The sequence below is a fragment of the Methylobacterium sp. J-076 genome, assembly GCF_022829405.1.
GTDB lineage: Bacteria > Pseudomonadota > Alphaproteobacteria > Rhizobiales > Beijerinckiaceae > Methylobacterium.
In genome coordinates this window covers 1-55648 of the sequence record NZ_JAKSXW010000130.1, presented here as the reverse complement: position 1 = coordinate 55648, position 55648 = coordinate 1, and the positions used below count along the sequence as shown (strand labels likewise).

The following is a 55648-nucleotide window of genomic DNA, read 5'->3' as shown; positions in this document are numbered from 1 at the left end:
GAACAGCTCGACGTGATGCTGGAAGAGAAGCAGCTCCTCGTGCGCGGCCGGCAGGTCGAGGACCGGGAGCGCCACTTCCTGCACCGGGGCATCGCCGCCCGCCAGTTCCAGCGGGCCTTCCTCCTGGCGGACGGGATGGAGGTGATGGGCGCCGACCTGTCGAACGGCCTGCTCTCCATCGACCTCGTGCGGCCGGAGCCGGAGCGGGTGGTGCGCCGGATCGACATCCTCGCGCGCGATTGATCTCGCCCGGGGGGCTCCCCACATCGGGATCGTACCCCCGGTCGCCTTCTGGGGCCGGGACCGACGCTCTGCCTCGAAGGAGGGCATCCATGTCCGCATTGAACACAGCACCGTTGACCGGCGCCGATCTCGACGCCGCGTCCTTCCAGCCGGCGGATCTCGCCATCCTCGGCGAGGGACACATCGCCTATGTCCGCCCGATTCGGTCGGAGGAGGTGCGCCGCCTCTTCCCGCAGGCGCCGGACCTGACCCCCGGCCTCGACCTGTTCGCCCTGCTCTCCGCCAGCGGCGCGCCGATCATGCTCGCCGACTCGCGTGAGACGGTCCTGGCCAACGCTCTTGCCCAGGACCTCCAGCCCGTCAGCCTGCACTGACCTCAGGTGATCCCGGCCACCGCCGCGACCAGCCGCGCGATGTCGCGCGGCCGGGAGAGGCGGTGGTCGCCGTCGGCGATGAAGGTGAGCACCGTGTCCTCGGCGGGCAGGCGCTCCAGCAGGCGGAAGGCGTGGGCGTGCGGCACGTCCGGGTCCCGCCCTCCCTGGAGGATGTGGACCGGGCAGCCGGGTGTGACCGGGCCGCCGAGCATCAGGTGGGCCCGCCCGTCCTCCACCAGCTTCATCGTCAGCACGGTCGGGCGCGGGTCGTACTCGCTCGGCACGCTCAGGTATCCCCTGGCCTCCATCGCCCGCCGTTGATCCTCCGGGAGGCTCGCCCAGAGCAGCGCCTCGGTGAAGTCGAGGGCGGGGGCGATGAGCACGAGGCCCGCAGTGCGCTTGCCCTGGCGGGCGCGTTCCCGGGCGGCGAGGCAGGCGATCCAACCGCCCATGGACGAGCCCACCAGCACGGGGGCCTCGTCGGCATGGGCCGCGATGACGGCCTGGGCATCGTCCAGCCAGGACGAGATCGTGCACTCCTCGAAGCGTCCCCCCGACGCGCCGTGCCCGCCATAGTCGAACCGCACGAATCGCCGCCCGGCCTCCTCGGCCCAGCCGTCGAGGGCGCTGGCCTTGGTCGCATTCATGTCGGAGCGGAAGCCCCCGAGCCAGACCACGGGCGGGCCGGCGCCGTCGCGCACCCGCCCCGCGATCTCCCGCTTGGGCCCGTGGCCCTCGACCGCCATGACGAAGTGCGTGTCCGCCATTCCCCGACCTCTTGGTGGAAATGCTCGAAACGAACGTCCGAGCTTCAGAGTCCGTTTACCGGACCGTAAAGCGCGACCGCCATGCTGAATCGATGGGGACAGGGCTTTTCGTGGACACGTGGCAACGATCGGCCGGCATCGGGCGGCTTCTCTCGGGGGGACCGACCATGGTGGGGGAGGCGAAGGCGGTGCCGGGCTTCCCCGTGGCCGAGGGGCGCCTCGCCGGGGCCTGCGTGCTCCAGATCATCCCCGAGCTCGATGCGGGGGGCGCCGAGCGGACGACGGTGGACGTCGCCGCCGCCCTCGCCGCCGCCGGCGCCCGCGCCCTGGTGGCGACGGAGGGCGGCCGCCTCGTGGGGGAGTTGCAGGCGAAGGGCGGGCATTGGCTGCGCTTCCCCGCGGCGTCCAAGAACCCCCTGCGCATGGCGGTGAACACGATGAAGCTGGCGGCCCTGTGCCGCCGCGAGGGGGTGCAGCTCGTCCATGCGCGCTCCCGCGCCCCGGCCTGGGTCGCCCTCGGGGCCGCCCGGCGCCTCGGCCTGCCGTTCGTCACCACCTATCACGGCAGCTATTCCGGCCGGACGGGCGTGAAGGTGCTCTACAATTCGGTGATGGCGCGGGGCGACGTGGTGATCGCCAATTCCCGCTACACGGCGAACCTGATCGAGCAGCTGCACCCCGCGGAGGCCGCGGGGAAACTGCGGGTGATCTACCGCGGCACCGATCTCGGCGCCTTCAACCCCCACGCCGTCGTGCCAGGCCGTGTCGAAGCCCTCCGACGGGCCTGGGGGGTGGCGCCGCACGAGCGGGTGGTGCTGCTGGCCGCGCGCCTCACCGCCTGGAAGGGCCACCGGCTGCTGATCGAGGCCGCCGCGCGGATGCGCGACCAGGGCGTGCCCGACCTCGCCATCGTGCTGGCCGGCGATCCGCAGGGGCGCACCAGCTACGAGCGGGAGATCGACGCCCTCGTGGCCGCCAGGGGCCTGGAGGGCGTCGTCCGCCGGGTCGGCCATTGCACCGACATGCCCGCCGCCTTCCGCGCCGCTTCGGTGGTCGCCGTCCCCTCCATCGAACCGGAGGCGTTCGGCCGCGCGGCCGTGGAGGCGCAGGCCCTCGGCACCCCGGTGGTCGTGTCGGACCTCGGGGCCGTGCCGGAGACGGTCCTCGCCCCGCCGGACGTGCCGGCGGGCCAGCGCACCGGCTGGCGAGTCCCGCCGGGCGATGCGGCGGCCCTCGCCGCCGCCCTGACGGAGGCGCTCTCCCTCGGGGCCAGCGCGAGGGACGCCCTGGCCCGGCGCTGCCGCGCCCATGTGGAGGCGAACTTCTCCCTGGAGCGGATGGTGGGGGACACCCTCGCGGTCTACGCGGAACTGCTCGGGCGCGACCGCTGAGCCCAGGCATCGCGGCCTTGCGGCGATGGCCCGTAGGCCTCACATCGCACCGAGGCGGAACCGATCGCCGTGTCGCGCGCTGCACCATGAGCCATTTCGTCACGCAACCCCGTTGACTCGCGACGCACTTGCGGCAAGGTGTCGACTCCGGAACGGACCGGAACGGCTGGCGGTCAGAGGATCCTGGGAGGGGTCTATCGCGACCGCCGTTTGTCGTTGAAGCAGGAGACCACAGCCATTCGTAGACCGATGAGAGCCATGCCGGCCCCGCAGAAGGACGGGCCACGCGCCAACCGCGACATCCGCGGGGTGCGAGACGTGCAGTTGATCGACGATACCGGGCAAAACCGCGGCGTCGTTCCCTTCTTCGACGCGCTGGCCCTGGCCGAGGAGGCCGGTCTCGATCTCGTGGAGATCGCGCCCAACTCCGTTCCCCCCGTCTGCAAGCTGCTCGATTACGGCCGCTTCCGCTTCAACGAACAGAAGAAGCAGAACGAGGCGCGCAAGCGGCAGAAGACGGTCGAGGTGAAGGAGATCAAGCTCCGCCCCGGCATCGACAAGCACGACTACGACACCAAGATGAAGTCGGTGCAGCGGTTCTTCGAAGAGGGCGACAAGGTCAAGGTGACCCTGCGCTTCCGCGGCCGCGAGATGGCCCACCAGGATCTGGGCCTGAAGCTGCTCGAGCGCGTGAAGCACGAGACGGCGGAGATCGCGAAGGTGGAGAGCGAGCCGATGCTCGAAGGCCGCCAGATGATCATGATCCTCGCGCCGCGCTGAGGCGGCGCCCCACCGTGACCCACGCGCCGTCTCCGGCCGGCGCGGGACATCCTTGGGCCCATGGCTTTCGACAGCGACGAGATCGAACGGTACGCGCGCCACCTCGTCCTCCCCGAGGTGGGCGGGCCGGGGCAGGCGAAGCTCAAGGCGGCGCGGGTCCTCGTGGTCGGGGCGGGCGGGCTCGGTGCGCCGCTCATCCAGTATCTCGCGGCGGCCGGCATCGGCACCATCGGCATCGCCGACGACGACACGGTGTCCCTGTCGAACCTGCAGCGACAGGTCATCCACGGCACGGGGGACATCGGCCGCCCGAAGGTGGAGAGCGCGGCCGACGCCGTGACCCGCCTCAACCCGCACGTCACCGTGGAGGGCCATGCCCTCCGCCTCGGCCCGGAGAACGCGGCGGCGCTCATGGCCCGCTATGACGTGGTGGCCGACGGCTCGGACAACTTCGCCACCCGCTACCTTGTGTCCGACTCCTGCTACCACGCCGGCCGGCCCCTCGTGACGGCGGCCCTCGGGCGCTTCGACGGCACCCTCACCACGCTCCGCGCACACGAACGCGGCGCGGACGGGCGCCCGAACCCGACCTATCGCTGCCTGTTCCCCAGCCCACCGCCGCCGGGCAGCGTCCCGCCCTGTGCGGAGGCCGGCGTCCTCGGCGCCCTGGCGGGGGTGATGGGCTCGTTGATGGCGATGGAGGTCATCCGCGCCGTCGCCGATTTTGGGGAGCCGCTGGTCGGCCGCCTGCTGATGGTCGATGCCCGCTCGATGCGCTTCGAAACCCTGCATTACGGCTGGGACCCCGAAAACCCGCTGAGCGGTGCACCGCGGGGGTGACCGCATCGGGCCTCGCGGGATCCGCCGGGCTCCGACGCTCATGCTCACCGAGGGTGCCGGGCGCGACACTCCCGACATCCCCACCCGGAGCCCCTGGACCACCGGCACGGCCTTCGGCGGGGCGCACTCCTCGAGACTGACCGGACCGTCGAGGCGCGTCAGCCTGCCAGGGCCGCCCCCGCCCGCGCGGCCCGCATGCGGTCCATCGCCTGCCGGGCCATCGCCGGATCGAACTCGCCGGCGAGCTTGGCGGTCACCACGGTGGCCACGCTGTTGCCGATGACGTTGGTGGTGGCGATGGCGATGGACATGAACCGGTAGACCCCGAACAGGATCGGCAGGCCCTCCAGCGGCAGCACGCCGGTCGCCGCCACCGTGGCCGCGAAGACCACGAAGCTGCCGCCCGACACCGTCGCCGCCCCCTTGGAGGTGAGCAGCATGATGGCCAGGATGCCGACCTGTTGCCCGAGGTCGAGGGGCACGTGGTAGGCGTTGGCGAGGAAGATCACGCCCATCGACATGTAGATCGAGGTCCCGTCGAGGTTGAACGCGTAGCCCGTGGGCAGCACGAGGCCGACCGACTGGCGCGAGCAGCCGTAGGTCGGCAGCTTCTCGAGGAGGCGCGGCAGCACGCTCTCGGAGGAGGCGGTGCCGAGGACGATGTAGATCTCCTCGCGGATGAAGTTCAGGAACTGGAACAGGTTGATCTTGAACATGGCCGAGATCGTGCCGAGCACCACCAGGATGAAGACGATGACCACGGCGTAGAAGCTGAGGATCAGGTAGATCAGCGACAGGAGCACGGCCGTGCCGCTCGATCCCACGGCGAAGGCGACGGCACCGAAGGTGCCGATGGGCGCCACCAGCATGATCAGGTGAATGAACTCGAAGAACGCGTCCGAGATCCTGTTGAGCCCGGCCTCGATCGGCTGGCGCTTCTCCGGCGGCAGGTGCAGCAGGGCGGCGCCGAAGATCAGCGCGATGACCAGCACCTGAAGCAGTTCGCCCTTGGCGAAGGCGCCGATGAAGTTGTCGGGGAAGATGTTGAGGATGAAGTCCAGCGTCGAGTGCGGCGCGGCGGCCCCCGTCGGCGCCTTGCCCTGGGCCAGGGTCGCCTTGGTGGATTCCGCCATGCCCTTGCCGACGCCGAGCAGGTTGCCCGCCAGCAGGCCGATGCCGAGGGCGATCGTGGAGACGATCTCGAAGTAGAGCATCGCGATCAGCCCGACCTTGCCGACCCGCTTGAAGTCGCCCGCCGAGACGACGCCGACGACGACGCACAGGAACACGAGCGGCGCCACCGCAGTCTTGATCAACCGCAGGAAGATGTCCCCGAGCACCTTCAGCGGGACGGCGACCTCGGGGACGAGGAAGCCGGTGGCGGCGCCAAGCACCATGGCGAGGACGATCTGGAGGCCGAGATTGGTCCAGAGCGGTTTGCGGCGCGTGGCGGCGGCCGGCGGCGGCGTGGGTGAGGGGGCTGTGGTGTCAAGGCTGGCGATGGGCATGGCGTCCTCCGGGGGATGGGCGGCGCGCATTCTCGTTGCCGCCGGGACGAGCCCGGCGGATCGGCGCGTGGGGGATCGGGGGTGGAGCGGGCTTGGCCGTCAGGCCCGGCGCGGGGCGCTGGCGAGCACGCGGTCGACCATCTCGGGCGCGGCGCCGAGGTAGTTCGCCGGATCGGTCAGGCGGTCGATGGCGGCGCGGTCGAAATGGGCCGTCACCTCGGGCACCTGCGCCAGGGCCTCGGCCAGCGTTCCGCCCTTGTCGTTGACGACGCGGCAGGCGGCATAGACGAGGTCGTGGGCCTGCTGGCGTCCGGTATGGGGGGCCAGCGCCATCATCACCGCCTCGGCGACGATCAGCCCGCGGCTGATGCCGAGGTTGTCGCGCATCCGCGCCTCATCGACGATCAGCCCGCCCAGGGCGAACTTGGCCTGATGCAGGGCGCCCGCCGTGAGCACGAAGCTCTCCGGGATCGCCAGCCACTCGGCGTGCCACGGGCCGGTGGCGCGCTCGAAATCCTGCACCATCGCATCGAGCATCAGCCCGGCCTGCTGGCGCACCCCCTTGGAGGCGGCGAGCATCAGCTCCGAGGAGATCGGGTTGCGCTTCTGCGGCATGGTGGAGGAGGCGCCGCGCCCGGTGACGAAGGGCTCGTAGACCTCCGCGAACTCGGTGGAGGCCATGAGCATGATGTCGAGCGCGATCTTGCCGAGGGAGCCCGTCACCAGCGCCAGCAGGTTCACCGTCTCGGCGAATCCGTCGCGGGCGACGTGCCAGGTGGAGGCCGGCTGGCCGAGCCCGAGCTCACGGCAGAACGCCTCCTGCACCCGCAGGCCGTCCTGCCCCAGGGAGGCCAGCGTGCCCGCCGCCCCCGCGAACTCGCCCACGAGCACCCGGGGCTTCAGCTGCTCCAGCCGCTCGGCGTGCCGGTCGAGCATGGCGAGCCAGATCGCCGTCTTGTAGCCGAAGGTGACCGGCAGCGCCTGCTGGAGGTGGGTGCGCCCGGCCATCGGCGTATCCCGGTAGCGCCTCGACAGGTCGGCCAGGATCGTGCGCAGCTCGGCGATGTCGGCCTCCACGATCGCGAGGCCCGCCCGGACCTGCAGGACGTTGGCCGTGTCCATGATGTCCTGGGTGGTGGCGCCCCAGTGGACGTACCGCCCCGCCTCGCCGCACTGGTGCACGAGCTGGTGGACGAGGGGCAGGATCGGGTAGCCGACGTTGTCGGTCTCCCACCGCAGGAGGTCGAAGTCCAGGGTGGCGAAATCACAGCGCTCGGCGATGGAGGCCGCCGCCTCGGCGGGGATGACGCCGCAGGCCGCCTCGGCCCTGGCGAGCGCGATTTCCACCTCGATGTAGCGCTGGATCAGGGCGTGGTCCGAGAACACGGCGCGCATGGCCGGCGTGCCGAAGGCGTCGCGGAACAGCAGCGAGTCGATGGCGGTCGTCGCGGCGGGGGGCAGCGGGCGTGTCATGGTTTCCTCCTGGCGAAACGCGCCCGACTCGTTTATGTCCGGACATTGATGCGATTACCTCATGTCCGGACATTACGTCAACCGGACGGATGCAGGAAAGTGCAGGGGCCGGGGCTGGGACGATGAGCGAGACGCTGTGGGCGCAGGTGGCGCGGGACCTGACGGCGGGGATCACCTCGGGCCGGTTCCCCGTGGGGTCGCTGCTGCCGACCGAACTCGAGCTGTGCGAGCACTACGGCACGAGCCGCCACACCATGCGGACGGCGATCCGCCAGTTGCAGGACCGGGGTCTGATCTCGCGCAACAAGAAGGCGGGCACCCGGGTCGAGGCGAGCGTGCCCACGAGCGGCTACCGGCAGCCCCTGGCCTCCCTGGAGGATCTGATCCAGTTCGGCGCCACCCATGTGCGGGAGGTCCGGGAAACGGGCGACGTCACCGTGGACGCGGCGCTGGCGGCGGACCTCGGCTGCGCGCCCGGTACGGCCTGGTTCCGGATCTCCAGCATCCGCCGGGACGGCAGGCCGGGGGGCGCCCCGGTGGGCTGGACGGATGTCTACCTCGACCCGGCCTATGCCGATCTCGGTGAGGTCGCCCGGGCCTCGCCGGACGTCCTGATCAGCACGTTGGTCGAGCAGCACCACCACCGCAGCTGCGCCGAGATCCGCCAGGACGTGGAGGCCATCGCCCTGCCGGCGGTCCGGGCGGGGGTGCTGAAGGCCGAGGCCGGCACGCCCGCGCTCCGGATCCTGCGGCACTACCTCGACGGGGCCGGCAAGATCATCGAGATGTCCTCGACCCTCCATCCGGCCGGGCGCTTCACCGTCTCGCAGCGGATGCGCCGGGCGTGAGGGGGCTTGGCCTCATTCGGGAGTCCACCGGCCGGCGCCGTGCGGCGGCCTCGGATGCGCGGGACGCTTAGCCTCCTTAGCAATAGCACCGGCCGCGTCGGCTGACGCCACCCACCGAGGCGGCGACACCGACCGGCAGTCGCGTCGGTGGCTTCGGTCGGCACCGGAGAGTAACCCGCGCCGACCGCGGCCGAAGGTTTCAGGACAGCGGATCAGGATGGCGCGAACGGATACTGTTCGGCCGGCGCATAGGGCGCCGGGGACTTGCCGCCCGTAATTCCGAACTGCTTAAGCTCCGGTATGGATGCCTCCTGAAAATTGACGACCCGTTTCCTCCCGTCGACTAAGAGGTAGATGCCATACCCGAACAAGGTCGGCACAAACGCCGCGGCCGCGAAATAGCCGAGACCCGAGCTGAGCACTGCCAGCCGCGGGGAAAGGGTTGCCAGAAGGTTCATTGCGCTCTCCCCTAACTGAACGCCAAAGATCCTGGCACCACCGGCTTCCAAGAAATTAACGCCGCCTTCAATGGCCGCAGAGGCACCGGCGAAGAAGTTTGTTATGCCGAAGGTGAAATTAACGCCCGCTCCCGCCTTATCCCCATTCTTGGCCGCTTGGGCGCCGGCGATGAGACTAAACACACCGGCGATCGCGCTGCCTGCACCGCCGATCATTTTGCCATTTGCCTCCATAAGCTTGATAGCTCTCGGCGACAGTGGCCCCCGTCCGGTATCCTTCATATACTTGGATCCGCCCTCGAGTGCGGCACCCATAAGTTGCATACACGCGGTTAACTCGCCGATCGTCAGCTTCTGACGGCCCTGGGGCGCTAAATCCGCCTGCCTTACCGCAATCACGGCACCAAGCATCAACGCGCCAACTCCGTGTATCACACCTCTGTTGTAAAGTTGTGTAAGCGGTTTCTGCCCGTCCAGCGGCGGTCTGGACGAGTCCAGCTTCGAGAGCGCATCCTTCAGCTTGACGCCTTTACGTATTGCCGTGAACACCGAGTTGATCGCTCCGATGAGCTGGTTGGGCTGGATTTTGGTTCCATCACTCGCGGTCAAGATGTCCGCGCCCTGCGCCTCGGCCTGTGCAATGATTTGGGCGATCTTCGGCTCGTCGAGGTTGCCGTTTGCGTCGGAGAGAGCGGCGGTGAGTTCCTCGGTGGTCGAAGTGTCGACATGGCTGTCTGTGATAGTATCGGATACGGTCCGCCTCAGATCCTCGATATGCGCCGTCATGACATCGCCCGGCAGGACCGCGCCGAAATGAGCGGCATCGCGCGTGAAGCGATCGATCGCCGTTCCAATCTCGACTCCGTTCTCAATATCCTCGCGCAACGTTTTTCCGCTGAGAATATTGTCAGCGAATGCCTTCTGCAATACATCGATCTGTCCTGAATTATTTACCATGGACTGAAGATCGATAACGTCTGGAAGTTTCATATCTTCTTTAAACACAGTATATAGGGCAGTGGCAGTCTGCATATAGGACGCCAGCCCATCCTCCGGCGAGACCGTCTTGCCGTTCGAGTCCTTGGCACTGAGCACGTCTTTCAGCAAACGTCCATTCTGAACATCATTTTTGTAGATAGTTTTCAATCTCTCCTTCAGCCCCGGGTCGGCGGAGACGATGTTTCGAAGAGCCGCGCCGTGAGTATCGGCGATGAACTTCTGGACATCTTCATCGCTGGAAAGCTGACTGATCCTGCCCCTCAAATCACCGATGATTTGGTTGGGGTTCTCATTGAACCCCTCTGCGGCCCAAGATGGGGAGTAAAAGTCAGTCGCAGAGAGTCCGGCCTCGAGTCGCGACTTGGCATCGGCGAGGTGCTGCATCACCGCAGCCTTCTGCGCACCGGTATATTTCTTCGGGTGGTCGAAGACGTCATGGTCGAGTTGCGAGATGTCGATGCCTGCGACGGCGTTGTGGTCAGCTGCCTCATTCAGGATCGCGCCGAGCTGATCCGGTTTCACGGAGCTCAGCTCGAGGGAGACGTATTTTCCGATGTTATTCTGATCTGCCAATCCGTCTTCGTGAGACGACGTGACGTCCATGCCACCCGTATCGAGCATGGCGAACATGCCGGGCTGGCTGTAGAGCGCAGCCGCGTTTTTCAGGGCCTCCGGGACGTGACTGTCGCCGCTCGACACCGCCAGCAAATCGGCGACGGCGAAATTGCCGTCGATCTTCGAGTCCGGCGCGGCGGCGTCCAACAGCAGTACGTTCGCCTGTAGGAGGTTTGCATCCAACGCCATTTGGAACGTCGCCGCATCTGCCGACTTGTTGGCCCCCTTGAACGCGTTCCATGATGTTTTGGCAGATTTGGCAGCGCTGTCGACATCGTGGACTAGGTTCTTCAACGTGTCGCGCGTAATCTTACCCTTATCGGGCCCGTCCGCCACAATGATGCGCTTCGACACCGCATCATTGGCGAGCAGGCGACTTTCCGCGTCCTTGATGTTCTGCGGCATGGCGGTGTCGATCGCTGGATCGCCACGCTCATGGTCGATGAACCAATTCAGCAGCATTGTGGCGTCGTCGCCCACCTTTGCAAAATCGCTCTTGACGCTGTCCGGGACTGCATCGCCAAGCGCGTCAAGCCACTGATGCACGGCTGTATCGGACGTCGTATCGGCCATCCCCGGCCGCTCGGGCTGCACCCGGTCTCGGCCAAGGCGATCGTTTTGCAAAGGGTCGGCCATCGGATGGTCCTTGTCGTGAAGATGCGGGGTTCAAGGGTGAGGGCGACCGCCATCGGTGCTTCCGGGCGGGTCACGGCCCGCCGGGGTCGCCCGACTGAGCCGAGTCTGAGACGAACGTCGGAACGTCGAGAGCGGGTGGCACCCGCCTGAACGGTCGAACATTCTGGGACATGCGCAGCCTGCCGCCGCGCCTGCCGTCGGCGAAGGGCACGAGGGAATGCGGTGCCGAAGCGGGCCTCGCCCCCTCGATCAGGCGGCGGCTCAGGGGCCCAGCGGGGGGCAACCTCCCCCGCGCCACATCGAACGGGCGGTGGAGGCGCCAGAGTGGGCGAGGGTGATCGTGGTCCAGAAAGGAAAAATCGGTCTTCCGTCGCACACTCTGCGTTGAACCTGCCCCGATTTTCCATCGGGATGCGATTAGGGATAAAAGCCCTTGGAACTGAGTCGTATGTAATATTTATGACAACGATTTGTGTTGCGGAAAATCGCTTCTCTACGAACTATCGTCGATTGAATATTAGCCAGTGAATTATATTATAGTTGCATTCATCCCCATGCGTCGCATGGACCGAAGGCCTTGGGATGAGCGATGAGCGTTCCACCTCTCATCAGGTGGCGTTCAGCGAGGGACACACGCCTGCGTGATCGATGCCCGCCGTGGTGCCGGTGCACTCCGCTTTCACTGCTGTAGCGCGGCGAAGTCGCGATCGCCTCGTGCAGCGCGATGGCCCTACGAAACTCGGAGCGGCACCGGGCGCAAGGAACACGGCCGCGGCCCGGACTGCCCGCGCCGCCGGGCAACGCAGCGCCGAAGCGGTTCCTGCCAGGATCTGTAATCCGAATCGTCGCCTTGAGCGCGCTGGCTCAAGCCATGCCTGGCCGCAGGTTCGGAAGCACATGCGTGGTCGCGACCGTGCCGCTCGCCGACACCCGAAGCGAGGCCGACCGGTCGATGCTGCGGCATGGGATAGAGTGAGACCGAAACGACCCCAGCACCCGCCGGACTGTCACGGCGGCGTGTTCCGGCGGGCGGGCACGCCCGACCTAACTGTCTGAGAATAACGGGTTAAAAAGAGGTGGCTGGGGGACCTGGATTCGAACCAGGACTAGAGGAGTCAGAGTCCACCGTTCTACCGTTAAACTATCCCCCAATGAGCCATCTGACCGGCTCGCACTCCCATAGCGTGTTCGCGGCCGGGAGGCTGGCCCGGGCGTTGCCGCCGGGACGCCGTCACTTAGGGGGAAAGGCCGGACGGGTCAACAGCCCCGGCGGGCCTTTCTGCTCCGGCCGCGCCCCGTCGCGGCGGGGATGCGCCCGGCGCGGCTCACCGGCCCATGCTCGCCCAGAGGAGGGCGAGGATCGCCGCGCCGATGAGGTTGTAGGCGGCCGCCCACAGCCAGACGCCCTTGAACACCCGGCTCGGGAGCCGGGGGCGGTGGGCGCCCGTGCGGGGGCGGTGGCGGTCGTCCGGCGTCGGCCAGATCGCCCGCCGCGATCCCTCGAGGTGGCGCGTCAGGCTCTCGGGCAGGCGAGGCTCGCGCGGTTCCGGTCGGTCCATGCTGCACCCTTCCGCCGGGATCCGGGGGTCGCCCCCATCGGCAACCGCCTAAAGGGGGCTCCGTTTCCGCGGCCGGCCCCGGAGGGCGACCTTGCGGAAGGCGCCGGCCACCTGCTCGGCGGAATAGGGCTTGCGCACGAGGTCGAAGCCGTGGCCGTCGTCCCGGGCGAGGACGTCGCTGTAGCCGGAGGTGAGGATCACCGGCAGGTCCGGGTGGCTCGTCCGCAGGCGCTTGGCGAGCTCGATGCCGCCCATGCCCGGCATCACCACGTCGGAGAACACCGCCTCGAACCGGAACGGCACCCGCTCGATCTCGGCCAGGGCGTCCTCCGCATTGTGCGCCCAGACGATCGAGTGGCCGAGATCCTCCAGGATCTGCGTGCAGAACCGGCCGACCTCGAGATTGTCCTCCACCACCAGCACGCACAGGCTGCGGCCCTCCGGGACCGGCTCGTCGGGCGCGTCCTCCCCCGCCTGGCCGGGCACCGCCTCGGCCTCGGGGAGGTACAGGGTGAAGACCGTGCCCTGGCCGAGGGTGCTGGTGACGTCCACGTCGCCGCCCGACTGCTTGGCGAAGCCGATCACTTGGCTGAGGCCGAGCCCCGTCCCCTTGCCGACCTCCTTCGTGGTGAAGAACGGCTCGAAGATCCGCGAAAGGTGGTCCGCCGGGATCCCGCACCCTCCGTCGATCACCGCCACGGCGACGAAGGGGCCCGCGGCCCCGGCATGGCCGCGGATGGCGGGGAGGGATTGGCCGCGGGAGACCCGGATCGCCATCTCGCCCTCGCCGCGCATGGCATCGCGGGCGTTGACGGCCATGTTGACCAGGGCCGTCTCGAACTGGCTCGCGTCGGCGCGGACGTGGCAGCGGGATTCCGGCTGCTCCGTCCGCACCCGGATGCGCGCCCCCGTCACCGAGTTGAGCATGTCGGCGACCTCATCGAGGCGCGCGCCGACATCGAACACTTCCGGCTGCAGGGCCTGCCGCCGGGCGAAGGCCAGGAGCTGGCCGGTGAGCTTCGCCGCCCGGTCCACCGTGTCGGACATGGCGTCCATGTAGCGGGTGCGCCGCTCCTCCGGCAGGTTCGGGCGCCGGAGGAAGTCCACCGACGAGCGGATGATCGTCAGCAGGTTGTTGAAGTCGTGGGCGACGCCGCCGGTGAGCTGGCCCACCGCCTCCATCTTCTGCGCCTGCCGCAGGGCATCCTCCGCATGGGCCAGGGCCTCGGCCTGGTCCTTCATCACGGTCACGTCGCGGACCGTCGCGTAGATCTTCCCATCCTTGGAGACGGCGTTCCACGAGAGCCAGCGGTAGCTCCCATCCCGGTGGCGGTAGCGGTTCTCGAAGGCGAGCTGCGGCGCCCCGCGGCCGAGGCCGGCGGCGGCGGACACGGTGGCGGCCACGTCCTCCGGGTGGACGAAGTCCACGAAGGGCCGGGCGGTCATCTCCTCGGGGCTCCAGCCCAGGGTCGCCGCCCAGGCGGGGTTGAGGCTGACGATGTAGCCCTCGAAATTCGCCACGCAGAGCAGGTCGGTGGAGGCCTTCCAGATCTGGTCGCGCTCGGCGGTGCGCGCGGCCACCTGCTGCTCCAGGGTGGCGTTCAGGTCGCGCAGGGCCTGCTCGGCGGCGCGCAGCTCGGCGATGTCGGTGTTGGTGGCGAACCAGCGCTCGATGGCGCCCTCCGCGTTGCGGATCGGCACCATCCGCGTGAGGAAGGGGCGGAACGTCCCGTCCCGGCCGCGCAGGGGGAAGGTCATCTCGAAGGGCTCGCCCGTGCCGAGCGAGCGGTTCCAGCGCGACAGGACCTCCGGCAGCACCGCCGGATCGTGGGCGACGGTCCAGCCCCAGCCGAGGAGCGAGTCCGCCGCCGCCCCGGTGTAGTCGTACCAGCGGCGGCTGCACCAGTAGACGTGCCCGTCCGCCCGGCTCATCCAGCACAGGATCGGGATGTTGTCGGCCAGGACCTCGAATTCGACGGCCTGTTCGTGCAACGCCGCCCGCACCCGGTCGCGCTCGGCCACGAGGGACCGGCGCTCATCGAGGTCGATGAGCACGCCGGGGAAGCTGAGCGGCGTGCCGTCCGAGGCGCGGTCGACCCGGCCGTTGGCCTCCAGCCAGTAGTACTTCCCGTCGACCCGGCGCACGCGGTACTGGTGCGCGTAGGCGCCGCCCCGGGCGATGGCCTCCTCGATGGCCGCCGCGAGGCCGGCCTTGTCGTCCGGGTGGACGGTGTCCACCACCTGCGAGAGGCTGAGCCCGGTCCGCCCCAGGGCGGGGTCGAGCCCGAAGCTGTTGGCGAAGGCCTCGTCCACGGTGAAGCGGTCGGCGGTCAGGTCCCAGAACCACGTGCCGATGATCGCGCCGGCCGAGAGGGCGATCTGCACCCGGTCGGCGTTCTCCCGCGCCAGGGCTTCGCTGGCCGTGAGCCGCTCCCGCTGGATCATCTTGGCGGTGATGTCGCGGTAGAACAGCGCCAGCCCGCCCCCGACCGGATAGGCCCTGATGTCGATCCAGGTGACGTGCCCGTCCGCGCCGGCCGCGGCATGCTCCAGGGTGAAGGGCCGCTCCTCGGCCATCGCCTTGCGGTAGGCGGCCTCGAGGGCGGGGTCGGCGTCCGGGTAGGCCTCGCGATAGGGGCGATCGACGATGGCCTCGCGGGGCCGCCCGTCCATGCGCAGGCCCTCGGCGTTGATGTCGGCGATCCGCAGGTCGTGGCCGAGGAGGGCGAAGGCCTCGCCCATGTTGTCGAGCACGTCGTGCGCCCGGTCCCGCTCGGCGCGCAGGGCGGCCTCGAAGTCGCGCTGGCGCCGCTCGGCCTTCACCCGCTCCGTGGTCTCGTTGGTGAGGATGAACAGGCCCGCCACCCCGCCCTCGGCATCGAGGACGCGGGAATACGAGAAGCTCCACCACGTCAGCGCGTCGCCCCGGTCGGTGCCGAGGGTCCAGGGCAGGTCGTTGAAGCGTGTGGAGCGGCCGGCGAAGGCGTCGTCGATGATCGGCTTGGCCTGGTCCCAGGCATCCGCCCAGACCGCGTCGAAGCGCTCGCCCATCGCCCAGCTCAGGCGCGGCCCCAGCAGGGGGAAATAGGTCTCGTTGAAGAAGAAGGTGAGGTCCGGCCCCCAGGCCAGGATCATGCTCTCCGACGAGTTGAGCACGAGGCTCAGGGCCACGCGCAGCTCCGGCGGCCACCGCTCCGGCGGGCCGAGGGGATGGCCGGTCCAGTCCCGCTCGCGGATCATCCGCGCGGCCTCGCCACCCCCGGCGAGGAAGGCCAGCGGATCAGCCACGGGGCCGGTCCCGAAGCGCGCGCCCGGCCGGCCGCTCGGGGGCGGCGCGTCCTTGGACCAGGGGTGAGGGTATCCGCGGCGACGGCGTGGCGGATGTTCGTGTCGGAGGCCGCATGGGGGGCCTATGACCAAGGGGCGCCCGTCGCGCAAGGGCGCGCAAGCGCGCGCCCGACGGCCCGCGGGCTCAGGCGATGCCGAGGAGGCGGATCAGCGCGAGGCTGATCGCCACGAGGACGACGAGGGATCCGGTCACGGCGAGGGTCACCCGCCCCCCGACCCGGGCGAGGACCCGCACGTCCACCCCGAGGCCCAGCGCGGCCATGGAGAGCACCGTGAGGAAGCCGGCGCACTGGGTGAGGGGCCGCACCGCCGCGTCCGGGATCAGGCCCAGCGAGCGCAGGGAGGCCAGGACGAGGAAGCCGAGGATGAACCACGGCACCAGCTTGGTGAAGGCGAGGCGCCCTCCCTTGCGGGGGGCGGCCCCGTGCTCGCCCTCGCGGGGGAGGTGCGGGGCCAGCAGCGAGAAGGCCACCACCACCGGTCCGAGCATCAGCACCCGCACCAGCTTCACCAGCGTGCCGACCTGGGTCGCCAGCAGGCTCACCGGCACGGTGGCCGCCAGCACCTGCGGCACGGCGTAGACGGTGAGGCCCGCCAGCACGCCGTACTGGTGGTCGCTCATCCCCGCCAACGGCACGAACAGCGGCAGGCCCAGCACCATCAGCACGCCGAGCACCGCCGTGAAGGCGATGGACGCGGCGATGTCCTTGGGCTCGGCGCCGATCACGGGCGCCACGGCGGCGATGGCGGAGTTCCCGCAGATGGCGTTGCCGCAGGCCACGAGGATCGCCATCCGGGCCGGCAGACCGAGCACCCGGCAGATGCCGTAGCTCGTGCCGATGCCGATCACCACGGTGCCGACGATGCCGCCGATCAGCGCCGGGCCGGAGGCGAGGATCGCCCCCAGGCTCAACGAGGCGCCGAGGAGCGTCACCGCCACTTCGAGGAGCTGCTTGGCGGAGAACGCGATCCCGGTACGGAAGCGGGAACCGGGCGTCCACGCCGTGCGCACGGCGATCCCGAGGAGGATCGCCAGAACCAGGGCCTCCACGTACGGGTGGGAGAAGATCCGCTCCTCCACCGCCTGCCCCGCCATGGCGACCAGGGTGATGGCGAGGCACAGGCCGATGCCGGGCAGGATCGACGGCGAGCGGACCGCGTCGCCCCGGAAGGAGGTCTGTGAGGATGCTTGCGAACTCACGATCAGCCTTTCCACCCGCCGGAAAAGAAAACGGTCGTCGAGCGACCGCGGGAGAGAAGGACACTCTCCCAGCCGTCGAAACTTCGGAAGACGCATCCATTGCACGGGATGGGTCCAAGCGCGACATTTCCCATCATGCGCAACACGTCCGCCACGGCGTCCACCCCCGAGACCGAGGCCGCCTTCGATCCGTTCGGCGAGCCCGTCGCCGCCGGCGTGGCGCGGGCCTGCACCGGCTCGGCCGGGGATCGCACCGCCCGCCGCATCGGCGGCGCGGTGTTCTGGAGCCTCGCCCTGCTGATCCTGGCGGGGCGGATCTACGCCGCCGATCTCCCGGTCACCCAGGTCGTGGCGTCCTACGCGGCGCAGATGGTCGCCCTGCGCTGAGGCCCCCGGCCACGCCACACCCGTAGGCGGCCTCGCCCGGGACCGTGCCCCGCCCCACATGGGGGCGTGAAGGCGGTGGGCCATGTGCAATCTCTATTCCCTCGGCCGGCAGGGGCCGGACGCCCTGCGGGCGTTCTTCGGCGCGACGCGGGACGAGACCGGCAACATGCCGGAGCTTCCCGCCATCTTCCCGGACCGGATGGCCCCCGTCGTCGTGGCTGGCGAGGCGGGGCGTTCGCTGACCATGATGCGCTGGGGCATCCCCGGCCCCAAGGCGTTCGGCGAACACCCGGTGACGAATGTCCGCAACGTCGCCTCGCCGCATTGGAGGCCCTGGCTGAAGCCGGCCTATCGCTGCCTCGTGCCGGCGGCCTCCTTCTCCGAATACGCCGACACCAAGCCTCGCAAGACCCCCGTCTGGTTCGCCCTGAGCGAGGAGCGCCCCCTCTTCGCCTTCGCGGGGATCTGGCGGCCCTGGACGGGCGTGCGGGGCACCAAGGCGGAGAACCCCGAGCGGACGGAGGAGGAGCACCGGCTCTTCTCCTTCCTCACCACGGAGGCCAACGGCGTCGTCGGCCCGGTCCATCCCAAGGCGATGCCGGTGCTGCTGACGAAACCGGAGGAATGGGCGAGGTGGCTGGAGGCGCCGGCCCAGGAAGCCCTGGCGCTGCAACGCCCCCTGCCGGACGACGCGATGTGCGAGGTGGCGCGGGGCGAACGTCAGGATTCCTGATCGCCGGGGCGCCACCATTGCATTATGTGTGATTTTTCCCGGAACTCAGTATCAGGGTGCACGGCTGGGGGTGGGAGGCCGGAGCCGCCCCGTCACCGGCCCATTCCGAATGGGGCTCAGCCCTTGTAATCGACCATTTTCCCGCGTGCGGCCGCATCGCTCCGGCCGGACACGGGGGACGCGGACACTCCGCAAGCCCGACACCCTTTCGATCTTCCCAGCCCGCCCGGGCCGCCCCCCGCACAGCCCAGGAGCTGATTCTCGGTGCACGACGCGCAATCCGCTCCGAAGCTTTCCAAGGCCCCCACCGGCATCGCCGGCTTCGACGAGATCACCAAGGGCGGGCTTCCGACGGGGCGACCGTCCCTGATCTGCGGCACCGCCGGCTGCGGGAAGACCCTGTTCGCCACGACGTTCCTCGTGAACGGGGTGACGCGCTACGACGAACCCGGCGTGTTCATGAGCTTCGAGGAGCGGGTCGAGGACCTCAGCGCCAACGTCGCCTCCCTCGGCTACGACATCGACGGGCTGATCGCGAAGGGAAAAATCGTCGTCGATCACGTCCGCGTGGAGCGCAGTGAGATCGAGGAGACCGGCGAATACGACCTCGAAGGCCTGTTCATCCGCCTCGGCTTCGCCGTCGACACCGTCGGCGCCAAACGCATCGTCCTCGACACGATCGAGACGCTGTTCTCCGGCTTCACCGACCCGGCCCTGCTGCGCGCCGAGCTGCGCCGCCTGTTCGGCTGGATCAAGGACCGCGGCCTCACCGCCATCATCACCGGCGAGCGCGGCGAGGGCCAGCTGACCCGGCAGGGCCTGGAGGAATACGTTTCCGACTGCGTGGTGCTGCTCGACAACCGCGTCGAGGACCAGATCACCACCCGCCGCCTGCGGGTGGTGAAGTATCGCGGCTCCGCGCACGGCACCAACGAGTACCCGTTCCTCATCGACGACGATGGGATCAGCGTGCTGCCGGTCACCTCGACGGACCTGAACTACGAGGTCCCGGTGGGCATCGTCTCTAGCGGGGTCGCCGGCCTCGACGCGATGCTCGAGCCGGGAGGGTTCTACCGGGGGTCGAGCATCCTGATCTCCGGCGAGGCGGGAACCGGCAAGACCTCGCTCTCGTCCAGCCTGGTCGATGCGGCCTGCCGGCGGGGCGAGCGCTGCCTCTCCTTCGTGTTCGAGGAGAGCGGCGCGCAGATCATCCGGAACGCCCGCTCCATCGGGCTCGATCTCGCCCGCCACGTCGAGGCCGGGCTGCTGCGCTTCGAGGCGGCGCGGCCGAGCCTGTTCGGGCTGGAGATGCACCTCGCGCGGATGCACCGCGACCTCGACGCGTTCGCGCCCTCCGTGGTGGTGATCGACCCGCTCACCGCCCTGCGGGGGCCCTTGAACGAGCTGGAGGCGACGCTGCTGCGGATGATCGACCTGCTGAAGAGCCGGGGCATCACAGCGGTCATCACGAACCTGCGGCAGGACGGCGTGAGGGAGCAAGGGGACGATCTCGGCGTTTCCTCGTTGATGGATGCGTGGATCAAGCTCCTGAACGTCGAAGCCAACGGCGAGCGCAGCCGGACCCTGTACGTGATCAAGGCCCGGGGGATGAAGCACTCGCATCAGGTCCGCGAGTTCCTGATGTCGGAGGACGGCATCACCCTGGTCGATGCCTATATCGGGCCGGCGGGGGTGCTCACGGGCACGGCCCGGCTCGTGCAGGAGGCACAGGAAGAGGCGGCGGCGCTCCGGCGCCGGCACGAGACCGAGCGGCGCTTCCGCGAGGCGGCCCGGCAGCGGCTCTCCCTGGAGCGCCAGATCGCGGAGTTGCAGGCGGGGCTCGCGGCGATACAGGATGAGGAGACCTTCCTGCGGGACGAGGACGCCCTTCGGGAGGCGATCCTGGATCAGGAACGCAGGGAACTCACGGCCCGGAGGAGAGGCGGGGAATGACGAGCGAGACCTCCCCGATCCGCGCGCCGGAGACCGAGCCGGAAGGCGAATCAGGCCACTACAAGCTGCGCCTCTACGTGGCCGGTCAGACCTCGAAGTCGCTGACCGCCATGAAGAACCTGAAGAAATTCTGCGAGGAGCACCTCGCCGGCCGCTACGAGATCGAGGTCATCGATTTGATGAAGAGCCCGCAGCTCGCTGCCGGAGACCAGATCCTGGCGATCCCCACCCTGGTACGGCGCCTGCCGTCGCCGCTCAAGCGCATCATCGGCGACCTATCGAACACGGAAAAGGTCCTCGTCGGCCTCGACATCCGGCCGAAGGACGACACTCTTTGAGTACCGACAGGCCCGATCCGCCCGCCGCCTACCTCTTGCGCCTCTTCATCGCCGGAACCGCCCCGCGCTCGCGGCGGACCATCGAGATCGTCCGCCGGTTCTGCGAGACCCACCTCGCCGGCCGTCACCAACTGGAGGTCGTGGACATCTTCCAGCAACCCGCCTTGGCCGAGAGAGACGGTATCCTCGCGGCGCCGACGCTGCTGAAGCTCTCGCCCCGGCCCGAGCAGCGTCTGACCGGCATCCTCGATGAGCAACGTCTCATGCGCGAAATCGAACTGATACCGGCGGTGGAGCAGTACCCTTGAATGGCGACCAGCCGCTCCCCCTGACCGATCCCACCCTGGAGGCCTACCGCGCCCATATCCGCGAGCTGGAGGCGCGGCTGGAGGAGAGCGAGGAGACCCTGGCCGCCATCCGCCGGGGCGACTTCGACGCGGTGGTGATCGAGGGGCCGAACCGCGAACGCCTCGTCTACACCCTGGAGACGGCGGACCGGCCCTATCAGGTCCTGATCGAGCAGATGCAGGAGGGGGCCTTCACCCTCGATGCGGCGGGGGTGATCCTCTACTGCAACCGCCGCATGGCACAGATGCTCGACGTCCCCCAGGAGCGCCTGATGGGGCAGCACCTGAACGCCTTCGCGGGCGATCCGCCCTGCCTGATGCGGCTGGTGGGCCGGGCCGTGGACGAGCCGATCCGCGAGGAGATCCTCCTGCGCGAATCCGGTGGGGAACACAGGGCCGCCTACCTCACCCTCAGCGTGTTCGAGCGGTCGAACGACGAGCCGCTCCTGTGCGGCATCCTCACCGACCTGACCGAGCAGAAGCGCCATGACCGGGCGCTGGCCGAGGCGGGAGACCGCCTGCTGGCCGAGGCCCAGGAGCGCGAGCGCGTGGAGGAAGCCCTGCGCCAGTCGCAGAAGCTCGAAGCGGTCGGCCAGCTCACCGGCGGCGTCGCCCACGACTTCAACAACCTGCTCACCGTCATCAAGTCCTCGACCGACTTCCTCAAGCGGCCGAACCTCCCGGAGGAGCGCCGCCAGCGCTACATCGACGCGATTTCGGACACGATCGACCGGGCGGCCAAGCTCACGGGGCAGCTCCTGGCCTTCGCCCGGCGGCAGGCGCTGAAGCCGGAGGTGTTCGAGATCGGCGGCGCCCTGCGCGCGGTGGCCGAGATGCTCGATTCGGTGACGGGCGCGCGCATCTCCATCGCGGTCGAGCTGCCGGAGATGCCCTGCTACATCCGGGCCGACCTCAGCCAGTTCGAGACGGCGCTGATCAACATCGCCGTCAACGCCCGCGACGCGATGGGCGGGGAGGGGACGTTGACCCTGCGCCTCGTCGGCGGGCAGCCGATGCCCAAGATCCGCGGCCATGCGGGTTCGGACAGCGCCTTCGCCGCCGTGTCCCTCTCCGATACGGGGACCGGCATCCCGCCGGAGGTGCTGCCGCGGGTCTTCGAGCCGTTCTTCACCACGAAGGAGATCGGCAAGGGGACCGGGCTCGGGCTCAGCCAGGTCTTCGGTTTCGTGAAGCAGTCGGGCGGCGATGTCGACGTGGCGAGCACCCTCGGCACTGGCTCGGTCTTCACCCTCTACCTGCCGCAGGTCGAGACGCCGCCGGAGAGCCACGCCGCCGCATTGAAGGACGACGATTCCGCCGAGGACGGGGGTCTGTGCATCCTCGTCGTGGAGGACAACGTCGAGGTGGGGCGGTTCGCCACCCAGATCCTGGAGGATCTCGGATACAGCACGGTCCTGTCGGTCAACGCGGAGGACGCGCTGGCCGAACTGGAGAGGGTCCCGTTCCGGTTCGACGCGGTGTTCTCCGACGTCGTCATGCCGGGCATGGGCGGCATCGCCCTGGCGCGGCAGCTGCGCCAGCGCCGGCCCGACCTGCCGGTGGTCCTGACCTCGGGCTACAGCCATGTCCTCGCCCAGGAGGGCGTCCACGAGTTCGAACTGGTGCAGAAGCCCTACTCGGTGGAACAGCTCGCCCGCGTCCTGCGCGAGGCCGTGCGGCGGCACAAGGCCCCGGCCGCATGCTAGGCCGACCCCCGCGAGCTGCCCGGCCGGTCGGGCGTTCACGCGCTTCGTGGGGGAGGGGCCAGGGCCTCGCGCGTTACCTGTCGAAAACGTGAAGAGCGCGACGCACGCGCCTCAAGGCAGGGTGCCGGAGGGTGTTGCCAGGGAGGACATCACGGCCCTCCCCGGCATAAAAATGCAGTATACCAACCCACGCCGTCAGGAGGCGAGCCGGTCCATTCCGGCCGAGCCGAGGCCGTGGGCCTTGGCGAGGCTCGACCGCCGCTCGCTGTAATCGGACGCCACCATGGGATAATCGGCCGGCAGGCCGAAGCGCTCGCGGTAGGCGGCGGGCGTCAGGCCGTGGGCGGTCAGGTGGCGCTTCAACGTCTTGTACGGCTTGCCGTCGATGAAGCTGATCAGCCGGTCGGCCTGGACCGACTTGCGGATCTGCGCCGCGGTGACGGCGGGGGCCGCCTCCTCCGTCTCGGGTCGTCCACCGGCCGCCAGGGCGGTGATGGCCCCGTAGACCCTGGCGATCAACGCCGGCAGGTCCGGGGGGGAGACGTGGTTGTGCGATACATAGGCGACGACGATCCCGCTCGTCATCTCAACGTAAGCGGAGCTTTGCTCCATCATGTCTAGGGTCAACCGTTCGTTGTTTATGGGTGGTGACATGATGTGACACCACGCCATACGACTCAAGACGGATTTATATTGCAGAACGCGCGTCGATCTAGCCTGTGCGAGCGGAGCCGAGCGCCGCCGCATTGCTCAATCATCCCGGGTTGCTTGCGTTACTGTCCGGCCGCTCAGCAGCCGCTGCAGATTCCCTTGGACGCCGAACGGCCGCCGTTCACCAGGTTCTGCATCGCCGTCTCCCGGTCGTAGCCCTCGCCTTTCGCGGCGGGGGCACTGGCCACGGAGCCGGTCATTGTCGCGGCCGCGGCGCGGTTCGCCGGGATCGGTGCGCGAACGAGATCACCCGGCCGGAGGGTTTCCCACTTGTGCCGCGCCCGCTCCGAGGCGGAGAGGGCGGCATCGGGCTCCACGCCCCCGGAGCGGGCGGCCGACACCGCACGGCCGCGGGCGGCGGGCGCGGCCGACGGCGCCTCCTCGAAGTCGGATTGCGGCACCACGGCCGCGGCGTGGGCCACCGGCGCCGACTGACCCGAGGCCGAGACCGTGGGCTCCACCGGGAGTGAACTGTAGGTTCCCGCGCCGCCGGGGGGACGTAGCGAGCAGGCGCTGGCCATCAGCCCGATGCCCGCGGCGGCGATAAGCGTCATTCTCATGGCTTTGCGCGGATGCCCCAGAAGCAACATAGCGTCGAGCTTGGCTTTAACACTGAGCAAGCGATGGAAGCAATCCAAGCAATCTGCGGCGCATGCGTGGCCGTTTGCGTGGCGAAATCGTTTTGAAAAGATAGGATACTGTTCTTGAGCGTACGCAACCGCCCGGATGCTGCGTGGGATCAAGGCATCTCAGGACCGCGGGGGCGCGGTCCACGCCGTCGCCCCGGACCGACCATCAATTCGCATGCCATATCGGCCGAATGCGACGCCACCGTGTCGCGCAGGGGCCGTCGCCCCGCGGGGATCCGGCCGAAGCCGCGAATACCCGGTTCATCGACACTACAGACAGTTCATCTGCATTAGAAGAAATGAAAACTTTGTCCGCGACGCGGCGCGGGCTATGAACCCTGTCATGCGATCCGCGTGAGGTGTCCAAGTGGCCGATCAGGACAGCCAGGGGCCGGACGAGTGGAGACAGTCCGGATACCTCCTCAAGATCGCGGCCGCGCTGGGTTGCACGGTGGAGGAGTTCGGCAGCCGGGGGGTGGCCGGAGCGCGATCGGACGAGCTGGAATTGCTGCGGCTGTGGTCGCTTCTGCTCGACGAGGCCGCCCGGCAGCATCTCCTCGACGTCGCCCGGGCGCTGGTGCCACAATGCGAACCGGCCTGAATGTCGGGTGGACCGGCCTGGGAGTGGCGCCCGGCCGTCGTGACGCGATCACGCGTTTGTGAGTGAGGGCGGGCAGGGCGCCCGCGTCCAAGCCGGACTGCAAGCCCCCGTCTCATGGGGAAAAACCGCAACACGCGGGCAGAAAGCTTGGCCAGGATCCGGAAACGCTGCCGGGATCGAGTGGGGTCCGGCACGGCGATCCCGTTAGGCCCGCCTGAGGGAGAGGCTATCGCGCGCCTCACGAGCGGACGGGCAATGCCGGAGACGGGACCACAGCCCTCGCCCCTTCTCCGGGGAGGGCCGCCGGGCGAACGCCTCCCGGCCTTCCTCGTTCGTCACCGATGGGGGCGGCCGGGCTCAGCCCAGCCGCCTCCCTCGATGTCACTTGCGGCCGGTGACCTTGTCGGCGAGGTTCTGGGCGCCGTCCTTGACGTCGCCGACGGTCTTCTGGGCTTCGCCCTTCAGCTCCTGCGCCTTGCCCTCGGCCACGAGCTTGTCGTTACCGGTGACGTTGCCGACACCCTGCTTCACGTTGCCGACGGCCTCGTTGGCGAGACCCTTGAGCTTGTCGGTGGTGCTGCTCATCGTATGCGCTCCTGTTTCACGGGTGGAACCGGCTCAGCCGGCGGGGGACGGTCCCCGCCCCGGGGGGCGGGGACCGGTGGAAGGGGTCAGACCCGGCGGGCGTCGTAGGCGCCGAGCAGGGTGGCGGGCTTCGGGGCGCCGAAGCGGCCGCCGAGGAACGCGGCCAGGGCGCCCAGCAGCAGGGCGATGGCGGCGTAGAAGGCGCCCTGGGTCGCGGCGGACTTCGTCGCGACGGCAGCGGCTTCGGCCTTCTGCTTGGCGGTGGCGACCGCCTGGTCGTACTGCTTCTCGTAGTCCTGGACCTGCTGGCGGGCCTGATCGACCGGGATGTTCTGCGCCTTGGCGAGGGCATCGGCGGCGCGGCTTTCGGCCTGCTGCTTCTGCGAGGCGTCACCCGTGAACAGGGCCTTGATCGCGGCGACCGCGGCATCGCGGGCAGCCTGCGGGTCCTGGCCGGCCGCCTGCTGGCGGACGTTCTGCTCGATCCCGTCGAGGGGGTTCGAGATCTTGGCGAGCGAGGGGGCAGCCGCCTGGGCGGCCGTCTGCACGGTGCCGCCGACGAGGTTGCCCGCGCCGCCGAGGGCGCCGGACACGGTGCTCAGGGTGCCGCCGACGAGGCCGGTGGCCGCCGAGGTCAGCAGGTAGATCACCACCAGGGTCGTCACCGCCCAGGAGACGAGCCCGTGAAGGCCGGCGGTGCCCGGCAGCGGCTTGCCGGAGAGGCGGCCGGCGATGAGGCCGCCGATCAGCGAGGCGACGAGCCCCGAGACGATGAACCAGATCCCGGCGCCGGTGGAGACGGTGGAGGCGGTCGGGTTGTCGGTGGCGTTGACGCCGACGCTGGCGAGACCGACCCCGACGCCGATCAGGTTGATCACGGCCTAGGCCACGAGGGCGGTGACGGCGCCGGCGAAGATGGCGCCCCAGGACACCTGATGAAGCAGGACGGCACGCGTATCGGCATGGGCCTCCGCGCCGACGGGGGAGACTGTGGTCTGAACGGTCACGCTGTTACTCCGGGTCTAAGAGTTCGGTCGAAAGGTCTGAAGCGGGTCAGTCGCGACCGGCATTCACGAGCAGGCCGAGGCCGAAGCCCACGAAGCCGGCGATCAGAAGCGAGGCGAGGGGGTATTCGGCCACCTGGCGGCTGACCTCGCGGGTGCCCCGGCGCAGGCTATGGCTGCCCTGCTCGTAGGCGTCCTCGGCGTAGTGATAGGCCTCGTCGGCCGCGTGGCGCGCCGTGTCCTTGGCCTGCCCGTAGAGGTTCTCGGCCTGGCCGGCGGCATCGCGCAGGCGGCCCTCGGCGGAGTCCCGGTGGGAGCCGGTGAGGTCGCCCACCGCGCTCTGCACCTTGCCGCCGAGTTCCTTCGCGGCACCCGTGATCCTGTCCGTATCCACCATGTTCGTCTTCCTGTCTGTCGTGCGCGGAACGGCACCCCGGGGCGGGGCGCACGTGCGAATTCGGTCAGCGGTCGCCGGCACCGCCGCCCTTGGGGGGCGGGCCTCGCTCTTCTGACGCCGGCCCTCGGCTTCCACCCGGGCATCCCCGGTCAGCTTGCCGATGGCCTCTTTGACCGAGCCCTTAACGTGCTCGGCCGAAGCAGATTTCTTCCGATCGGTCATGTCGTTTCCACTCTCATCGGAAGCCGAAGGACCAACTGGCAAATGTGCGCTTGTTTCCCTGGTTCAATGGTCAAAAAATACCGGTTTAATGAGATTCATGTACCGGATATCTGCACGGGAAAACCGTTCTCACGGCCCCACACGACTGCCTCGGTGCGCTTGTGGACGCCGAGTTTGCGGTAGAGCGCGGCCCCGTGATTGCGGACGGTGTTGCGCGACAGCCCGAGTTTGCGGGCGATGGCGGCATCGTCCAGGCCCGAACAGATCAGGTTCAGGATCTGCCGCTCGCGCCCCGTCAGGTCCGGGACTGCGGGATCGGGATCGGACCTGTGCGGCCGGCGCAGGTTCGCGAGCTTCTCCAGAAGGCCGCGGCTGAACCACGACGTGTCCGCCATTACCGTCTCGATGGCCTCGAACAGCTCCCGCTCCGTGTGCTTGCGGTCGGTGATGTCCTGCATCACCAGCAGCACGAAGCCCGCGTCGTTGATCTCGACGCGCTCGGCCGAGACGAGGCAATCGAGGTTGTTGCCACTCTCGTGCTTCAGGCAGACCTCGATGCCGAGCACGTAGCCGTGGCGCTCGAGGGCCGCCTCGAAGGAGATCCGCTGCGCCTCGTTCACCCAAAGGCCGGCCTCCGCCAGGGAGCGCCCGAGGATCCGGTCCTCGCCGTGGCCGAACGCCCGGCTGAAGGCCTCGTTGATGCTGGTGACGTGGAAGTCGCCGGCCCGGGCCAGCACCGTCGGCACGGGGGTCAGGCGGAAGGCCTTGGCGAAGCGCTCCTCGCTCTGCCGCAGGGCCGTCTCCGCCTTCCGCCGCAGTTCGAGGTCGGCGAAGGTGAAGAGCATGCAGGGCTCGTCGCCCATCTCGATGGGCTGGCCGGCCACGATCACGAAACGGTTGCCACCGTCCGGCAGGTCCAGGCAGGCCTCCATCTGGGGGACGGTGGCGCCCTCGTTGAGGCGGCAGACGGCGAGGTCGCGGTTGCGCGCCCCGGCCAGCACATCGACCTCGTAGGCGCTGCGGCCGATCACGTCTTCACGGGTATGGCCCGTCATCTCCAGGAAGCCGTGGTTGACCTTCACGTGGCGCAGGTCGGACAGGCGGGTGATGACGGCGGGCGCCGGGTTGGCGGCGAAGGTCTTCTCGAATCGGTCCTCGGCTTCGAACTGGTCGGTGACGTCCTTCATGATCAGGGCGAGGCAGCTCGGCTGCCCCTCCCGGTCGGTCGCGACGAGGCTGCGCAGCGAGTGCACGAAATCGATGTCGGGGCGGTCCGTGCGCGTCACCTCGACGATCACGTCGTGGAAGTTCTCCCCCGCGACGACGCGCTCGATCGGGTAGCTGTCCGGGGTGCGGTTGTTGCGGTAGCGCAGGGCGAAGCGCTCCCGATAGGCGTCGATGGTGGAGCCGAGTTCGTCCAAGCTCTCGACGCCGTGCATCTCCAGCGCGGCCTCGTTGGCGTAGGCGATCGTCTGGTCGGGCTCGACCAGGATCACGCCCTCGCTCAGGCCGGCGATGATCTGCCGGAGCTCATGCCTGTCGACGCCCGTCGTCACCGCTCGATCCGCCTTCCGCGTCCATCCGCCCTCATGGCAGCGGGGCGAGAACGGGTTGCGCACGACCCGGTTCCATCGATTCGTGTGGAAACACTGGTATCGCCGTATCAGCGATGCCATCGAGATCGACCAAGACCGCCGTCCCGGAGACCCTGGCGGCGGGAGCCCGACCGTCTCCGGCATGCAGGGGCGCAAGAATCCCCGCGACTCTCGAGCGCGCGTTCGCTGCGAAGATTGATGAACTAGGCGCTCACGACTTCGTGCGGTGCGTCAAGTGCGTCATTTGATCGATCTGTGAATTAATTGCGCCTTAATCGCCCCATGCGAAAGCCGAAGACGATTGATCGCTCTCGGCCCGATCGCCGGACGCACCGCGCGACGGCCGAAGGGCGTTCCAGGGGAAACAGCCATGTTCGGTACCGCGCAACACCGGGACCTGAGCTCGAAGTTCGCGGCGCTCGACAGCGTCCAGGCGATCATCGAATTCGCTCCGGATGGGACGATCCTGTCGGCGAACCCGGTCTTCCTGAGCCTGATGGGCTACGACCTCGCCGAGGTGCGCGGGCAGCACCACAGCCTGTTCGTGGACCCCGCCCAGCACGGGGGCACGGAATACCGGTCGTTCTGGGAGGGTCTCGTCCGGGGCGAATCCCAGGTGCAGACCTTCAAGCGCATCGCCAAGGGCGGCCGGGAGGTGTGGATCGAGGGCAGCTACAACCCGATCCGCGACCGGGCCGGGCGCGTGGTGAAGATCGTGAAGTTCGCCACCGACGTCACCGCCCAGACCGAATATGCCAGGGACCTCGCCGGGCAGATCGAGGCCCTGCACCGCTCGCAGGCGGTGATCGCGTTCGGCCTCGACGGGACGATCCTCGAGGCCAACCCGAACTTCCTCGACACGATGGGCTACACCATCGATGAGGTCCGCGGCCGGCATCACAGCGTCTTCGTGGACCCGGCCGAGCGCGACAGCCCGGCCTACCGCGCCTTCTGGCAGGCCCTCGGCCAGGGCCAGCACCAGTCCGCCGAGTTCCGGCGCATCGGGAAGGGCGGGCGGGAGGTGTACATCCTGGGCACCTACAACCCGGTGAAGGGCGCGGACGGCCGCGTCACCAAGGTCGTGAAGTTCGCCACCGACGTCACCGCCGCCGTGGCGGCCCGCCATCGCCGGGCGGAGGCGCAGGGGGCCATCGGGTCGGACCTCGACGCGATCGGGGCGGCCATCGAGGACGTGACCCAGCAGACGGCCGAGGCCGCCGGCACCGTCGGCCGCGTCTCCGACGACATCCAGGCCGTGGCGGCGGGCGCGGAGGAGCTTTCGGCCTCGGTCGATGAGATCAGCCAGCAGGTCAGCACCGCCGCGCAGATGGCGGGCAAGGCCGTCTCCCAGGCGCAGCACACGAGCGGCATCGTGGCCGGCCTGAGCGGGCAGGCGGCTCAGATCGGCGATGTGGTGACCATGATCTCCAACATCGCGGGCCAGACCAACCTCCTCGCCCTCAACGCCACCATCGAGGCGGCGCGGGCGGGTGCGGCGGGCAAGGGCTTTGCGGTGGTGGCGAGCGAGGTGAAGGCCCTGGCCGAGCAGACCGCCCGGGCCACCGACCAGATCCGCGGCCAGATCAGCGCGACGCAGACCGCGACCCGCGACGCGGTGCAGGCGATCTCGTCCATCCAGGACACGATCGGCACCCTCGACGAGATCTCCGCGGCAATCGCGGCGGCCGTCGAGGAGCAGTCGGCCGTGACCCGGGAGATGTCGAGCAGCATGCAGACCGCCTCGCGCGGCGCGGCGGTGATCAGCAGCGGCGTGCAGGCCATCGCCGCGGCGAGCGAGCGGGTGGACGCGGCGACCCGCCAGGTGCGCGACGCGGCCCGGGCGGTCGGCTGACCGGGCGCCGCCCCCGAGCCGTTCAACCCTCCCCCGGCCCGTCAGGCCGGATCGCCCGGGGCCGGGCGCTCGGCTCCGCCGACCCGGACGAGGCGGTGAACACCCCGCAATCCGGGCGCGGGTCGGCGTCTCACGTCACGACAGGGCATCGGGGGCGATCCCGTGCGCCCTGGCCGGGGACAGGGAGGCGCAGATCTCTTCGCCGGCCAGGAAGACGTGCTCGCGCATCAGGTACTCGGCCCGCACCCCCTGGCGCCCGGCGATGCAGTCGCGGATGCCCCGGTGGTGGTCGTTGTACTTGCGCAGCAGGGCGGGATCGTAGGAGGCGAGGATCGGCGGGTAGACCGAGGGGATCCGCTGCACCGTCTCCAGGGTGGGCGCGATAAACCGGTTGTCGGCCCCCGCGATGATCGCCCGGTGGAACACGGCGTTGTGGGTGCGCCAAGCCTCGCGGGCCGCGTCGTCCAGGGCCGCTTCGGTGCTGAGCAGCGCATCGACCTGATCGATGGCTGCGGCGATGCGCCCGAGGGCCTCGGCCGACAGGCCCCGCTCGGCCGCCTTGCGCGCGGCGAGCCCCTCGATCAGCGCCCGCATCTCGAAGGCGCTGGCGATGTCCTTGGTCTCGAACGGCCGCACCACGTAGCCGCGGTTCGGGCTGTATTCGAGGAGCCCATCCTTCTCGCTGGCGGCGAGGGCGAGGCGCACCGGCGTGCGCGAGGCGCCGAACATCTGCGCCAGCTGCACCTCGCGCAGGTGCTGCCCCCCGCGGAACTCCCCCGCGAGGATCATGTCGCGCAGCCGGGCGCTGAGCGCCTGGGCGATCGGCTGCGTCATGGCGGGCTACACCACCCCGCGGGCGCGCAGGTCGGCCACCTGCTCCGGGCTGAGCCCGAGCCACTCGCCGTAGACCGCCTCGGTGTGCGCCCCGAGCGTCGGGCCGAGCCAGCGCACGCTGCCGGGGGTCCCGTTCAGGGTCGGCACGACGTTGGGGATCGCCAGTTCGCCGATGCGCGGGTCCTCGACCCGGAGGATGTTGCCCCGGGCGGCGTACTGGGGGTCCTGGAAGATCTCGTCGATGCCGTAGACCGGGCCGCAGGGCACCTCAGCCTCGGAGCAGCGGCGCAGGATCTCGTCGCGGGTCATGGTGGCGCTCCAGTCCGCGATCATGCCGTTGACCGCGCCTCGGTGCTTCAGCCGGGCGGCGTTGGTGGCGTAGCGGGCGTCCTCGATCAGGTCGGGCCTTTCCATCAGCCGGGCGAGGCGCCCGAAGATCCGGTCGTTGGTGCAGGCGATGGCGATCCAGCGGTCGTCCCCGGTGGGGTAGTGGCTGTGCGGCACGACGATGGGCGTCTCGGCCCCGTCCCGGCGGCGGACGTAGCCGCCCTTCTGGTAGGCGGGGGCCACCTCGTCGAGGATGCGGAAGATGCCGTCGTAGAGGGCGACGTCGATCACCTGTCCCTTGCCGTCCCGGTCGCGGGCGCGCAGCGCCAGCTGCACGGCGTAGGCGCCGAACAGCCCGGCCATGTAGTCCGAGAGGGTGGCGGAGCCCGGCTGGGCCGGCGGCCGGTCCGCCTCCCCCGAAAGGAAGGAGATGCCGCCGAAGGCGTTGGCGATGCGGCCGAAGCAGGGGCGGTGGGCGTAAGGCCCGGTCTGCCCGTAGCCGGAGATGCGCAGCAGGATCAGCCGCGGGTTCACGGCGGAGAGTTCGTCCCAGCCGATCCCCCACTTCTCCAGGGTGCCGGCCTGGAAGTTCTCGCAGACGACATCCGCCTTGGCGACGAGCTGCTTGAACAGGGCGACGCCCTCGGGCTTGCGCAGGTCGAGGGTCACCGACTGCTTGTTCCGCGCCTCGCTCAGCCACACGAAGGTGTCGCCGGCCTCGCTCGGCGTGCCGAGGCGGCGGGCGTGGTCGCCGACACCGGGCAGCTCGATCTTGAGCACCTCGGCCCCGTGCTCGGCCATCAGCGTCGCCGCGAAGGGCGCCGCGATGAAGGTGCCGATGTCGAGGATCCGCAATCCGGCGAGGGCGCCGTCGCGCGGGGTGGGGGAGGAATCCTCAGCCATGGTCGCTCTCGTCTCCTGGGGGGGCGTCGAACAGGGTCGGCCGCATCCTCACCGCGCCGGCCCGCCGAGGATGCGGCGCGCCTCGTCGGGGGTGGCGGCCTCACGGCAGCGGGCGCGGGCGTTTCCCCCGATCCGTGACACCGGCGCCGCGTCCGTCGGCTCGCTCCCCGGCGGACGCTCGGCGGCCCGCACCTCATTTTGCATGCAATCCCATCCGGAACATTCACACGCAAGGGATAAATCACTGTCCAGTTCGACAGTTGCATGCAAAATTCGGGCGTGTCAGGCTCCGGCCACGTCGGGCTCCCCGGCCGCGCGGGGTGGGATCGCGGATCGGCCGATCCCTGGCCCTGCCCGGCGAGACCTTCGCCCCGCAGCCGGGCCTCGGCTCCCGATCATCCGGGCCATTGAGACGAACGGCGGGCGCGCTGCGGCGAGCGCTCGACCGGCGGGTGAGCCGCCACCGGTCGAGGCCGCCCTGAGGAGAGGTTGAGGATGTCGCTGTACCGTTCGTTCCTGTTCGCCCCCGGCAACAACGCCCGCCGCTCCGAGAAGGCGCTCGGCCTCGGCGCCGACGCGGTGATCCTCGACCTGGAGGACGCCTGCCCGGCCTCCGAGAAGGTCGCCACCCGGGAGGTCGTCGTCGCGGCGCTGCAGAGGCCCCGCGGCGGCCGGGGGTTCATCCGGGTGAACCCGATCTCGACGGAGTACGGCTACGGCGACATCCTCGCCACGGTGCGGGCCGGGGTCGATGGCCTGGTGATTCCCAAGATCGAGCGGGCCGACGAGTTGCGCACCGTCGAATGGCTGGTGCAGCAGATCGAGCGGGAGCAGGGCCTGCCCCAAGGCGGCATCGACCTCGTGCCCATCGTCGAGACCGGCCTGGGCCTCGCCAACGTCCGCGCCATCGCGGAGGCCGGCACGCGGGTCCGGCGCATCGCCTTCGGGGCGGGCGACTTCACCCTCGACCTCGACGTGGCATGGTCGCCGGACGAGGAGGAGTTCGCCCCCTACCGGGCGGCCGTCGTCCTCGCCTCGCGGGCCGCGGGCCTGGAGCCCCCGATCGATACGGTGTGGGTCGATCTGCCGAACACGGAGGGCTTCTCCCGCTCCGCCGCCCGCGCCCGGGCCCTGGGCTTCCAGGGCAAGCTCTGCATCCACCCGGATCAGGTGGCGGTCGTCCACGCGGCCTTCACGCCGGATGCCCGGCAGGTGGACTGGGCGAGGCGCGTCGTGGCGGCCTTCGACGAGGCCGAGCGGACCGGCTCGGCGGCGATCCGGGTCGATGGGCAGTTCATCGACTACCCCTTCGTCCACAAGGCCCGGCGCGTCCTGGCGGCGGCCCGGGCCGCGGGCGTGGCGGAGTAGAGGTGCCGCCCGCCCCGTCATCGACAACGCCTCCGACCGGGCGGTAGACGGACAGGCCTCCGCCGCCCCTGCGCGGTCCCGCGCCCCACCGAAACCCGCCCCGTGCCCGCACCCACCCTCACCGCCCCCCCGCGCCGCACCGCGACCACCCTCGGCAACGCCGCCCTCGGCCTCACGCAGATCATCCTGTGGGGAGGATCGTTCTTCCTGATCGCGGTGATCGTCGGCCCGGTGGTGGAATCGACCGGCTGGCCGCAGGGGGCGGTGATCGGCGCCCTGTCGCTGGCGATCCTGATCTCGGGCCTGCTCTCGCCCTGGATCGGCACGCGGATCCGGCAGATCGGGGGGCGGCCGGTCCTGATCGTCGGCACGCTGGTGATGGCGCTCGGCCTCGTGCTGATGGCCCTGTCCCCGAACCTCGCCGTCTTCCTCGCCGCCTGGGCGGTGATGGGCGTGGGGATGGCGGGCGCCCTCTACGATCCGCTCTTCGCGGCCATCGGGCAGGCCTACGGCGCCTCCGCCCGCAGTGCCATGACGCAGATCGCCATCGCCTCGGGCTTCGCCATCACCGTGTGCTGGCCGGCCTCGAGCTTCCTCGTGGCGCATGTGGGCTGGCGGGGGGCGTGCTTGGCCTACGCCGCCCTGGCGGCCTTCGTGGTGGCGCCGATCTTCGCCCTCGCCCTGCCGGGCGGCCGGCCGCTGGCGTACACCCGCACCGCCGTGGCGCCGGGCGACGTCGCCGCCGTCGCGAAGGCCGGGCGGCTGGCGGGGGAGGGGATCCTCGCGCTGACCTTCACCACCGCGGCGATCCTGATGACGGCGGTCTCGGTCGAGCTGCTCCTGCTCCTCGAAGCGCAGGGCATCTCGGCCGCCTCCGCCGTGGCCCTGAGCGCGCTGATCGGCCCTTCGCAGGTGGGCGCCCGCGTGATCGAACTCGCCTTCGGCCAGCGGGCGCACCCGATCCACCTCCTGCTGATCTCGGCGGGCAGCGTCGCCCTCGGCCTCCTGCTGCTGGTGGTGGCACCGGGCCTCGCGTGGCTCGCGATCCTCCTCTACGGCGCGGGCAACGGGATGCGCACGGTGGTCCGCGGAACGCTGCCCCTGGCCCTCTACGGGCAGGGCGAATACGCGGCGGTGATCGGGCGCCTCGCCCGGCCGCCGCTCCTCGGACAGGCGGCGACGCCGCTCGCCTGCGGCTACGCGATGGAGGTGTTCGGCATCGGCGTCCTGTCGAGCATCATGCTCGCCGTGGCCGTCCTGAACCTCGGCCTGTCCCTCGAGGTCGCCCGCCGGGTGAACCGCCGCAGCCCGTGAGGCACCGGGGAGGGCTCCTCCCCGGCGCCGAGGCTGGCTGGCGATACGCGCGGGAAGCGGGCCGCCGGTTCGACCGCCCGGCCCAACGCCACGGCGGTGGCACGTCATCCCTGGACCCACCGCCTCCGAACCGGCCCCGGCAGGCCCGCGCCCGGCGACGCGGCCCCTCGGACGATGGCCTCGGCTCCCACAAACGCGACTTGCCAAACTCCGTTCTGTCACTAATTATCAAGATACTACAGTGACTTAGCGAACAATATGCTCTCATTCGGGCACGCCGCGAACGAAACGTTCTCCCCGGATCCGCAAGGGACGGAAGGGCTTTCCTGGGCGGGCGAACCGCCCCGTCCCTTCGGGCGCGGAGCTTGGGATCGAGGGGGGACCTCCGGGTCCGGCAGCGGGGAGGACGCGATGGCGACAGCGGCGATCAGGTGGGGGGATCAGGTGGTGTTCGAGCGCCTCGACCTCGCGGAAGCCCTCGGGATCTGGCGCAATGCCAGGGGCCGGATCGTCGGCATCCACGGGCAGGGCGGGCGCCCGGCCACGGTGGACGTGGCGTTCGAAGGACACGCGGTGCTGGAACGCTACCTGCCGGACCTGTTCCGGCGGGTGCAGTGACCGGCCCCCGGCGGTGAACGCCGTCGCCACCCTCAGGCCGCCGCTCCGCGCGATCAGCCGCAGCACCGCCGAGACCGAGGTCTGGGCGGAGCTCCGCGCCGAGGCCCAGGCCGCCCTGACCGAGGAACCCCTCTACGCGGGCATCATCCAGGCGACGATCCTCGACCAGCGGAGCCTCGCCGGGGCGCTCGCCTACCGCCTCGCCCATCGCCTGGGGGACGGCGACCTCGCCCGCCTCTCGATGCGCGACCTCTGCCTCTCCGCCTTCGAAGCGGACCCGCAGGCCGGCGCCCATGCGGTGCGCGACCTCGTCGCCATCCGCGAGCGCGACCCGACCTGCCGGCGCTACCTCGACCCGTTCCTGTTCTACAAGGGCTTCGCCGCGCTGGAGGCCTACCGGGTCGGCCACTGGCTGTGGCGCCAGGGCCGGGCGACCCTGGCGCTGCACGTCCAGAGCCGCATCTCCGAGGTGTTCGGCTGCGACATCCACCCCGCCGCGCGGATCGGCTCGGGGGTGTTCATCGACCACGCCACCGGGGTGGTGATCGGCGAGACCACGGTGGTGGCCGACGACGTGTCGATCCTGCAATCGGTGACGCTCGGCGGCAACGGCAAGCAGAGCGGCGACCGCCACCCGAAGATCGCCCGCGGCGTGCTCCTCAGCGTCGGCGCGAAGGTCCTCGGCAACGTCCGGGTCGGGGAGGGCGCCAAGATCGGCGCGGCCGCCGTGGTGCTGAGCGACGTGCCCGCCCACACCACCGTGGCGGGCGTGCCGGCCCGCATCGTCTCGCGCCTGCGGGCGGACGAGGAGCCCGCGCTGTCGATGGACCAGTCGTTCGGTTTCGGTGACGGGATCTGACGCCGCGGAGGAAAAATCCTTCTTTTGAAACGATGCCGTCAGGATCCTCCTGCCCGGGCCGGCTGCGGGAGAAAGACATTCTCCACTCCGCGAACAGAGAAGCGCCCGCCTCCTACGGTGTGCCGATGAGGTGGGCCGATCTCCCATCGCGCCGCGGAAATAAGGGAAATCATTTCGTTGACGCTGCGGCGGCGGGGGCCTTACCAATGCATCCGCCATACGGCGACAGGTCGACTCGCCGTCAATAGCCAGCAATAGCTGCGCATCCGCGCAGTTCATTCAAAATCATCGGATCGTCCCCGGCGTCCCCGTCGCGGCGATCTTGCCACGACTTGCGCCCGGCCCGTCCCATGACGCGGCCGCCCGCCGACATGCGGGCCGACCCGGCGCCACCGACCCACCTGAGGGAGACGACATACGATGAGCGGACCGGGTTTGAGCGTCAGCGCCACGGCGGCACGCAACCTCGCGACGGCGACCGTCACCTCGGTCCAGAACGCGGCCAACACCCCGCGCTGGCTCCTGCGGCTCCTGCCCTTCGTGGACGTGGCGGGCGGCGTGTACCGCGTGAACCGCCGGGCGGTGGTGCTGGCCAAGGGCGGCCGGATCGACCTCGCCGCGGGGGAGGGGGGCCGGGCGGTCCGCCCCGGATCGCTGCGCGCCGTCCCGCTGTTCAGCCGCCTGGGCGATGCCGAACTCGCCACGCTCGCGGGCAAGTTCAAGGAGAGCACGCACGCGGCGGGCGAGGTCATCCGGGAGGAGGGCGCGGCCGAGCGCAGCCTCGTGGTGGTCGCCGACGGCACGGTCGAACTGACCCTGTCCGGCCCCTACAAGGGCCGCCTGCGCCAGGGGCTCGCCACCAGGGGTGACTATTTCGGCGACGGCGACCTCGTGGACACGGCCGCCCCCGCCCCGGCGGTGAAGGCCCTCTCGGCCGTCACGCTGCTCACCCTCGACCGCGCCGCCATCGAGGACGAGGCGATCCGCCCGCGCATCGCCCAGTACCAGGAGGAGCGCGACCGCCTGAAGGGCCACACCAACTCCTACGGTGAGCAGGGAATCGAACTGCTGGCGGTCCATACCGGCGAGCCGCGTCTGCCGACCACCTTCGTCGATTACGAGATCGACCCGCGCGAATACCACCTCTCCACCATCCAGACGATCCTCAACACCCATACCCGCGTCACCGACCTCTATTCCAACGAGATCGACCAGCTGCGCGAGCAGATCCGCCTCACCGTCGATGCGGTGAAGGAGCGGGAGGAGTGGGAGCTTCTGAACAACTCGCAGTTCGGCCTGCTGCACGAGGTCGGCCCGCGCCAGCGCATCCCCACCCGGGGCGGCCCGCCCACCCCGGACGACCTCGACGAGCTGCTGACCCTCGTGTGGAAGAAGCCCGCCTTCTTCGTCGCCCACCCCCGCGCCATCGCCGCCTTCGGCCGGGAGGCGACCCGTCGCGGCGTACCGCCGGTGGTGGTGCACCTGTTCGGCGCGCCGTTCATCACGTGGCGCGGCGTCCCCCTGGTGCCGAGCGACAAGCTGCCGATCGCCATCGACCCGGCGACAGGCGCACAGACCACCTCGATCCTGCTGCTGCGGGTCGGCGAGGGCGAGCAGGGCGTGGTCGGCCTGCACAAGTCGGGGGTGACCGGTGAGATCGAGCCCGGCCTGTCGGTGCGCTACATGGGCACCAACGACCACTCCATCGCCTCGCACCTCGTGACCCGCTACTTCTCGGCCGCCGTGCTGGTCGAGGACGCCATCGCCCGCCTCGATAACGTGCTGCTCGGCAACTACCATGACTACGCCTGAGGTGCCGGCTCTCGGTCTCCCCTCGGGGAACGCGGGCGAGCTCGCCCATTCGGACCTCGTCGGGCGCCTCGCCCGGGAGATCTACGGGCAGGGGCAGGCGGCGAGCCAGCCCTTCGCCCCGGCGATCCCGGCGGGCCCGCAGCTGCCGCAGGCCGTCGAGGGCCTGCCGCAGGGGTTCGGCGGCGCGCCGCTGCCGACCGGCTCGGTGGGCGTGCCCTCGTCCCCCACGGGGGGCCAGCCGGCCGGCTTCCAGCCCGACCTGTCGGCGCTGGGCGCCCGCTCCTTCGGCGCCCCGCCCGTCGGCGTGCCGGGCCTGTCCGGCCCGACCCTGCCGAACCTCGCCCCGGCGAGCCCGGCCTTCGCCGACGGGGCCGCGGTCCCGCCGGTCCACCCGGCGAGCCCCCGGCCGGCGCTGCCGGACTTCTCGTTCCCCGGCGGCCCCGGGCTGCATCGGCAGATCGCGGCGGACCACCCCCGCGCCAACGCCTTCGCCCACGCGCTCGCCCCGCACCTCGTCCCGGCCGACCCGTCGCGGGCGGGCGTGGACGAGGCGCAGGAGAGCTTCCGCAGGACCGGCCGCCTATCGCGGGCACCGGAGCCTGCGGCGGCGGCGAACCGATCGGACTACTACTTCCTGGACCTCGGCCCCGGCCCGGCCCGGAAGGCTCCGGCGAGTCCCCGGGTGGAGCCCACCCACTCCCACGGCCCGGCGCCCCGGGCGCTCTCGCACGGGTCGAGCCCCGTGGCGGCTCCCTTCGACGTGGAGCGGATCCGCCAGGATTTCCCGGCCCTGCACCAGAGCGTCAACGGCCACCCGCTGGTCTGGCTCGACAACGCCGCGACGACGCACAAGCCCCAGGCCGTGATCGACGCGACGAGCGAGTTCTACGCGAAGCACAACTCGAACATCCACCGGGCCGCCCACACCCTGGCGGCGCGCTCGACGGACCTGTTCGAGGGCGGGCGGGAGGCGGTGCGCCGCTTCATCAACGCCCCCACGAAGGACGACATCGTGTTCGTGCGCGGCACCACGGAGGCGATCAACCTCGTGGCCGCCTCCTACGGCGGGGCGAATATCGGGCCCGGCGACGAGATCATCCTCTCGACCATCGAGCACCACGCCAACATCGTGCCCTGGCAGTTGCTCGCGCAGCGGACCGGGGCGACGATCCGGGTGATCCCGGTCAACGACCGGGGCGAGATCATCTTCGAGCAATACGCGGCCCTGCTCTCGGGCCGGACGAAGATCGTGTCGGTGACGCATGTCGCCAACGCGCTCGGCACGGTGAACCCGATCCGCGAGATCATCGCCCTGGCCCACGCCTACGGGGTGCCGGTGCTGGTGGACGCGGCGCAGTCCTCGCCGCACATCCCCCTGGACGTGCAGGCGCTGGACGCCGACTTCCTCGTCTTCTCCGGCCACAAGGTGTTCGGGCCGACGGGGATCGGCGCCCTCTACGGCAAGTCCGCCCTGCTTGAATCGATGCCCCCCTGGCAGGGGGGCGGCCACATGATCGAGGACGTCACCTTCGCCAAGACCGTCTACAAGGGCGCACCCGAGAAGTTCGAGGCGGGCACCCCGGACATCGCGGGCGCGGTCGGCCTTGGGGCGGCCCTCTACTACCTGGAGGGAATCGGCCTGCCGGCCATCGCCGCCTACGAGCACGACCTGCTGGAGTATGCGCAAGCCGGCCTCGCCGAGGTGAAGGGCCTGCGCCTGATCGGCACCGCCTGCGAGAAGGCGAGCGTGATGTCCTTCACGGTCGAGGGGCAGGAGAACGAGGCGGTGGCCCACCACCTCGACGCCCACGGCATCGCCGTGCGCTCGGGCCACCATTGTGCCCTGCCGGCCCTGCGCCGGTTCGGGGTGGACCAGTCGGTGCGGGCCTCGCTGGCCTTCTACAACACCCGCCGCGACGTGGACGTGTTCCTCAAGGCGCTGCACACCCTGCCACGGCACTGAACGACGGGCGCCGGCCCCCCTTCGGGAGCCGGCGCCCTCCTTCCGCTGCCGATGGATCAGCCGCTCGTGGGCCTCGCGCTTCGGCCCCCGATGGCGCTCACGCGGCCCCCCGTTCCGACGTATCCCCGCGCGACGGCGCGAACCGGTCGGCGGGCCGGGCGAGGCCGAGGTTCTCCCGCAGGGTCGCTCCCTCGTAATCCTGCCGGAACAGGCCCCGGCGCCGGAGTTCCGGGATCACGAGCGTCGCGAAGTCGTCGAGCCCGCCGGGCAGGGTCGGCGGCATGACGTTGAAGCCGTCCGCCCCCCGGGCCTCGAATCGCTCCTGCAGGGCGTCGGCGACCTGGGCCGCCGTGCCGACGATCACCCAATGCCCGCGGGCGCTGGCCGCGCGGAGATACAAGTCGCGGATGGTCAGGCCCTCGCGCCGGGCGAGGCGCAGGAAGAGTTCCTGGCGGCTCTTGCCGCCGTTGGTCTCCGGCAGTTCCGGCACGGGGGCGTCGTCCGGGTAGGCCGACAGGTCGGCCCCGGTGAGCTGTTCGAGGAGGGAGCGGCCGACCACCGGATGGATCAGCTCCTGCAGGGCGGCGAACTTGTCCTGCGCCTCGGCCTCGCTCCGCCCGACGACCGGGAAGGCGCCGGGCATGATCTTGAGGTGGTCCGGGTCGCGGCCGTATCGGCTCATCCGGCCCTTCACGTCGGCGTAGAATGTCACCGCGTCCTCCAGGGTCTGCTGGGCCGTGAAGATCACCTCGGCGGTGCGGGCGGCGAGCGCCTTTCCCGCCTCCGAAGACCCGGCCTGCACCACCACCGGATGGCCCTGCGGCGGGCGGGGAACGTTGAGGGGGCCGCGCACCGAGAAGTGCTCGCCCTCGTGGGCCAGGAGGTGCAGCTTGTCGGGGTCGAAGAAGCGGCCGGACTCCCGGTCGCGCACGAAGGCGTCGTCCTCGTAGGAATCCCACAGGCCGCGCACGACATCCACGAACTCCTCCGCCCGGGCGTAGCGGTTGGCGTGGGCGAGGTGGCTCTCGCTGCTGAAGTTCCAGGCCTCCCGCGGGTCGGCGGAGGTGACGAGGTTCCAGCCCGCCCGGCCGCCGCTCAGATGGTCGAGGGAGGCGAACTTGCGGGCGACGTGGAACGGCTCGTTGTAGGTGGTCGAGGCGGTCGCCACGAGGCCGATGCGCTCGGTCACCGCCGAGAGGTGCGACAGCAGGGTCAGGGGCTCGAACTGGCCGACGTAGCGGATCGCCGTCCGGCTCAGGGCGTCGAGGTCGTCGCCCCGGATGCTGACGCCGTCGGCCAGGAAGATCAGATCGAACTTCGCCGCCTCGGCCGTGCGCGCGATCTGCCGGTAGTGGGCGGCGTTGATCCCGGCATCGGCCTGGGAGGACGGGTGCCGCCACGCGGCGACGTGGTGGCCGCCGGGATACAGGAAGGCGCCCAGGCGCATGCGGTCGGTGCGGGCCATGGCGATCACCTCACGCCGAGCCGACGCGGTACTGCCGGGGCGGCGTCGCCCCCGTGACCGCGAAGGCCCCCACGATCCGGTCCCGGTAGATCCGCGGGTTGTGGGAGGCGATGGTGCGGGCGTTGCGCCAGTACCGGTCGAGCCCGGCGCCCGTCTTCACCGCCGAGGCGCCGAGGGCGTCGAACAGGGCCGTCGTCGCCGCCAGCACGAGGTCCGTCACCACGCCCACCGCCTGGTTGACCTCGACATCGGCCAGCGTCGCCGCCCGGTCCGCATCCGGGCCGCCGACGACATGCGCCTCGTGCGCCCGCTGGAGCGCTTCGGCCGCCTTCAGCACCACGGCGCCGGCCGCGTAGGCGGCGGCCCGCACGCGCCCGACCACGGCCAGGATCTGCGGATCCTCCGCGCTGCGCCCGGCATTGCCGTGGCTGTAGATGCGGGTCCGCTCGGCCACCAGCCGCGCCACGTCGTCGGCCGCCGCCCGGCCGATGCCGGCGAGCGTCGCGAGGTGGACGAGCTGGAAATAGGCCATGGCGTAGGGGAAGCGGGCCGGATCGGGCTTGATGAGGGAGGGATCGAGCGCCACCCCCTCGAAGGTCGCGGTGCCGCTGGCGGTGAGCGCCTGCCCGAACCCGTCCCAGTCGTCCACGATGCTCACGCCCGGCGCGCGCGTCGGCACCGCCGCCGTCACCGCGCCGCCCGCCTCGTCCTCGGCCGAGAGGTGGATGTAGTCCGCGAACAGCGAGCCGGTGGTGTAGAACTTCCGCCCATCGACCACGAGCTGGCCGCGGCGCCGCCGCACCACGGTGTCGAAGGCGCCGACCTTGGCCGGCCCGGTCTCCGAGACGCCGCTGCCGATCGTCTCGCCCGCGCCGATCCGGGCGATCCAGGCCGCGCGCCATTCGGCGGAGGAGGAGCAGAGCGCGTCCTCCGTGAAACCGAAATGAGCCCGCAGCGCATTGGTGACGTTGGAATCCGCGCTCGACAGCTCGATCAGCAGGGCGAACAGCTCCGGCAGGCTGGCGCCCTGGCCGCCCGCCTCGGGCGGGAGCCGCAGGGTGGTGAACCGTGCCTCCCGCAACCAGCCGATCTCGGCGTGCGGCAGGCCCCGCGTCCGGTCGCGCTCGACCGCGGTGGCGCGGATCTCGGCGAAGACCGGGCGGAATCGCTCCGCCAGGGCCTCGTAGCGTCCGCTCGGGCCCACCCCCCAGCCTGCATCCGCCTGCGACATGGCCTCGTATTCCCGATTTCGAGCATCGCCCCGAAGGCTTCCGCCCATGGAATCGGTGAGTTCCCGGCCGATCTCAAGCCGAATTCATCGCTCGAAATCCCCTTTGGAAGCATCCTATCGACCGCCGAGCCGCACGGAAATTTTCGTCTTATCGGATGACACCGCGCGGAAAGACCATCCTCCACGGTGGATACGGCGTTTCGGGTGCGGGGAATGGGGGCTCTTCTTGCAAAACACCATGACGGGGCGCGCCATCGGGCACCGGAGGGGAGGACGCCGCTGCCGATGCGGTCCTCCGGAGGAGCCGCTTCCCCGTCCGTCCGGCAAATCGGAAACGCGTTTCATTGATCCGGCCACCCCCGCCGGCCTTCAATAGGCACGGCCGGGGCCCGGCATGGGTCCCGCGGAGGACCTGTGGTGGCCGCCCCGCCGCCCCGTCCTGCCCTCCAAGACCGTTCGTGAGCCTTCGATGACCGACGACACCCTGCGCGGGATCGCCCCGTCCCGCCGCACGCTCCTGCGCAGCGGGCTCGGCGGAGCCGCCGTCCTGGCGCTCGGCGCACCGGCCGTGCGGGCGGCGCCCCGGGAGGTGAAGATCAGCATGCAGCGCTCGTCGGTGCTGTTCACCGTGCTCAAGGTGAAGGGCACGCTGGCCGAGCGGCTGGCGCCGCTCGGCTTCACCCCGACCTGGCACCTGTTCACCAGCGTCCTCGAGCCGATGAATGCGGGTGCCGTGGACATCCACGCCGACGTCGCCGACGCCGTGCCGATCTTCACCCAATCCGCCAAGGCGCCCCTGACCTTCTACGCCCGCGAGCGGGGGGCGCCCGCGGCCGAGGCGATCATCGTGCCCGCCGATTCGCCGATCCGCACCGTGGCCGACCTGAGGGGCCGCACGGTGGGCGTCTCCCGCGGGTCGGGCAGCCATTACGTGCTCGCCGCCGCACTCAAGCGCGCGGGCCTGACGTTCGCCGACATCAAGGTCGCCTACCTCCAGGCCCCGGAGGGGGCGGTGGCGTTCGAACAGGGCAGCCTGGACGCGTGGTCGATCTGGGACCCGTTCCTGGCCTTCGCGGAGGCCAAGCGTCCGGTGCGGGTGATCGCCGACGGCAGCGGCCTCACGAGCTACCACCGCTACTATCTCGCGAACGATAGCTTCGTCGCCGCGCAACCGGAGGTGGTGGCGACGGTGTTCCGCGCCCTGGTGGAGGCCGGCGCCTGGATGAAGGCGAATCCCGAGGAGGCCGTGGCGTTGCTGACGCCGGTCTGGGGGGACCTGCCGCCCGCGGTCGTCGCCGCCGCCAACAGTCGCCGCACCTATGCCGTCGAGCCGGTGGAGCGCGCCCAGCTCGGCGAGCAGCAGGCCATCGCCGACGTGTTCTACGAGGCGAAGCTCATCCCCCGCCGCATCGACGCCACCGACGTGCCGATCTGGCAGCCTCCGGCGGGACGGGGCTGAGGCGGTGGCGAGCGCCCCCCGCTTCGGCATCTGGGCCGCCGTCCACGGCTCCCGTGCCGCGCACCACGACCCCGACGAACCCGACGATGCGAGCTGGGAGCGCAACCGCGCCCTGGTGCTGGAGGCGGAGGCCCTGGGCTTCGATTCGGTGCTGGTCGCCCAGCACACGATGAACCCCTACGATCCGGAGCGCGACCAGCTCGAAGCCTGGACGGCGGCGGCGGCGCTGGCGGCGCTGACCCGGCGTATCGAGATCATCGCGGCGATCAAGCCGGGGCTGTACCACCCGGTGGTGCTGGCCAAGATGGCCCTGCAGATCGAGCACATCAGCGGCGGCCGCTTCGCCCTGAACCTCGTGAATGCCTGGAACCGGGCCGAGTTCGAGCGAGCCGGGCTACCCTTCCCGGCCCATGACGACCGCTACGCCTACGGGCGCGAATGGATCGGCCTCGTGGATCGGCTGATGCGTGGCGAGACGGTCTCCTTCGCGGGCGAGCATTTCCGCGTGGACGACTACCGCCTCCGGCCCGCCGGCACCCTCCGCCCCCGGCCGACCGTCTATCTCGGCGGCGAATCCGAGCCCGCCCGGGCCCTGGCCGCCGACCAGGCCGACGTCTGGTTCATCAACGGCCAACCCCTGGAGGATGTCGCCGCCCTGATCGCCGACGTGGCCCGGCGCCCGGCCGCGCTAGGCCGGCTGCGCTACGGCCTCTCGGCCTTCGTGATCGCCCGGGACACCGATGCGGAGGCGGAGGCCGAGCAGGCCCGCCTCCTCGCCCTCGCCCGGCGTGACGTGGCCCTGCGCGCCGACACCCGCGCCCGCACGGATGCGGCGAGCGTCATGTTCGCCAAGACCGATGTGGCGGCAACCCGGCATGTGGGCACCAACGGCGGCACGGCCGCGGGGCTCGTGGGAAGTTACGAGACCGTCGCCTCGCGCATCCGCGCCTTCCATGCCGCCGGCATCGACCTGTTCATGCTGCAGTTCCAGCCCTTCGAAGCGGAGATGCGCCGCTTCGCCGGGCAGGTTCTGCCGCGCGTCCGCTGACCCGGGGGATCTCGATGAGCGGCCGCATGCTGCATCTCAACGTCAACCTGCTGCATTCCGGGGTCTACCCCTCGGCGTGGCGGCTGCCGGACAGCCGGCCGGATGCCTTCATCGACATCGACCACTACGTGCGCGTCGCCCGTGTCGCGGAGCGCGGCAAGCTCGACGCGATCTTCCTGGCCGATACCCCGGCGATCAACGACCGGATCGACTACCGGCCGTTCAACGCCCTCGAACCCACCGTGGTGCTGGCCAGCGTGGCGGCGGCGACCCGCCATGTCGGCCTCGTGGCCACCGCCTCCACCACCTACAACGAGCCCTACAATCTGGCCCGCCGGTTCGCGAGCCTCGACGTGGTGAGCCGCGGCCGGGCCGGCTGGAACGTGGTGACGACCGCCGACGCCGCCGCCGGCCGCAACTTCGGCTTCGCGGGTGCGTCCGAGCACGGAGCCCGCTACGCCCGGGCGCGGGAGTTCACGGAGCTGGTCCACGCCCTGTGGGACAGCTGGGAGGACGACGCGTTCCTCGGCGACAAGGCGAGCGGCCGGTTCGTCGACACGGGCAAGGTCCACGCGGTCGAGCATCGCGGGGCGCACTACGCCGTCGCGGGGCCGCTGACGGTGCCGCGCAGCCGGCAGGGGCGCCCGGTGACCTTCCAGGCCGGCGGCTCCGAGGACGGGCGGGAGCTCGCCGCCGCCACCGCCGACGCGGTGTTCTCCCTGGCCCAGACCATCGAGGACGGGGCGGCCTATGCCCGGGACCTGCGGGCGCGGGCGGCGCGCTACGGGCGGGGGCCGGACGCGCTGGTCATCCTGCCGGGCCTCGCCACGGTGATCGGCTCCACGGAGGCCGAAGCGCGGCGGCGCCAGGACGCCCTCTGGGACCTCGTGCCCGTGGAGTACAGCCTCGCCCGGCTCGCCGGGACGCTGCGGATCGACCCCGCGCGCCTCGCCCTCGACAAGCCCCTGCCGGACCCGCTGCCCCTGCCGCCGGACGCCAACCACACGATGTTCCTGGGCACCCTCGCCCTCGCCCGGCGGGACAGGCTGACGGTGCGCCAACTGCTGCGCGCCCTCGGCGGGGGCGTCGGCCACCGCATCGTCGTGGGCACGCCGGAGGCGATCGCCGACGACATCGAGGCATGGTTCCGGGCCGGTGCGGCGGACGGCTTCAACCTGATGCCGGATGTGCTGCCGGACGGGTTGGAGACCTTCGTGGACGCCGTCGTGCCGATCCTCCAGCGCCGCGGCCTGTTCCGCCACGACTACGCGGGCGATACGCTCCGCGACCATCTCGGCCTGCAGCGGCCGGCGAGCCGCTTCGCCGCCGCCGCCGGCGCGGCCTCCCTCTCCGCCTGAGGCCGCGGCGGGCCTGCGGGACAGCGGCCGACGGCTCCGATCGCGGGCACCGCGCCAAGCCCTTCGCCGGGCGGGCCGGGGGGAGAGGGCCGGCGGGCGCCGGGGTGGCGGGCGAAATGACCCGTTCGCCGCGGGCCCGCCAGCCGCTACACTCGGCCCCGGCGCTCGTTCGCCGGGACGCGGGGCTGGCGAAGGGTATGGACGTCTTCGAACGATTGCGGTCATCCGCTCCCGAGGCGTGGACGCGCTACGTCGATCACCCCTTCGTCCGGCAGCTCGGCGCCGGCACGCTGCCCGAGGCGGCGTTCCGCGTTTATCTGGTGCAGGACTATCTGTTCCTGATCCAGTTCGCGCGGGCCTATGCCCTCGCCGCCTACAAGAGCCGGACCTTGGCCGACATCCGCGCGGCGCAGGCCGGCCTCGCCGCCATCCTCGACGAAACCGAGTTGCACGTCCGCCTGTGCGCGCGCTGGGGCATCGGCAGGGACGACCTCGCCGCCGCGCCCGAGCACCCCGCGACGGTGGCCTACACCCGCTTCGTGCTGGATCAGGGGGCGGCGGGCGACCTGCTCGATCTGCATGTCGCCCTGGCGCCCTGCGTCGTGGGCTATGCCGTCATCGGCCGGTCCCTGGCGCCCGCGGGCATCGCAGGGCTGGGCGGCCACCCGTACGGCGAATGGATCGCCGACTACGCGGGCGAGCCCTACCAAGCCGTCGCATCCCGGGCCCGTGACCACTTGGACGACCTCGCCGCCCGGACCCTGGCGGAGGCCCGCTTCCCCGCCCTCGTGGCGACCTTCGCCACCGCCTCTCGCCTGGAGGCCGATTTCTGGCAGATGGGTTTGGACGCGGCCGCGGCCTGACCGTCTGCCTCGTGGCGTGTGTCGCCGGAGCGCCGGCCGCCCGGCGACACACGACCTCGCCGAAACCGTCAGTGACTGGTCATCAGCCCTGACGCTTGAGCGTGTCGGGAACACCCGGCTCTTTCGGGCATCTGAGCGCGTCGGCGTCGCCGGTTCAACGCACCCGGGGGAATCCGGCATCCGTTTCGGCCACGATGCGGGTCGGCAGGCTCAGAACGAGTACCGGCGCATACCGCCGTCCACGGTCAGGACGATGCCGGTGATGTACCGGGCGCGCGGCGAAACGAGGAAGGCGACAGCGTTGCCGACATCTTCGGGATCGCCGAAGTCGCGCAGGGCGATCTCGCGCTCGGCGAACGTGCGGCGCGCGCCGCCGGGGTAGAGGCGGCGGATCTGCGCGGTGTCGATCAGGCCGGGCTGGATGCAGTTGACGGTGATGCCGTGCGGTCCGAGCCGCTCGGACAGGCCCTTCGACCACACCACCAATCCGGCCTTGGCGACCATCGCGGCGTTGACGCCCTCGGGCTCCAGGTTGCCGGAGATGCCGACGATGGACCCGGTCTTCCGGGACAGGAAGTCCGGCAGGAGGCCCTGGGTGAGTTGCCGGTGCCGGTCGAAGTTGAGGGTCATGCCCTCGACCCACTGCGCCTCCGGCGCGTCGATGGCCATCGGCCGGCTGCCACCCGCGTTGTTCAGCAGGATGTCGAGGTGGCCCAGGGCGGACAGGGCCGCCTCGGTTATCCGCTGGGGACCGTCCTCGGCCACGAAGTCCTGCTCGAACACCGTGGGCGCCGTCCCGCTCTCCCGCGCGATCTCGGCCGCAAGGCTGGCGAGCAGCGCGGGGTTGAAGCCGAAGTGATCGACGCCGACCTAGCAGCGAGACCCGATATTCGCAGATTTGTATGGAAGTGGCGCGCCCGAAAGGATTCGAACCTCTGACCCCCAGATTCGTAGTCTGGTGCTCTATCCAGCTGAGCTACGGGCGCCTGTTCCGCGGCGGCGATGGATGCGCGCCGGGAGTGACGCGCTTCTAGTAGCTCGCGCCGAACTTGGCAAGCCACGTTTGGCCGATCCGTACCCATAAAGTCGGCGACGGCCAGACATCGCCCCGGAGGGTCCTGAGGCGTCACAATCCTCCTCCCCGCCGCGACTCCGGGGGGATGACGCGACACACGGTTGACGCCGCTTCCGACGGGGCCGTAGATCAGCGTGCCTGCGCCGGGAAGGGTGGCCGAGTGGTTTAAGGCAGCGGTCTTGAAAACCGCCGTGGGGGCAACTCCACCGTGAGTTCGAATCTCACCCCTTCCGCCAGCAGCGCATTCCAGCGAACTTCGGCGAACACAAATTTCCTAGCAATTTGAGTTACAAAGGCCGGCGCATCATTCGCAGCGGGCCGCTGGCGTTCGCCCAAATTCGCAATTACCATGTGGGTAGCCGCGTGGGTGATGCAGAGATGGCCGGTAAGCTGACCGCCCTTGGAGTCGCGAAGCTGAAGACCCGCGGCATGTACGGGGACGGCGGCGGCCTTTGGCTTCAGGTCACCGGTAAGGGCGCTAAGAGCTGGATCTTTCGGTTCACCCTGCGCGGCAAGTCGCGGGAGATGGGCTTGGGCTCGGCTGCGACATTCTCGCTCGCCGAGGCGCGGGACAAGGCTGTGACCTGCCGGAAGCTCTGCTACGACGGCGTCGACCCCATTGAGATGAGGCGCGGCCAGCGTCAGGACGCGGCAATCGAGGCTGCGAAGGCGATCACCTTCCGAACCTGCGCTGAGCGATACATCGAAGCGCACAAGGCCGGCTGGCGCAATGCCAAGCATGCGGCTCAATGGACGGCGACGCTCGAAGCCTACGCCTTTCCCATGTTCGGCGATCTGCCCGTCGCGGCTGTCGATACCGGCCTAGTGATGCAGGCCCTGCAACCGATCTGGACCACGAAGGCCGAGACGGCGACGCGGGTGCGCGGGCGTGTCGAGGCGATCTTGGACTGGGCGACGACCCACGGCTACCGGCGCGGCGAGAACCCCGCCCGCTGGAAAGGCCACCTCGCCAACCTGCTGCCGAAGCGGTCGCGGGTGCAGAAGGTTGAGCACCACGCCGCGCTTCCCTTCGCGCAGGTTCCAGCCTTCATGAAGTCGCTCGCCGAGCAGACGGGCATCGCCGCGAAGCTGATGGCCTTCACGATCCTAACGGCGGCCCGCACGGGCGAGGCGCTGGGAGTCCGGTGGGACGAGATTGATCTAGACGCTGGGGTCTGGACCGTCCCGGCGGAGCGGATGAAAGCCGGTGTTGAACATCGCGTGCCGCTGTCGTCGGCAGCGCTGGCTATCCTCGCCAAGATGAAGGGCCTGGACGCGGTTCACGTCTTCCCCGGTGGCCGGCGCGGCAAGCCTCTATCCAACATGGCCATGCTGGTGTTGCTCCGGCGGATGGAGCGGGAGGACATCACCGTCCACGGCTTCCGCAGTTCGTTCCGGGATTGGGCCTCCGAGACCACCGACTTCCCTTCAGAGGTAGTCGAGATGGCCTTGGCCCATACCGTCGAGTCCAAGGTCGAGCGGGCCTATCGGCGGGGTGATCTGTTCGAGAAGCGGCGCGAGCTAATGGCCGCTTGGGATGAGTATTTCACTACCCGCCTAGCGAGCTGATGAAATATGTCAAAGCTTCCAAGCACAGCCGAAGAGGCTATTTTATGGATCGCCAATGTTTTGATGGTGATAGAAGAAAACGCCTATGGGCTTCCTGCTGTTTCGGAAACTGTAGATGAACGTCTAAGTTGGCTGTCTGCGGTGTATGCTGGGAGAAGAATTTTAAATACTACAAGCAATTTGATGAGATCTGATCCAGATTCTGCAAGAGCATTGTTGCTTGATGTAGCACAACTGATCGACTCGTTAGGGGAGGGGGCTCGTTATATAGTCGATGCGGAACTAGACGTAATGTCACCCACGGTTCAAGCAGCCAAAGCCCGAGAAGTCCGCGCCGAAAGGCGTAACAACAACCCGGAAGTTCGAGCATTCCACGAAGCCTTGGCCGACGAGCTGGTCGGTAAAACTCCTGAGCAAATAGGTTCGAGAGATTTCGTAGGCATTACCTGGAAAGCGGTGAACCGATCATTAGAAAAATTGGGCTTTAAGCCTGTTAGCGCTCATGCGGTTAGGAGGCGCCTCAAATACTTGCGGTCTTAAGAACGCGGAATGATTTAGCGCGCTCTTAAGACCGCAAAATTGCTAAGATTGATCAAGCGAGCCTCTAGCCCCATTATTCGTCCGTATTCGCTGGAAACCCGGCGAAATTAGAGGACAGCAGCCATGAACACCGAGAGGTTTCAGGCGGCGCAGGATGAACTGCGTCAGCCAACGCTGAAGCTTTTGCATCGTCCGACCGAGGTTAAGGAAGCACTCGGCATCGGCACCACCACACTCTACCGCCTCATCGGCGAGGGCAAGCTCAAGACGGTGAAGATCGGATCCGCCACGCGGATCACCGATAACTCCCTGCGTGCCTTCACAGCCTCGCTTGAGATGGAGGCTGCTTGAGCCATGAAAAAACCCGCGCATCGCGGGGCGACGGCGGGTCTCTCAAATGCGTTCCTGGCAGTTCGCGAAGAGAGATATGCGCCAGATCACGCCCCCCTTCAAGCCCGTATTCTGAGCTATCGCTTCGGCCTTCCGCCCGCAACGGCGGCGATGCTGGCCGAGCTTGCTTATCCCGTCCTCGACACATGGAGGGCGCAACGATGAGTCCTAAAAAGCTCTACGGCACCTTCCCGACGCCCTATGGCATCACCATTCCGGTCTTCAAACCCGAGGTCTTCGATCCCTCCGATCCCGACCGAGTGCTATTTACGATGGAAGGGACGGCGATTTTCGCCGGCATCCACGACCAGGATGAGCGGCGCCGGTTTGTCGCTGACGCCCAACGCCTGGGGGGGTGCCCTCAGTTTGAAGACGACGGCGGACACAGCGTTCCGAAGGTCGCTCTGCCAATACCACGGCACGCGGCCTACCCACGAGTTGCTGGGATGGAAGCGGATGTGCCGGTCGAGGCTTGGACCACTGATATCCTCGATTGCTCCCGCTGGTGCGACAGAGGCGACCTGCTGCTCGGTATCATCGGCAATAATCAGGAACAGGCAGCAGCCTGGGCTGACGACACCCTTGCTGCCGAGATACATCCGCTTGGCATCGCTATCACCATGACGGCAGCACTCGAACATCTCTGCGAAACGGAGATCGACTGTCTTGAAGCAGCTGCTCTCTACGCGCTGACCACGCACGACGAATGGCGCCGGGCAGGTATCGCTTGGCTTCACCCCTTCCAGGAGACGTGGTTTCGCGACTGGTCCACAGCCCGCCCGCACTACACCGCCTTTGCGCGGAGCCTGGAGGTATCCTTCGAGCTTCCGCAATGGGTCGCGGGGGGAGGCAGAGCATGAGCGCTTCATCCTTCCACTCCGATCACTTCGCCTACGGCGACCCCGATAAGCTTCGCGCCACCATCGCTGAATTGATGGTGACGGTGGCCATGCGGGCAAACATGGTCAGCGACTACGCTTTCATGCGCGACGATCCGGGCATGAGGTACACGATGAAATGTGCTGCGATTGAGTTCCGGGCCGCCCTCAATTTGCTTGGTGATCTCACTGAACAGCTGGAACGAGAGCGTCAGCGATCAGCTCAGGCGTCGTCCCTCCATCCGAACGCGGAGGCGCGCCCGTGAAAGAGTTGCTCTTCGAAACCGAGTTGGATCGGAGTGGTTCGCTCGATGATCGTCGTCACGGCGATGAGGGCGCCGCAGCCCTTGACCATAGCTCGCAGTACGACCTGCGCCCATCGGATGGACCGTCCGGACCCAAGTGGCCCATGGGCTTCAAGATGCGGGACTCCGGGTTGTGGTTTGATGCCGAAGGCGATGATCCCCCGCTGCGTCTGTCCGGACCGTTCACCGTCCCGGGCCTCGCGCGCGATCCGAATGGCGCGGGCTGGGCAACGACCATCGAATGGCAGGACCGAGATGGCCTTCGTCACCGGGGGTTCGTTCCTCATGCAGATCTTGTCGGCGATGGCACCGAGTGGTTGCGACCATTGGTTGACGCGGGGCTCCCCGTCAGCATCGGGCGCAAAACGTTGGTTCTGCTGAAGCGCGGTCTCTTCGATCTCGAATGCCGGCGGCGCGTGCGGCTGGTGAAACGCTCCGGATGGTACGGCACCGCCTTCGTTCTGCCGAAGACCACCATAGGCTCGACTGGCGCGGAAGAAGTGCTGTTTGATGGTCGGGCAGACGCTGCACGCTATGCTGAGGCTGGATCGCTGGAGCAGTGGGTCGAGGCGGTGGCCGCCCCGGCGGCAGGTAACTCCCGTCTGATCCTCGCCCTATCGGTCGCGTTCGCAGGTCCCATCGCCGATCTGCTCCAGGACGAGGGAGGTGGGGTCAATATCAAAGGCGGCTCCTCGACTGGCAAGTCCACCGGCCTGATCGCCGCCGGCAGTGTCTGGGGCGGCGGCGGTCGGGCAGGCTTCACCCAGACGTGGCGGGCCACCGGCAACGGTCTGGAAAGCGTCGCGCGCGCTCACTCGGGCACGGTGCTAGTCCTGGATGAACTTGGCGAACTTGAAGCCCGTGAAGCTGGTGCTACGGCGTACTTACTTGTGAACGGTCAGGGAAAGGCCCGTGCGACTAGAGAGGCCGAGCTGCGTGCCCGGCACGAGTGGCGCGTAATGCTGTTGTCGGCCGGTGAGATCGGGTTGGCGGACAAGATCGCTGAGACGGGCAAACGTGCCCGCGCCGGCCAGTTGATCCGTGTGGTCGATGTGCCGGCTGATGCCGGCAGCGGTCTCGGATTGTTCGAGGACACGAAGGGCCACGACCCGGCTGACTTTGCGAAAATGATCAAGGGGGCGGCGCTCCGGCACTACGGCACTGCAGGCCCGGCGCTGGTGTCGGCCTTGGTGGTCGATTCGGACAGCACCGCTACGGCGGCGCGCGCGATGATGGCGGAAATCGCCGGCAAGCTTTTGGCTGAGGTGCCGGAGTCGGATGGACAATGTTCCCGTGCTGCTGAACGCTTTGCCCTGATCGCCGCCGCCGGAGAGATGGCGCGGGTAGCTCTGCAATTGCCCTGGGCTGATGGCGAGGTCGAGCGGGCGATCACGACCTGCTTCAACGCGTGGCGGTCGAACCGTGGCGGCGATGGCCCCGGGGAACTGGTTGCCGCCAAGGAAGCGATCCGCGGAGCAATTGAGCGACATGGGGAATCGCGGTTCCGTAACTTGGAGAACCCCGATCCATCTACCACTCCTATCCGCGACCTCCTCGGCTACCGTGTTCGCCGCGACGATGCCCAGCTGTATGCCTTCACGGCGACCGGCTGGGGGGAGGTGTTGGCCGGCGCTGTCGACCCAAAGAGCGCTGTCGATATGCTGTTCGAGCGGGGGCTGCTTCAGGCCGGCCGTGACCGAACCCACCGCCTTTTCCTGAAGGTCGATGGCCGGTCGGTCCCCACCTACGCCGTCCGCGCTTCGGCCCTGTTCGACGTGGAGGCGCAGTGATGCCCGTCGATCTCGCCGCCTTCCAAAAGCTCGTTTTAAATCGGGTGAGCCAAAAAACGTGCGTGACCCGCGTGACCTGCGTGACCGCGAGCAATAACAATGAGTTAGGTGGTCACGCGGTGCGTTCTGACTGCGTGTCCTGCGTGACCGAAGCCGCTGTCGGGTCACGCGGTCACGCATCGCGTGATGACGGCCTGCAAGACTGCGTGACCGAAAAAAGCCAATTAAGACAGTATTTTAGTCGTCGCGGTCACGCAGTCACGCGGTCACGCACAAATTTGGGGGGAGAGAAACAGAACGACGGCGAGCTGGCCGATCCGGTCGCCTCGGACGCCAACAGCTGGTTCGCATACTTCGAAGAGCATGCTGCAATCCGGGAATACGAGGGCGGCTTCGACCGCGCCGTGGCCGAGGAGCTAGCGCTTGATGAGACAGTTGCCGCACTCGACCCGCGGCCCGGAACTATCCACTAGCAGTCAGCGGGCAGGGAGCTTTTTCAACGAGGTAGGTCATCAATCTTCGTTGCGAAAAAGTCGAACGGATCCTCCACCAACCCTGCTTGGGCATCCATGGCTTCGGCGCATCTTTGGCTTTCGACTGGGGTCGAGAGTCGATGGGTGAACGTCGCGGTCGGGACCTCTGCCTTGGCAGATGCGATCCGACGTTCGAGGGCATCATCGTGAACCGCGTGGCAAATCATCCACGGCTCACCATCCTTCTCAATCGTCACGTAGGCCATCATCCATCTCCTGCTGCTTGGTATGGACAACGCAGCAATGTGCTGTTGGGGCGCGAGGCTACGACACGGCGACAGATCACGTGGCTGTGTCTACCCTCAGTGCGTATCCCAGAACGTATTCTGACGAGCGCCGATGTTCGTCCCACCCGAGCAGCGATCAATTCCGCCGCGGTGGGAACCGCCACGCCGTCCCTCACCGGATGCGAAGCGCAATGAGAATGCCGCGATCACGTTGATCATCCTGATTTCTGTGATGGCATTCTTTGCTCCCGTCGCGGGCGGAACCCTCATCGCGATTTTCTTCGTGTTTTTTAGGCACTAAAATCATCGTCAGGCTGCGACATAAAGACTCAAATCAAAAATAATGAAACACGTCAGCGAATGAAAAGGAAAAACGGCGAAATACAGCGAAAAAATCTGCTGAATTTCTCCCCATCTCGCTGGCATTGCGACTGAAAGCATACGGCATCATCGTATTAGCCACGCAGTTGCAACGCAGTGGCCACGATGATGACTACACCGATCCGACGCGACGCCTTGCTGCGGTTGAAGGTCGAGACCGATCTTGCCCGCGCCGTCGAGACGACCGCCCGCCAGCGTGGTCAGACCACGAGTGAGTTCGTCCGGCAGAGCGTCCGCGCTCACCTCGCCCGTTATGGGGTTCGACTCAGCCCTGATGACGGCCCCCGCACGCCGCCTGCCTCTCCCGCCCTCGCTCGCGCAGCTTGAGGGAGGGCGGCATGCATCACGTCAACATCCGCTACAACAACCACGACGGTAACGTTGCACCGTTCGTCGCTATCGGCCGCAGCCGTCCTGATCTCGTGCAGCAGGCTCCGC

Annotated in this window: 53 protein-coding genes and 3 tRNA genes (1 of these 56 cut by a window edge); 33 read left to right on the top strand and 23 right to left on the bottom strand. The window is 69.2% G+C overall.

Features of this window, described 5'->3' with window-relative positions:
* Positions 1–243: the 3' portion of an Hsp20 family protein gene (locus tag MKK53_RS14280; RefSeq protein WP_243929362.1), read on the top strand. The gene continues 186 nt to the left of window position 1, outside the view; only the last 243 of its 429 coding nucleotides appear in the window; the start codon falls outside the window, past its left edge; its stop codon occupies positions 241–243.
* An 89-nt stretch (positions 244–332) separates the two neighbouring features.
* The gene (locus MKK53_RS14275; RefSeq protein ID WP_243929361.1) at positions 333–617 is read left to right on the top strand and encodes a DUF1150 family protein; all 285 of its coding nucleotides are present in this window, start codon (positions 333–335) and stop codon (positions 615–617) included.
* 2 nt (positions 618–619) lie between these two features.
* On the opposite strand, the gene MKK53_RS14270 is transcribed toward MKK53_RS14275, so the two are convergent.
* A complete protein-coding gene (locus MKK53_RS14270) occupies positions 620–1384 on the bottom strand; it encodes an alpha/beta hydrolase (protein WP_243929360.1) in 765 nt (254 codons plus the stop codon).
* Positions 1385–1551: 167 nt separating this feature from the next.
* On the opposite strand from MKK53_RS14270, the gene MKK53_RS14265 reads away from it, so the two are divergent.
* From MKK53_RS14265 to MKK53_RS14255, 3 genes are all read left to right on the top strand, one after another.
* Positions 1552–2775 (top strand): glycosyltransferase family 4 protein, encoded by a 1224-nt coding sequence (locus MKK53_RS14265; protein ID WP_243929521.1) that lies wholly within the window; start codon positions 1552–1554, stop codon positions 2773–2775.
* A gap of 258 nt (positions 2776–3033) precedes the next feature.
* Complete coding sequence (gene infC / locus MKK53_RS14260) at positions 3034–3555, top strand: translation initiation factor IF-3 (protein ID WP_243929520.1); 522 nt, start codon at positions 3034–3036, stop codon at positions 3553–3555.
* A gap of 60 nt (positions 3556–3615) precedes the next feature.
* Positions 3616–4395, top strand: a complete 780-nt coding sequence (locus tag MKK53_RS14255) for a HesA/MoeB/ThiF family protein (protein WP_243929359.1) — start codon at positions 3616–3618, stop codon at positions 4393–4395.
* A gap of 158 nt (positions 4396–4553) precedes the next feature.
* Here MKK53_RS14255 and MKK53_RS14250 read toward each other — a convergent pair whose 3' ends face one another.
* Positions 4554–5903, bottom strand: a complete 1350-nt coding sequence (locus tag MKK53_RS14250) for a cation:dicarboxylate symporter family transporter (RefSeq protein WP_243929358.1) — start codon at positions 5901–5903, stop codon at positions 4554–4556.
* Between the two features lie 99 nt (positions 5904–6002).
* Positions 6003–7376 (bottom strand): adenylosuccinate lyase family protein, encoded by a 1374-nt coding sequence (locus MKK53_RS14245; RefSeq protein ID WP_243929357.1) that lies wholly within the window; start codon positions 7374–7376, stop codon positions 6003–6005.
* A gap of 122 nt (positions 7377–7498) precedes the next feature.
* On the opposite strand from MKK53_RS14245, the gene MKK53_RS14240 reads away from it, so the two are divergent.
* Positions 7499–8224 (top strand): GntR family transcriptional regulator, encoded by a 726-nt coding sequence (locus MKK53_RS14240; protein WP_243929356.1) that lies wholly within the window; start codon positions 7499–7501, stop codon positions 8222–8224.
* A 212-nt stretch (positions 8225–8436) separates the two neighbouring features.
* Here MKK53_RS14240 and MKK53_RS14235 read toward each other — a convergent pair whose 3' ends face one another.
* The 5 genes from MKK53_RS14235 to MKK53_RS14215 all read right to left on the bottom strand — a co-directional run bounded on the left by MKK53_RS14235 (position 8437) and on the right by MKK53_RS14215 (position 17040).
* Positions 8437–10932, bottom strand: coding sequence for a type III effector HrpK domain-containing protein (locus MKK53_RS14235; protein WP_243929355.1), 2496 nt, complete (start codon positions 10930–10932; stop codon positions 8437–8439).
* Between the two features lie 1077 nt (positions 10933–12009).
* A tRNA-Gln gene (locus MKK53_RS14230) sits at positions 12010–12083 on the bottom strand.
* A gap of 174 nt (positions 12084–12257) precedes the next feature.
* A complete protein-coding gene (locus MKK53_RS14225) occupies positions 12258–12491 on the bottom strand; it encodes a hypothetical protein (protein WP_279599037.1) in 234 nt (77 codons plus the stop codon).
* 48 nt (positions 12492–12539) lie between these two features.
* The gene (locus MKK53_RS14220; protein ID WP_243929354.1) at positions 12540–15779 is read right to left on the bottom strand and encodes a PAS domain-containing sensor histidine kinase; all 3240 of its coding nucleotides are present in this window, start codon (positions 15777–15779) and stop codon (positions 12540–12542) included.
* 184 nt (positions 15780–15963) lie between these two features.
* Entirely contained in the window at positions 15964–17040 is a 1077-nt protein-coding gene (locus MKK53_RS14215) for a YeiH family protein (protein ID WP_243929353.1), read from the bottom strand.
* A 135-nt stretch (positions 17041–17175) separates the two neighbouring features.
* Here MKK53_RS14215 and MKK53_RS14210 point away from each other — a divergent pair, with 135 nt between their 5' ends.
* The 6 genes from MKK53_RS14210 to MKK53_RS14185 all read left to right on the top strand — a co-directional run bounded on the left by MKK53_RS14210 (position 17176) and on the right by MKK53_RS14185 (position 22504).
* Positions 17176–17427, top strand: coding sequence for a hypothetical protein (locus tag MKK53_RS14210; RefSeq protein ID WP_243929352.1), 252 nt, complete (start codon positions 17176–17178; stop codon positions 17425–17427).
* Between the two features lie 82 nt (positions 17428–17509).
* On the top strand, positions 17510–18160 hold the full coding sequence (locus tag MKK53_RS14205; RefSeq protein WP_243929351.1) for an SOS response-associated peptidase: 651 nt from the start codon (positions 17510–17512) through the stop codon (positions 18158–18160).
* 264 nt (positions 18161–18424) lie between these two features.
* A complete protein-coding gene (gene kaiC, locus MKK53_RS14200) occupies positions 18425–20113 on the top strand; it encodes a circadian clock protein KaiC (RefSeq protein ID WP_243929350.1) in 1689 nt (562 codons plus the stop codon).
* On the top strand, positions 20110–20451 hold the full coding sequence (locus MKK53_RS14195) for a circadian clock KaiB family protein (RefSeq protein WP_243929349.1): 342 nt from the start codon (positions 20110–20112) through the stop codon (positions 20449–20451). Before kaiC ends, MKK53_RS14195 begins: the two co-directional genes overlap by 4 nt.
* The gene (locus tag MKK53_RS14190; RefSeq protein WP_243929348.1) at positions 20448–20759 is read left to right on the top strand and encodes a circadian clock KaiB family protein; all 312 of its coding nucleotides are present in this window, start codon (positions 20448–20450) and stop codon (positions 20757–20759) included. The genes MKK53_RS14195 and MKK53_RS14190 overlap by 4 nt, the downstream gene beginning before the upstream one ends.
* Positions 20756–22504 (top strand): ATP-binding protein, encoded by a 1749-nt coding sequence (locus MKK53_RS14185; RefSeq protein ID WP_243929347.1) that lies wholly within the window; start codon positions 20756–20758, stop codon positions 22502–22504. Before MKK53_RS14190 ends, MKK53_RS14185 begins: the two co-directional genes overlap by 4 nt.
* A gap of 195 nt (positions 22505–22699) precedes the next feature.
* On the opposite strand, the gene MKK53_RS14180 is transcribed toward MKK53_RS14185, so the two are convergent.
* Together MKK53_RS14180 and MKK53_RS14175 are read right to left on the bottom strand one after the other, a co-directional pair.
* Positions 22700–23089 (bottom strand): MucR family transcriptional regulator, encoded by a 390-nt coding sequence (locus tag MKK53_RS14180; RefSeq protein WP_279599036.1) that lies wholly within the window; start codon positions 23087–23089, stop codon positions 22700–22702.
* A gap of 203 nt (positions 23090–23292) precedes the next feature.
* Positions 23293–23769: a hypothetical protein gene (locus MKK53_RS14175; RefSeq protein WP_243929345.1), complete on the bottom strand. Its 477-nt coding sequence runs from the start codon at positions 23767–23769 to the stop codon at positions 23293–23295.
* A gap of 442 nt (positions 23770–24211) precedes the next feature.
* Between MKK53_RS14175 and MKK53_RS14170 the strand changes: the two genes are divergently transcribed.
* Entirely contained in the window at positions 24212–24445 is a 234-nt protein-coding gene (locus MKK53_RS14170) for a hypothetical protein (protein ID WP_243929344.1), read from the top strand.
* A gap of 381 nt (positions 24446–24826) precedes the next feature.
* Here the strand turns inward: MKK53_RS14170 and MKK53_RS14165 are convergent, their stop codons facing one another.
* The 5 genes from MKK53_RS14165 to MKK53_RS14150 form a co-directional block, all read right to left on the bottom strand.
* Positions 24827–25030, bottom strand: coding sequence for a CsbD family protein (locus MKK53_RS14165; RefSeq protein ID WP_243929343.1), 204 nt, complete (start codon positions 25028–25030; stop codon positions 24827–24829).
* Between the two features lie 86 nt (positions 25031–25116).
* The gene (locus tag MKK53_RS14160) at positions 25117–25908 is read right to left on the bottom strand and encodes a PhnA-like protein (protein WP_243929342.1); all 792 of its coding nucleotides are present in this window, start codon (positions 25906–25908) and stop codon (positions 25117–25119) included.
* A gap of 3 nt (positions 25909–25911) precedes the next feature.
* Positions 25912–26037 (bottom strand): hypothetical protein, encoded by a 126-nt coding sequence (locus MKK53_RS25590; RefSeq protein ID WP_313901551.1) that lies wholly within the window; start codon positions 26035–26037, stop codon positions 25912–25914.
* A gap of 46 nt (positions 26038–26083) precedes the next feature.
* Positions 26084–26431 (bottom strand): CsbD family protein, encoded by a 348-nt coding sequence (locus MKK53_RS14155; RefSeq protein ID WP_243929341.1) that lies wholly within the window; start codon positions 26429–26431, stop codon positions 26084–26086.
* Between the two features lie 317 nt (positions 26432–26748).
* A complete protein-coding gene (locus MKK53_RS14150) occupies positions 26749–28209 on the bottom strand; it encodes a PAS domain S-box protein (RefSeq protein WP_243929340.1) in 1461 nt (486 codons plus the stop codon).
* Between the two features lie 409 nt (positions 28210–28618).
* Between MKK53_RS14150 and MKK53_RS14145 the strand changes: the two genes are divergently transcribed.
* Positions 28619–30100, top strand: a complete 1482-nt coding sequence (locus MKK53_RS14145; RefSeq protein WP_243929339.1) for a PAS domain S-box protein — start codon at positions 28619–28621, stop codon at positions 30098–30100.
* 135 nt (positions 30101–30235) lie between these two features.
* Here the strand turns inward: MKK53_RS14145 and MKK53_RS14140 are convergent, their stop codons facing one another.
* From MKK53_RS14140 to MKK53_RS14130, 3 genes are read right to left on the bottom strand one after another with little or no spacing between them, the layout of a single operon-like run.
* Complete coding sequence (locus MKK53_RS14140; RefSeq protein ID WP_243929338.1) at positions 30236–30934, bottom strand: GntR family transcriptional regulator; 699 nt, start codon at positions 30932–30934, stop codon at positions 30236–30238.
* Between the two features lie 6 nt (positions 30935–30940).
* Complete coding sequence (locus MKK53_RS14135) at positions 30941–32164, bottom strand: CaiB/BaiF CoA transferase family protein (protein ID WP_243929337.1); 1224 nt, start codon at positions 32162–32164, stop codon at positions 30941–30943.
* Between the two features lie 48 nt (positions 32165–32212).
* Complete coding sequence (locus tag MKK53_RS14130) at positions 32213–32368, bottom strand: 3-keto-5-aminohexanoate cleavage protein (protein WP_243929336.1); 156 nt, start codon at positions 32366–32368, stop codon at positions 32213–32215.
* A 291-nt stretch (positions 32369–32659) separates the two neighbouring features.
* On the opposite strand from MKK53_RS14130, the gene MKK53_RS14125 reads away from it, so the two are divergent.
* The 6 genes from MKK53_RS14125 (at position 32660) to MKK53_RS14095 (ending at position 40098) form a co-directional block, all read left to right on the top strand.
* A complete protein-coding gene (locus MKK53_RS14125; RefSeq protein WP_243929335.1) occupies positions 32660–33532 on the top strand; it encodes an HpcH/HpaI aldolase/citrate lyase family protein in 873 nt (290 codons plus the stop codon).
* Positions 33533–33634: 102 nt separating this feature from the next.
* On the top strand, positions 33635–34846 hold the full coding sequence (locus MKK53_RS14120; RefSeq protein ID WP_243929334.1) for an MFS transporter: 1212 nt from the start codon (positions 33635–33637) through the stop codon (positions 34844–34846).
* Positions 34847–35257: 411 nt separating this feature from the next.
* Positions 35258–35464 (top strand): hypothetical protein, encoded by a 207-nt coding sequence (locus MKK53_RS14115; protein ID WP_243929333.1) that lies wholly within the window; start codon positions 35258–35260, stop codon positions 35462–35464.
* 13 nt (positions 35465–35477) lie between these two features.
* Positions 35478–36323, top strand: a complete 846-nt coding sequence (cysE, locus tag MKK53_RS14110; protein WP_243929332.1) for a serine O-acetyltransferase — start codon at positions 35478–35480, stop codon at positions 36321–36323.
* 420 nt (positions 36324–36743) lie between these two features.
* Positions 36744–38135: a family 2B encapsulin nanocompartment shell protein gene (locus tag MKK53_RS14100; protein WP_279599035.1), complete on the top strand. Its 1392-nt coding sequence runs from the start codon at positions 36744–36746 to the stop codon at positions 38133–38135.
* Entirely contained in the window at positions 38122–40098 is a 1977-nt protein-coding gene (locus MKK53_RS14095) for a family 2A encapsulin nanocompartment cargo protein cysteine desulfurase (protein WP_243929331.1), read from the top strand. The genes MKK53_RS14100 and MKK53_RS14095 overlap by 14 nt, the downstream gene beginning before the upstream one ends.
* A gap of 97 nt (positions 40099–40195) precedes the next feature.
* Here the strand turns inward: MKK53_RS14095 and MKK53_RS14090 are convergent, their stop codons facing one another.
* Both MKK53_RS14090 and MKK53_RS14085 read right to left on the bottom strand, forming a co-directional pair.
* Entirely contained in the window at positions 40196–41563 is a 1368-nt protein-coding gene (locus MKK53_RS14090) for an LLM class flavin-dependent oxidoreductase (protein WP_243929330.1), read from the bottom strand.
* Between the two features lie 10 nt (positions 41564–41573).
* Positions 41574–42794: an acyl-CoA dehydrogenase family protein gene (locus tag MKK53_RS14085; protein WP_243929329.1), complete on the bottom strand. Its 1221-nt coding sequence runs from the start codon at positions 42792–42794 to the stop codon at positions 41574–41576.
* 469 nt (positions 42795–43263) lie between these two features.
* On the opposite strand from MKK53_RS14085, the gene MKK53_RS14080 reads away from it, so the two are divergent.
* The 4 genes from MKK53_RS14080 (at position 43264) to MKK53_RS14065 (ending at position 47522) form a co-directional block, all read left to right on the top strand.
* Positions 43264–44253, top strand: a complete 990-nt coding sequence (locus MKK53_RS14080) for an ABC transporter substrate-binding protein (RefSeq protein WP_243929328.1) — start codon at positions 43264–43266, stop codon at positions 44251–44253.
* A gap of 4 nt (positions 44254–44257) precedes the next feature.
* Positions 44258–45301 carry an LLM class flavin-dependent oxidoreductase gene (locus MKK53_RS14075; RefSeq protein WP_243929327.1) on the top strand — a complete coding sequence of 348 codons (1044 nt, stop codon included), beginning with the start codon at positions 44258–44260 and terminating at the stop codon, positions 45299–45301.
* Positions 45302–45315: 14 nt separating this feature from the next.
* Positions 45316–46659 carry an LLM class flavin-dependent oxidoreductase gene (locus MKK53_RS14070; RefSeq protein ID WP_243929326.1) on the top strand — a complete coding sequence of 448 codons (1344 nt, stop codon included), beginning with the start codon at positions 45316–45318 and terminating at the stop codon, positions 46657–46659.
* A 197-nt stretch (positions 46660–46856) separates the two neighbouring features.
* The gene (locus MKK53_RS14065; RefSeq protein WP_243929517.1) at positions 46857–47522 is read left to right on the top strand and encodes a TenA family protein; all 666 of its coding nucleotides are present in this window, start codon (positions 46857–46859) and stop codon (positions 47520–47522) included.
* Between the two features lie 210 nt (positions 47523–47732).
* Here MKK53_RS14065 and MKK53_RS14060 read toward each other — a convergent pair whose 3' ends face one another.
* Both MKK53_RS14060 and MKK53_RS14055 read right to left on the bottom strand, forming a co-directional pair.
* The gene (locus tag MKK53_RS14060) at positions 47733–48359 is read right to left on the bottom strand and encodes an SDR family NAD(P)-dependent oxidoreductase (RefSeq protein ID WP_279599045.1); all 627 of its coding nucleotides are present in this window, start codon (positions 48357–48359) and stop codon (positions 47733–47735) included.
* A gap of 72 nt (positions 48360–48431) precedes the next feature.
* A tRNA-Arg gene (locus MKK53_RS14055) sits at positions 48432–48508 on the bottom strand.
* A 235-nt stretch (positions 48509–48743) separates the two neighbouring features.
* On the opposite strand from MKK53_RS14055, the gene MKK53_RS14050 reads away from it, so the two are divergent.
* From MKK53_RS14050 to MKK53_RS14015, 8 genes are all read left to right on the top strand, one after another.
* Positions 48744–48833: transfer RNA gene (locus MKK53_RS14050), tRNA-Ser, on the top strand.
* A 142-nt stretch (positions 48834–48975) separates the two neighbouring features.
* Complete coding sequence (locus MKK53_RS14045) at positions 48976–50166, top strand: tyrosine-type recombinase/integrase (RefSeq protein ID WP_243929516.1); 1191 nt, start codon at positions 48976–48978, stop codon at positions 50164–50166.
* A gap of 6 nt (positions 50167–50172) precedes the next feature.
* On the top strand, positions 50173–50706 hold the full coding sequence (locus MKK53_RS14040; RefSeq protein ID WP_243929324.1) for a hypothetical protein: 534 nt from the start codon (positions 50173–50175) through the stop codon (positions 50704–50706).
* A 123-nt stretch (positions 50707–50829) separates the two neighbouring features.
* A complete protein-coding gene (locus MKK53_RS14035; RefSeq protein WP_243929323.1) occupies positions 50830–51057 on the top strand; it encodes a helix-turn-helix domain-containing protein in 228 nt (75 codons plus the stop codon).
* Positions 51058–51257: 200 nt separating this feature from the next.
* A complete protein-coding gene (locus MKK53_RS14030; RefSeq protein WP_243929322.1) occupies positions 51258–51956 on the top strand; it encodes a hypothetical protein in 699 nt (232 codons plus the stop codon).
* Positions 51953–52240: a hypothetical protein gene (locus tag MKK53_RS14025; protein WP_243929321.1), complete on the top strand. Its 288-nt coding sequence runs from the start codon at positions 51953–51955 to the stop codon at positions 52238–52240. Before MKK53_RS14030 ends, MKK53_RS14025 begins: the two co-directional genes overlap by 4 nt.
* Positions 52237–54069: a DUF927 domain-containing protein gene (locus MKK53_RS14020; protein ID WP_243929320.1), complete on the top strand. Its 1833-nt coding sequence runs from the start codon at positions 52237–52239 to the stop codon at positions 54067–54069. The genes MKK53_RS14025 and MKK53_RS14020 overlap by 4 nt, the downstream gene beginning before the upstream one ends.
* Positions 54069–54542, top strand: a complete 474-nt coding sequence (locus tag MKK53_RS14015) for a hypothetical protein (protein ID WP_243929319.1) — start codon at positions 54069–54071, stop codon at positions 54540–54542. Before MKK53_RS14020 ends, MKK53_RS14015 begins: the two co-directional genes overlap by 1 nt.
* Before the next feature lie 23 nt (positions 54543–54565).
* Here MKK53_RS14015 and MKK53_RS14010 read toward each other — a convergent pair whose 3' ends face one another.
* Positions 54566–54811 (bottom strand): hypothetical protein, encoded by a 246-nt coding sequence (locus MKK53_RS14010; protein WP_243929318.1) that lies wholly within the window; start codon positions 54809–54811, stop codon positions 54566–54568.
* A 504-nt stretch (positions 54812–55315) separates the two neighbouring features.
* Between MKK53_RS14010 and MKK53_RS25730 the strand changes: the two genes are divergently transcribed.
* Entirely contained in the window at positions 55316–55537 is a 222-nt protein-coding gene (locus MKK53_RS25730; RefSeq protein ID WP_409564331.1) for a ribbon-helix-helix protein, CopG family, read from the top strand.
* Positions 55538–55648: the final 111 nt, after the last annotated feature.

Excerpts from the sequence above, each read along its gene's own strand:
- MKK53_RS14090 (WP_243929330.1), bottom strand. The coding sequence starts at position 41,563 with ATGGCCCGCACCGACCGCATGCGCCTGGGCGCCTTCCTGTATCCCGGC.
- MKK53_RS14145 (WP_243929339.1), top strand. The coding sequence starts at position 28,619 with ATGTTCGGTACCGCGCAACACCGGGACCTGAGCTCGAAGTTCGCGGCG.
- MKK53_RS14270 (WP_243929360.1), bottom strand. The coding sequence starts at position 1,384 with ATGGCGGACACGCACTTCGTCATGGCGGTCGAGGGCCACGGGCCCAAG.
- MKK53_RS14045 (WP_243929516.1), top strand. The coding sequence starts at position 48,976 with ATGGCCGGTAAGCTGACCGCCCTTGGAGTCGCGAAGCTGAAGACCCGC.
- MKK53_RS14065 (WP_243929517.1), top strand. The coding sequence starts at position 46,857 with ATGGACGTCTTCGAACGATTGCGGTCATCCGCTCCCGAGGCGTGGACG.
- MKK53_RS14100 (WP_279599035.1), top strand. The coding sequence starts at position 36,744 with ATGAGCGGACCGGGTTTGAGCGTCAGCGCCACGGCGGCACGCAACCTC.
- MKK53_RS14140 (WP_243929338.1), bottom strand. The coding sequence starts at position 30,934 with ATGACGCAGCCGATCGCCCAGGCGCTCAGCGCCCGGCTGCGCGACATG.
- MKK53_RS14125 (WP_243929335.1), top strand. The coding sequence starts at position 32,660 with ATGTCGCTGTACCGTTCGTTCCTGTTCGCCCCCGGCAACAACGCCCGC.
- MKK53_RS14265 (WP_243929521.1), top strand. The coding sequence starts at position 1,552 with ATGGTGGGGGAGGCGAAGGCGGTGCCGGGCTTCCCCGTGGCCGAGGGG.
- MKK53_RS14225 (WP_279599037.1), bottom strand. The coding sequence starts at position 12,491 with ATGGACCGACCGGAACCGCGCGAGCCTCGCCTGCCCGAGAGCCTGACG.
- MKK53_RS14165 (WP_243929343.1), bottom strand. The coding sequence starts at position 25,030 with ATGAGCAGCACCACCGACAAGCTCAAGGGTCTCGCCAACGAGGCCGTC.
- MKK53_RS14240 (WP_243929356.1), top strand. The coding sequence starts at position 7,499 with ATGAGCGAGACGCTGTGGGCGCAGGTGGCGCGGGACCTGACGGCGGGG.
- MKK53_RS14085 (WP_243929329.1), bottom strand. The coding sequence starts at position 42,794 with ATGTCGCAGGCGGATGCAGGCTGGGGGGTGGGCCCGAGCGGACGCTAC.
- MKK53_RS14245 (WP_243929357.1), bottom strand. The coding sequence starts at position 7,376 with ATGACACGCCCGCTGCCCCCCGCCGCGACGACCGCCATCGACTCGCTG.
- MKK53_RS14015 (WP_243929319.1), top strand. The coding sequence starts at position 54,069 with ATGCCCGTCGATCTCGCCGCCTTCCAAAAGCTCGTTTTAAATCGGGTG.
- MKK53_RS14205 (WP_243929351.1), top strand. The coding sequence starts at position 17,510 with ATGTGCAATCTCTATTCCCTCGGCCGGCAGGGGCCGGACGCCCTGCGG.
- MKK53_RS14130 (WP_243929336.1), bottom strand. The coding sequence starts at position 32,368 with ATGCAAAATGAGGTGCGGGCCGCCGAGCGTCCGCCGGGGAGCGAGCCG.
- MKK53_RS14195 (WP_243929349.1), top strand. The coding sequence starts at position 20,110 with ATGACGAGCGAGACCTCCCCGATCCGCGCGCCGGAGACCGAGCCGGAA.
- MKK53_RS14030 (WP_243929322.1), top strand. The coding sequence starts at position 51,258 with ATGAGTCCTAAAAAGCTCTACGGCACCTTCCCGACGCCCTATGGCATC.
- MKK53_RS14095 (WP_243929331.1), top strand. The coding sequence starts at position 38,122 with ATGACTACGCCTGAGGTGCCGGCTCTCGGTCTCCCCTCGGGGAACGCG.
- MKK53_RS14255 (WP_243929359.1), top strand. The coding sequence starts at position 3,616 with ATGGCTTTCGACAGCGACGAGATCGAACGGTACGCGCGCCACCTCGTC.
- MKK53_RS14210 (WP_243929352.1), top strand. The coding sequence starts at position 17,176 with ATGCGCAACACGTCCGCCACGGCGTCCACCCCCGAGACCGAGGCCGCC.
- MKK53_RS14275 (WP_243929361.1), top strand. The coding sequence starts at position 333 with ATGTCCGCATTGAACACAGCACCGTTGACCGGCGCCGATCTCGACGCC.
- MKK53_RS14250 (WP_243929358.1), bottom strand. The coding sequence starts at position 5,903 with ATGCCCATCGCCAGCCTTGACACCACAGCCCCCTCACCCACGCCGCCG.
- MKK53_RS14035 (WP_243929323.1), top strand. The coding sequence starts at position 50,830 with ATGAACACCGAGAGGTTTCAGGCGGCGCAGGATGAACTGCGTCAGCCA.
- MKK53_RS14040 (WP_243929324.1), top strand. The coding sequence starts at position 50,173 with ATGTCAAAGCTTCCAAGCACAGCCGAAGAGGCTATTTTATGGATCGCC.
- MKK53_RS14070 (WP_243929326.1), top strand. The coding sequence starts at position 45,316 with ATGAGCGGCCGCATGCTGCATCTCAACGTCAACCTGCTGCATTCCGGG.
- MKK53_RS14175 (WP_243929345.1), bottom strand. The coding sequence starts at position 23,769 with ATGACGCTTATCGCCGCCGCGGGCATCGGGCTGATGGCCAGCGCCTGC.
- MKK53_RS14135 (WP_243929337.1), bottom strand. The coding sequence starts at position 32,164 with ATGGCTGAGGATTCCTCCCCCACCCCGCGCGACGGCGCCCTCGCCGGA.
- MKK53_RS25730 (WP_409564331.1), top strand. The coding sequence starts at position 55,316 with ATGATGACTACACCGATCCGACGCGACGCCTTGCTGCGGTTGAAGGTC.
- MKK53_RS14155 (WP_243929341.1), bottom strand. The coding sequence starts at position 26,431 with ATGGTGGATACGGACAGGATCACGGGTGCCGCGAAGGAACTCGGCGGC.
- MKK53_RS14235 (WP_243929355.1), bottom strand. The coding sequence starts at position 10,932 with ATGGCCGACCCTTTGCAAAACGATCGCCTTGGCCGAGACCGGGTGCAG.
- infC (WP_243929520.1), top strand. The coding sequence starts at position 3,034 with ATGCCGGCCCCGCAGAAGGACGGGCCACGCGCCAACCGCGACATCCGC.
- MKK53_RS14010 (WP_243929318.1), bottom strand. The coding sequence starts at position 54,811 with ATGATGGCCTACGTGACGATTGAGAAGGATGGTGAGCCGTGGATGATT.
- MKK53_RS14025 (WP_243929321.1), top strand. The coding sequence starts at position 51,953 with ATGAGCGCTTCATCCTTCCACTCCGATCACTTCGCCTACGGCGACCCC.
- MKK53_RS14115 (WP_243929333.1), top strand. The coding sequence starts at position 35,258 with ATGGCGACAGCGGCGATCAGGTGGGGGGATCAGGTGGTGTTCGAGCGC.
- MKK53_RS14080 (WP_243929328.1), top strand. The coding sequence starts at position 43,264 with ATGACCGACGACACCCTGCGCGGGATCGCCCCGTCCCGCCGCACGCTC.
- MKK53_RS14180 (WP_279599036.1), bottom strand. The coding sequence starts at position 23,089 with ATGACGAGCGGGATCGTCGTCGCCTATGTATCGCACAACCACGTCTCC.